Genomic DNA, 57,671 nt, shown 5'->3' on the forward strand with positions numbered 1-57,671 from the left:
CGACAGAATTGCCGATGCGGTGAAAAACCAGAGTCCTGGCTGGGCGACCGCTGTGGCAAGCCCGCTCGTCTTTGCGCCGAAAATCACCAGAGCGACCAGCAATACGTCCAGCATTGACCATTTTGACAGGAAGCCGATCCACCGGTGCAGAACATGGGCGGCAGCGGGTACTTGAGCTGCTGCCAATTGTGCGACGGCGAGCTTTGTGACTGGCAGAATGACCGAAAAGAGCCCGACGACAGACGCCAGCAACCAGTCGCCGCCCGTCCAGAGCGATCGAATTATGCCCAGGAGCGAAGGGTTCTCGTCGAAGAAGTATAGCCTGCTGACATTCATCAACGGCATGGTCATCCCCAGTGCCAGCGAAAACGTGGCGATGAAGAGAAAGATGGGAATGAACGATCTTGTCGACATGCTGGTCCAAACCAAGGCTAACCCAGTTACGCATGAAGGAAATGCATGGCACCCGTCAAGCATAGGCGACGACAAGACACACCGGATCACATTCGCTTGTACCCGATTGACGCTTCCCATGGCTGGTCTCCATAGTTAGGGTACATAGCACCGACGACTGCTGGCGGTAACCAAGAGTATTTAATTCTTGATGATTTGATCGAACATTGGATTGATGCACCTTATGCGTACAAAATTCGGACTGCTGTTTGTTTTCCTGGCCTTTGTTTCCTCGGCCCAGGCGCTGGAGGCCGGCTCCCCGCCACCGCTCGCTCCAGAGGAGGAGCAGGCCAAGGCTGCGCATTTGAGCGCGCAGGTGCTGACTTACTACCACTACAAGAAGGTGCCGTTGGACGACGCCTTGTCTGAAAAAATAATTAACCGGTACATAGAATTACTCGACCCGGAGCGCTTCTTTTTCCTTCAGTCCGATATTGATCAATTCATGACCAATAAGGACAAAATCGATGATGCTATCTTTAGCGACGATCTGAGCATCCCGTTTGCTATCTTCAACGTGTACGAGCAGCGTTACGTCGAGCGCCTTACATACGCGCGTGAATTGCTCAAGAATGGTTTCGATTTCAGTCAGAACGAAGAGTTCACGCTCATCCGCGACAAGGAGCCTTGGCCGAAAACAACGGCGGAGAGCCAGGACCTCTGGCGCAAGCGCGTGAAAAACGATTGGCTGCGCCTGAAACTGGCGGGTACGCCTGAGGCGACGATACGCGAAACACTTGGCAAGCGGTATGGAAACTCATTGGCCCGGGCGTACAAGTACAAGAGTGACGATGTCTTTCAGACATTCATGACTGCTTACACGAACTCGATCGAACCCCATACCGACTATCTGGGTGTGGCGGCTGCATCGGATTTCGACATTTCGATGAAACTCTCCCTCGTCGGCATCGGCGCCGTACTGCAGGAGCGCGACGAATATACGACCATACGCGAGCTGGTACCGGGTGGGCCGGCTCAGCTGTCCGGCCAGCTGGCGGTCGGCGACAGAATTGTCGGCGTCGCGCAGGGCAAGGACGGCACGCTGGTGGATGTTGTCGGCACCCGCGTCAACGAAGTCGTGAAGCTGATACGCGGAGAGAAGGATACTGTCGTACGGCTGGATATCTTGCCATCCGATGCGGGACTTGACGGCAAGCATCGCCTTGTCACCCTGGTACGTGACAACATCAGTCTGGACAAGCAGGCGGCCAAAAAAAGCGTTCAGATTGTCAAGGATGGCGATATCTCGCGCAAAATCGGTGTGATCTCGTTGCCCACGTTTTATGAAGATTTCGATGCGCGACGGCGCGGCGACAAGGATTATCGGAGCGCAAGCCGCGATGTCGCCAAGCTGCTGGCAGAACTGGAAAAAGAAAAGGTCGATGGCGTCGTTATCGATCTACGCAACAATGGCGGAGGTTCTTTGCCGCAAGCGATCGAACTGACCGGCTTTTTCGTAGGCAAAGGACCAGTTCTGCAGCAACGCAACGGCGATGGCGAGATCAGGGTAAATGGCAATAAGCGCGCGACGCCCCTCTGGACGGGGCCGCTTGCTGTGCTCATCAATCGTGGTTCCGCCTCGGCTTCGGAGATTTTCGCCGCCGCGATACAAGATTATGGCCGGGGCGTCATTATTGGCGAACCGAGTTTCGGCAAGGGCACTGTGCAAACAGTGGTCGATCTGGACGAGGAAGCGCGCAACCCAAAGCCGGAATTCGGCGAGCTGAAAATGACTGTCGCCCAGTTCTTCCGTATCAATGGCGGCACCACCCAGCTTCGCGGGGTGACGCCGGATATCGTCCTGCCGGGATTCGCGGACGAGGAGAAACTGGGAGAGTCGAGCTATGACAATGCGCTGCCATGGCTGCAGATCAAACCTGCGAACTACAAACCCCTTGGTGATATCAAAACGGTTCTGCCGGAGCTACAGAGCCGCCACGACGCCCGCGCCAAAACGGACAAGGACTTCAAGGATCTCGTTGAAGATGTGAAGGAGCTCGATGATTTGCGTAACAAGCGGGTTATCTCACTCAACGAAACCGAACGGCGTGCCGAGAGGGAGCGTCAGGTCAACCGCCTGAAGGCGCGCGAGGCAGCAGACGGCAAGGGTTCCGTGTCACAGGCAGATCTTGTATTTCAGGAAGACGGACTGCAGGCCAATGAGCGCAGCTTGAGCGCAGACATAGCGAGCGAGAAGGCGCTGAAGGACGCAAAGGACGTTCTCTTGGATGAGACGGTGCATATTCTCAGCGATGCCGCGGATCTTACCAAAGTAAAATCGGCAAAGAACAATTGATTATTGGCGCCAGCGTTGAGTGCTGGCTCTAAACATGACGAATGGTGCAGCATGGCAGATCAAATCAGTATCGATAAACAGGAAACGGGCAGCGGCGGACGCTATGTGGCCGTGGTATCGGGACACGAGGCAGAGATGGCTTTTTCACGCGCCAGCCCGCATCTGATCATCATCGATCATACGGCAGTGCCGGATGCGTTACGTGGCCAAGGTGTGGGGCAGGCCCTGGCGTTGCATGCGGTAGAAGATGCACGGGCGGGCGGATGGAAGATCATTCCGCTTTGCCCATTCATGCGCGCTCAATCGCTCAGGCACGAGGAGTGGGCGGACGTCGTTCAGCAGAGATAAGGCCTTTTGGGAACTCTATGCCCACAGGAGCTGATTTCTCAAAAAGTCTTCTGACTATCCGATCATCGCCCGCTTGTCGGTGACGGGAATGTCTTCGATATCACGCGGCTTGCCATCGCGCTGCTCAAGTGCCTCAGCTTTGGCAAGTTCTGCTTCCGATTCGGTAAGAGCCGCCTCGGCATCATCCTTCTGGGCCTTCAGGTCGCGGATCGAATCAAACAGATTGTCGCGGCGCTGACGGGCGGCCTTGGCAAAAGTCGGATAGGCAAAATGCGTGGTGTCGGTGATGCCGGCCTTTTTTTCCTCGGACAGTATCTGCGCGTCCAATTCGGCAGCCATGCGTTCGAACTCGCCCATCATCAAATCAAGCTGGCCGAGTTGACGGCGCTTTTCCTTGACCTGAAAGAGCTTCAGCCGAACCAAACCTTCATGCGACTTCATACTCACTACCCCCTCAACACCTGCCAAAAGCCGGTACTCTGATCCTGCCAAAACGCTGGCGATCGATCATCCGGCGCCGTTTCACCCCGAATCACTTCGGGAAAATGAAACAAAAACTTAAAGGTTGCCCTGTCTGGTAACCTTTCCTTTACGTTCAGCATTAATCATACGCCTTAAGACTTAAAGCTCTGTAAATCAGTGCGGCAAGTTTTTAGACGGCGATTTTATCGAGTCGAATGAATCGCTTAAGGCCAGAACCTGATGCTGCGCCTTATGATTTTTGACCGGTAAGTTGACCTTATGAATCAATGCGGTGCCAATGATTTTTAATTCAAGAGTCAAAGACACTTGCAAAGCGGAATTAGATTTTGTTAACCATTCGGTGGCAATCTTAACGTTATGGAAACGGCTTGTTTCGCGACCTGACTTCGGGATTGCCCTGATCGAGGTTTCTTGGGCAACCCATTTCAGCGGCGGGAAAAGGGGAATGATATGCGGGTTCTTTTAATCGAAGACGATAGTGCAACGGCCCAGAGCATCGAACTGATGCTCAAGTCGGAAAGCTTCAATGTTTATACGACGGATCTGGGCGAAGAGGGTGTCGATCTCGGCAAGCTCTACGACTACGATATCATCCTCCTCGACCTCAACCTGCCGGACATGTCCGGTTATGAAGTCCTGAGGACCCTGCGTCTGTCGAAGGTGAAAACACCGATCCTGATCCTTTCCGGCATGGCCGGCATCGAGGACAAGGTTCGTGGCCTCGGTTTCGGCGCCGACGACTATATGACCAAGCCCTTCCATAAGGACGAACTGGTTGCCCGTATCCATGCGATCGTGCGCCGTTCCAAGGGGCATGCCCAGTCGGTCATCACCACCGGCGACCTTATCGTCAATCTGGATGCGAAGACGGTGGAAGTCACCGGCCAGCGCGTTCACCTGACGGGCAAGGAATATCAGATGCTGGAGCTGCTTTCGCTCCGCAAGGGCACGACGCTCACCAAGGAAATGTTCCTCAACCACCTCTACGGCGGTATGGACGAGCCGGAACTCAAGATCATCGACGTCTTCATCTGCAAGCTGCGCAAGAAGCTCGACAATGCATCCGGCGGTATCAACTATATCGAAACCGTCTGGGGCCGCGGCTATGTGCTGCGTGAGCCGGATGCATCGGACCTGCGCGAAATCGCCTGATCAAGATACTATCGAGAAACAAAAAGCTCCGTGTGAACGGAGCTTTTTTGTTTGTTGTGACGCTGAAGCTCCGGCTAAGTGCCGTTGTATGCAATGTTGCTCTCAGCCTTCGACCGGCACCGGCGGCAGGATTTCGGCGATCGAAACACGATTGAACGGTTTCAGCAGATATCCAGCTGCACCAGCACGCTTGGCCCGCATGATCCGGCTCAGGTCAACCTCGGGCAGGCAAAGATAGATCTTGCTGTTCTCACCGCCCGGCAAGGCACGCACCTGACTGATGATCTCCGGCGCGGGCATGTCGGATAGCGCGTCGTCGAGGATGATGATGTCAGGCATTTCAACGCTACAGGCGGCAATCGTCTGATAGCCGGTATCGGCGGTCGTCACGACGGTCGTTTCGTTGGCGATGAGCCTCCGCGCAACCTTCCTGACTACAGGAGATCCATCCACAATCATGCAGCGTAGCAATTGAAAAACTCCCCGCAAAAGCCAAGTTGCGTTTGCCCCCATGACCAAGACTACCAGCCGTTGGGTGAATAAATACCCAAGGTTGATGGTAAATTTTTAGAACAACTTGCGCGATCGGCTACGCCGCGGTGAAGACGATCTCTTCAGGGCTGGCATGGATGGAGATGGTCATGCCGGCTTCCTGGGCCAGCAGCAGCGTATAGTAGGGCTGAACGCCGTGGGCATCGATCGGCTCTTCAGGAACCTTGCCGCTGTGCAGTTCAAGGAATTTCGGCGGGACGCGTAGCATTGGACCACGTGATGTCAGGACAAAACGCGGCTGTGTTTCCGGTGTTTGCAGCGCAACCGACAATGTGCCACCACGGGGCAGGGCTGCATTGGCGATCAGGACCAGATTGAGCAAGAGCTTCACCTTGTTCTTGGGCAGCAGAACCCGGGTGCCCTCCCAACTCAATTCGGCTTTCTCGCCCTTCATATATTCATTGGCGACATTCTGCGCATCGCCGGTATCGATCTGAACTCCAGCGGAGCCGGCGGCGCCGAAAGCAATACGCGCGAACTGCAGGCGAGCAGACGCGCTGCGTGCGCTGGATTTGATGAGGCTCATCGCGTCTTCATCGGAACCGCCTTCTTCGAGCAATTCCAACCCATTGTTGATGGCGCCGACGGGTGAAATGATATCGTGACAGATGCGGCTGCTCAGGAGCGCTCCGAGGTCCGTTGCCGAGAGAATAACGGGCAATGTCATGGGGAAATCTCCTGAAGATTGGCTGGTGTTTCAGAGGCCGGCGCGAATCAGTAACACGCGAATCACTCCGATTTCTGGCCTATTTGGATACATAGCTCGATCATGATCGGCAAGAACGACTTGGCCGGAGCCTGTAAATGTTGAAATTTCAAGGTTTTTGCCATTCTTTGCAAGTCATTGAAATGCCAAGATCGATTCATAAACTTTTATACAAGGTTTAGCGCCTTAAAATGAATTCGATTTTAAAAGCAGGCGCAAGATCTGCTCATCCTTGCATCAGGCGTCAGGCAAAGAAGCGAACAGCCAAAAGGAATTATGATGGCGTCTCTACTCTTGTCTTTGAACCGCGGCTTTCTCCTCATTTTGACACTTGTGTCACTCGTTGTCGCCCAGGCGCAGACGGCGCGTGCGCAAGAAACCTACACGATGGAAGAAATCGTCAATTCCGGCCAGCGGTTCTTCGGATCGACTTCTGGTGGGCTCGCCACGGCTGTCGAAAAAGTCTTCCAGAGTTACGGTCTGCCCAACGGCTATGTTCTCGGGGAGGAAGGATCTGGCGCTCTCATCGGCGGCCTGACCTACGGTGAAGGTTCGCTCTACACCAAGAATGCCGGGGATCACAAAACCTTCTGGCAAGGACCATCGATCGGTTGGGATTTCGGCGGACAGGGCTCGCGCGTCATGATGCTCGTCTACAATCTCGACGATGTGCAGAACCTCTACGGCCGCTTCGTTGGTGTCGCCGGTTCCGCCTATCTTTTCGCCGGGGTCGGTTTCAATGTGCTCAAGCGCAATCAGGTACTGCTCGTTCCGATCAGGACGGGTGTAGGTGCACGTCTGGGTGTCAATGTGGGTTACCTGAAGATTACCCAGACGGCGACGTGGAATCCTTTCTGATAAAATAAACCGTATCGCATTTGGGACGCGAACTCTTCAGTTCGCGTCTTTGCGTTTCAGGGCCTGACTGTAGAGCCTTGCATGCCTAAATAGTACCGTTCTGCCGGCCCTTCGGGTTTCCGGTTGGCGGCCAACCACTTTGTCAGGCGGCTTCGTCCGATGGATAAACATCGGCCTCGCCACCTTCCGCGTGGATTGTCTCGCCATCCGAGAAACAGAACTGCTTCTATTTAGGCACGAAAGGCTCTAGTACACCTTGTGCCAAGATAGACATCCAACAGGACCCTGATCGTGATCCAGTCTGCGCTATATTTTGCTTTCGGATTCCTGAGCGCCGTGCTGGTGGCGCTTTTGGTTGCGCCGCCCATCTGGCGCCGGGCGACACTGCTCACGCGCAAGCGTGTCGAGGCGGAGACTCCGCTGACGCTCAACGAGATACAAGCCCAGCGGGATGGCCTGCGCGCTGAACATGCGATCGCCGAGCGCAAGCTTGAGTTGATGCTGGAGAGCTCCCGCGAAAAAGCTGCACTGCAGTTGGCCGAACTCGGCGAGAAAGAGCGTCTCATGCGCAATCTCACCTCTGAACTTTCGGCGCGCGACGCGGCGATAGCCGAGTCTCGATCGTCATTTGCCGATCGCGACAAGGAACTGGAGAAAGCCGCGGCCATGATCATAGGGCATGAGCGATTGATCGAGCAAAAGTCAGCTGAACTCGAACTCGTGCATCGCCGCGTGTCGAGTGTCGCGATGAATGCGGACAGTTTTCAAATCGAAGTCGCAGCGCAATCGGCCAGGATCGACAATCTTTTGGATGATCTGAAAGAGGCGCGGCAGGACAAGCGCGACAGCGACAACCTGAGACAACGGGCCGAAGCAGAGATCAAGGAAGTGCAACATTCGCTGGCCCAGGAAACCAAGCGAAGCGCCGAGCTTGAGAAACGCTCGAATGCCCTGCTCAGGCAAATTTCCGATAGCGAGGCCAAGCTTTCAAGGCGCGAGAAGGAGATCGAGCGGATCAATGAACGTTTGCGCAAGGTGCTCGCTGAAGGGCGCAAGCAGGGATCTTCTGTTCTGGATACGCCGCGCGGCAAGCAGGCACTGGTTCAAGCGCAGGAAATCGAGCGGTTGCGCGAAGAGATGAACAAACTTGCAGCTCAGGTTGTTGCCATGGTCGCGCGGCTTGAGGGGCCAACCTCGAAGGTCAACGAACTCCTGGCGAAAGCCGAGAGTGAAATGTCTCCGGTGCATGACGAAAACGGCGAAATCATCGTCAGCCTGGCCGATCGGATTCGGGCTTTGCAGACAGACTCTAGAGACCAGAAAAACGGCTGAAACGCGATAGTGCGATGCCCGAAGCTGTCGCAACGTTCAGGCTGTCGAAGCTCCCGGACATAGGGATTTTCACTGTTTTCAGTTTTTGCAAGAGTAGCTTTGGCAGGCCGCCGCCTTCCGTGCCCAGAAGCAGCGCAACGCGTCGCGAGGGTTTGGCGTCGTAGATATCGGTGGTGCCGGCGGGGCTGAGGGCAAAAATGTCGAACCCGGCAGTTTGCAGTTTGGTCACGATGGCTTCGATTGATCCTTCCCTGGCAAAGGGGACTTTCAATGCTGCGCCGACCGATACGCGGATGGCCTTGCGGTAAAGGGGATCGCAACTGGTTTCGTCCATCAAAATGCAATCCGCTTCGAAGGCGGCGGCGTTGCGAAAGATCGATCCCATGTTGTCGTGATTTGAAATGCCGCACAAAGTTACCGCCAATGCCTTGTCTGGCATTCCATCGATCAACGCATCGATGGATTGCGGCGCGTTGCGGCGGCCGACAGCGAGGATGCCGCGATGCATGGGAAAGCCGGCAATTGCATCCATGACCTCGCGAGACACGCAATAGACCGGTACATCAGGCGGGCAAAGCTTGAGCTGCTGGCTCAGTCCGGCAAGCCGGTTTTCCAGTACGAGGAGCGATTCCACCGCAAAAGCCGGGTTGGACAACAGGACATTGAGGACAACCTTGCCCTCGGCGATGAACCGGCCCTCGCGCCCGACGAGATCCCGTTCACGCACATTCCGGTAAGGCGCGAGCCGATCATCCTCGGCATCGGCGACGCGGGTTACCCGATGTTGCAGCCAGTCGTGCTCTTCCGGGACCAGTGTTTTCACGACTGCGATGCGAGCCCGGCGCGAGCCTCGCCAGCCATCCGCACGAGCGTCATGTGCATGTCCTTGGCAGAGGTCAGGGGCTCCTGGAAAAAGACACGCAGGACGTCGTCACCCTCGGCCAGATCGAAGCCATCGGCGTCAATACCTGTCATGCGCCACTTACCATTGGGTGCCCTGGCATAAAAGCGGGCATAAAGCGCGATCGCATCGGAATGGTCTTCGTTCATATGGTCGACGGCGCCCCGTTCCGCGGCGGCGAGTTCCTCGCCGACCGGACTGAGACTAAGCCAATCATTTGCTGACAATTGGTAAGCCTGGCCAAAGCCGCCATTCAGCTTGGCGCTTTCAGGTTCCAGCCGGAAAAAGCGAAAATCACCGAGGCCTACATAGAGCTTGGCCTTGGGCAAGTGGGAAAGATAGCGCCATGCAATGCGGGTGTGTTCCGGCGTATCGCGGGCGATCTCTCGCGCCTTGGCGGTTATCGTCATCCGCGGATGGGCGAGTAGGTCACCTTTGCCCGGTTCGCCGACCAAAAGCGAGCACCGGGGATCGGCCAGCAGTGCCGGTGTGTGTGCGGCGAGGGCCGAAACAAGGATGATTGGTGCGCCATCATGATCTGTCGAGATGCCGACGCGCGTGGCAATCGGAGCGCCGGACTGCGGATCGAGCGTCGCAATCACGGCATGGCGCGCGGTACGCATCAACGTGCGCGCAAGGCGTATTGCATTGTCGTCAATCTCGCGGAGGACGTCTTTCTTTTCGCTCACGTGTCATCCTTCAAACCGGTCATCTTGCCGATTGATAGTTTGTCACACGGATTGGAACAAGTCCTGTGCAGACAGGTAGCGAGGATGGACCGGGAATGTCAGGCTGCGATCGCCCGATTGTCGTTAAGGCCGATATCGTTCATGCAATCGGCCAGCAGATCGAGATCGACCGGTCCGATCGTGCACAAAACCGGGGCAACATCTTCAACCGGAATTTGCAACGCCATGAGTTCGACAAGCGCTGCCATAAGCGATTCGCGGGTATCGTAGCGGACTGAATGATTGCGCATAGCGTGCCTTACGAGCTTGGGCAGATGCACAAAGTTTAGGGCAAATGTGGTAAACAAGTTCTTAATTTTGCCATTATTGAAATTTTTTTGCTGTTGAAATGAATAAAATAACTGCATATTTTCAAATGGATGGTAATGTCGTATATCACAATAATGATCACTGCCATTGTTTGGCCCTAAATCGCATCAATCTGTCAGCAACTTCACCAGCAGGATTAACAGCGATGAGAAATGCTTCGTGAACGGCGTCGGTAGGGGAAAACTCCACTCTGTTATAGGCATTGTTGCGGCCGCCGGTCTTGTCACCGGTTGTACGACGAGCCAGAATTCAGGCAAATTATCCGCCGGTCTGACGACGCATTCGGGTACCAGAACCAGCTCTTACGCTTATACGCCGAAGGACAAGGAATGCCTTGAACGGGCGATGTTCTTCGAGTCCAATCGCTCGAGCAAGGAAGGTTTGCTCGCGGTCGGCACCGTGGTGATGAATCGTCTCGATTCAGGCAAATGGGGAAATTCCATCTGCGGCGTGGTTGGTCAGAAAAACCAGTTCGCGCCGGGCGTGCTATCGCGGCCCATGCGTTCTGTGGCAATGCCCGACGTGCAAGCTGCTGCGGACGCCGTGCTCAAGGGTGAGCGCAATCCCAAAGTGAAGAACGCGATGTATTTCCATACTGCGGGTCTTCGGTTCCCCTACAAGAACATGCATTACACTGTCGTCGCGGGCGGCAACGCATTCTACGAAAAGCGTGACCGTTATCATTCAGCCGATATAGCTTCGAATGATGCCAGCCGTGCAATTGCCAACGCCTACATTGCCAGCACCAGAATGGCAGGGGGCAATGTGCAGATGGCCAGCGCTGCGTCGGCCACGACGACGACGTCCACAGCGACTTCAGGTCGTGTTGTGAAGGATACCAGCCAACAGCCGATCGTTGTTGCTCAGGCTGACCTTCCCTTGCCACCCCAAATGGCATTTGCCAGCGACAAGGTAGCAGTGCCAGTTGATCCTCCGGCGCAGGCAATGGAGTACACGGCTCCGCAACCGGTAACGATGCCAGCTGCGACGGCAGAGGGAACTCTGCAGACCAGTGCACTAGCCTATGAAGCGCCGACCGCAAAGAAGGTAGACGCGATCGGCCAGATGCTTTTGGCGCAGGATCGTCCAAGCACCCTCAACTGATTTCCACGTGAACTATTCGGACACCAAATAGTGGTGAGCCCATTCGCTATGGGGAATAACTTGTCCTATGGCGTATTGGAAAGACAACACCGTCATGTGGTCCGGAGACGTGGCGCAGGTGTAGGACAGATGGTACCATTCGCCCTTGCTCCGGAAAGCTGCGCCGCCTGAACGTATCTTGTCACCTTTGATCTTCGGTTCTTCAAAAGCATAGGCGACCAATTCGTCCGCTACCAGTTTGGCCGGATCCTTGTGGATGCGCTCCATTGCCTCGAGATCACAGCGCTGTTCGAGCCGCGTTTGCGGGTCCAGCCGCTTCAGCTCTTCCGCAGCGCCATTGTCCATAGCGCGTGCCGGACTTGCCAAGGCGGCCGACACCAAGAGCATGGCGCTTATTATTCTCATCGTAGGCGGCTTTCATCGTGTGAACGCAAAGGACGAGTCGTTGGTTCTGGTCCCGGCGCGGTATTGATACCAACCGGATTGGGACTAAATTATGAAAGCCCCCTAGCCTGAACAAAATGGCAGTGGGTTCCGCCGTCAACTGGCCGCTTTTTTCCTCCCATCGCCGTTCGCATCGATATAGGCATATATATAGGAAAACGACGGCTGCGCGCGATTGGCAGGCTCGACCAATCCTGCAACGCTACCAAGTGATGCCGCGTAGTTGTTGCAGTTGTAGCCGAACATGCGCCACATGGGCGGATTGGCAATAGCTGCCTGCACTTTGCCAAGCAATTGCTGATACTGACTTTCGGTCAGCGATACACGATAGGCGGCGTTTGGCGTGAGATGGCAGTCGGCGTAGCTCGGCACCAGATCCGCGGGCATCGGGACAAGCGCGCCGGCATACAGTCCAGCAAGACTGCCTTTCGGGAACAGACCGGTATAAAGGCGGGTCACTGGGTTGCCTTTGGCGTCCAGTCGCCCAAAAACCACATAGAGATGACCGCTGGGTATGCCGGGGGAGAAACGCTGGCGGAACTCGATATAGGCGGGATCACCGATTCTTGTGCGATTGGCTGTCAGTTTCGCCGGTGAGCCATTGGGATTGCCGTGCGGAGCGCAGCTGAGTTGCGGCGTTTCAGGAGCGTAGGCCGATACCGTAATCGCGCTGGTCGATTGAGGGACTGACTGACAGGCTGTGAGGGAAATTGCGGCAATGCTAGCGATGGTTGATTTCAGAGATGCTTGAGGCACGATTAACCTTCTCTCGATGTGTCAGTATACGTAAGGCAGGACGCGCCACGTGCGCGCGCGGTATCGGCTATATTCCTCTCCAAATGCTTCCTGCAGCATCGCTTCTTCAGGACCTATCCGAGAGAAAAACAGATAGCCGAAGCCAACAATGCCAGCCAGACCGGCGACATAGTTCGGGAGGAGCAACGCCTGGGTCAATGCCATGAGCCAGAACGCCGTATACATCGGGTGACGGAGATATTTGTAGATGCCCGTGGTGATCAGCTTATGGTCCTGCTTCAACTGGAGCGATACGGACCACATTTTTCCCAGCGCCTTGTGCGTGAGACGGAACATGATCAAGGAGAGAATTCCGAAGGCAATACCAAGCAGGAAAAGTATGGGGCTTACCGGGTAGGATGCAAAATGTGGCTGGTCGGTCACAACGTAGATTGCCGGAATGATACCGAGGCCGGTGAGGGAAACCGCAAGCCTGGCCGTATCGGCGCCCTTCCGCCGATCAACCGTGAGGGTCATCCTACGTGCACGCCGATCGAATGGCCGACGCAGCACATACCAGCCAACGACATGAAGGACCCACAGGACCTTGCCGACAGATATAAGGGAGATCATGTGGTGGCAGTTCCAGCAATATTGAGTTTTGCCGGGGAAGGTGTGTTCTGATCACAGCGCAGGCCACCTAATGCGGCGACATCGGCGAATTGTTCCGGGCCACATAAAATGGCATGCCATGAATAATGGGTGCGTTTTTCGACGCCGAAAACAAACTGGCGATGCACGCGAAAGAAATCCCGTCGAATAGATTTATATGCCTCATCGCAAAGTTGATTTCGGAAACGCACTCTCACCAGGATGGGCGATTTCCCATCTTTTATCTTTAAGTCTCGCACGGGATCAGATTGGTAGAAATTCATTGGGTCCGTCAGCGATTGCACATCGATCCAGACCGTTTTGCTATTTGCAACGGTCTCGACACTTTCGCGCAGCGTGCGAGCAGTAGGATGCAATGCTACCTTCAACAGACTGGACCCGACAGTGAGCAGGCCATACCGGCGGGAACCCTCGCGGCGAAGGGCGGCATCGAGAATCGGAATTGCGCAAACTGCGCCAAGGCTATGAGCTGCGACAACGATTTCTGTGCCGGGTGGAGCATTGCTTATACGATTGGCTGCATCAGCGATGACGCGATCCAGTTTCCGCATCACATCCGGCCGTTTGCCCCGCGCCATATCACGGGCAAACGTCCAGTCATCCATGAGGAGCAGGAAATGGAGCTTCGAGGCAGCGAGCCAGAACAACAGGATGGCGGTAATCAAGGCTATCACCGGTGCGACCGGTACGCTGGTCTGGTTGTACGCCATGGCAAGACGCCCGGTGCCGTAGGATGCACCCAGTATGACAAAGCAGATCAACAATGGATAAACGAAAAACAGGGCATAGCGCCAACTCGTCGCAACAAACCGGAAGAAAGTCCCGGTGAGGATAAAATCAAGCAGGGCGATAATTCCACTTAGCAACCGCCTTAGGGGATTTCTGGACGCGTAGAAAAGGGTGATGTCGCCTAGTCCGTAGAGGATGAAATCCGTATTGGCCGACCAGCCTTCGCCTGAAGTATGCAGACTGAATTCGCCGGTTGCGATCCCGCCATCGGTCGAGGAAACGCGCAGCGGTTCAGACTGAGTCAAGGACATGTCGTAAACAGGGGCTGTCTTGGCCGCTTCGCGAGTAAAGCGGCGATGATGGGCCTCTACAGGCATATGCTCAAAGCCTGGTAATAATACGACCAGACGATTGATAACGGACATCTGCAACCTTTTCTCGTCGGGTATAATCGGTGTCAGCGACCTATGACAACTACTGCCAAGGATTCTAGATGACCGACGTTAACAGAACATCGCCGGCGCGTAAAAGTTGCAACCCACAATTCGATTTATGCGTCAACTTGCCTCTTCATTTTGGAGCCATCCGGATTGCGCCATCAAGACGGATAGTTTCGCCGTTAAGCATCGGATTTTCAATGATATGCAAGGCCAGGGCCGCATACTCCTCCGGCTTGCCGAGCCTGGAGGGGAACGGAATGGAGGCGGCAAGGGAATCCTGAACTTCCTGCGGCATGGCGAGCAACATAGGCGTTCCGAAAATACCGGGCGCAATAGCCATGACGCGAATGCCGAAACGCGCGAGCTCGCGCGCAGCAGGCAAGGTCAGGCCTGCTATACCGGCTTTGGAAGACGCATAGGCCGCCTGACCGATCTGGCCGTCAAAAGCGGCGACGGATGCGGTGGAGATGATGACGCCGCGTTCGCCTGTTTCGAGCGGATCAAGCTTTGACGCGGCATCGCTGACAAGCCGAAGCATATTGAACGAACCGATGAGATTGACCTCGATCACACGTCGATAAAGATCAAGATCGTGCGGGCCATCGCGACCGACGATGCGCCCCGCATTGGCTATACCGGCGCAGTTGACCAGAATGCGCGGCGTACCGAGTTCGTCGATGACACGCGCAACAGCCGTCTCGGCGTCACCTGCACTCGACACATTGCAACTCAGTGCCAATCCGTCGATCTCATTTGCGACGCTTTGTGCGGCGTCAAGATTGATGTCAAAAAGGGCAACTTTCGCACCTTTTGCCGCGAGTGCACGGGCCGTCGCTGCTCCCAAACCCGAGCCGCCACCTGTTACAATTGCCACGTGCCCATTGGTGTCCATAATCATCTCCGATGCTCGTCCTTGCCTTTTCGCATGGGTGTGGTCGGTTATCCAGCCGTTTAAGTGTTTCCTGCCGTCAAAATCGTTCCTTGCCGCACAAGTATGAGGGCCCCTGCGACGCGTCATAGTAAAAGCCAGTGGACGGATTTTTAGGGATTTTCACTTTTTTTTTGGCATGAAGGCAGAGATTCTCCAGAATCCAGTATTATCGGCGTTTCGGTGGGTTGACTGCGAATAAATCTGCTTGCATTGCGACATGGCAAAGGCTTCCATGCAACCTTCGTTGTAGGCATGGGGGCCTGCAACACAAAAAAACCTCTGAAGGTGGAAAAGATGAATACCTACAAGAAACTCCTTGCGGCGACCGCGCTCGCAATGCTGACAGGTGGGCTGATGGCAGGTGGAGCCGCAGCCAAGACGTTAGTCTTTTGCTCGGAAGCTGCCCCAGGCGGTTTTGATCCGGCGCTTTATACGGGTGGTGAGACACTCGATGCGACAGGACAAGCCGTCTTCAACAAACTGGTGGAATTCAAGCCAGGAACGTCGGAAGTTGAACCAGCTCTCGCTGATAGCTGGACGATCTCCGATGATGGTCTGGAATACACGTTCAAACTTCATCCAGGCGTCAAGTTTCAGACGACAAGCTATTTCACGCCATCGCGTGAGCTAAATGCCGACGATGTGGTGTTTTCCTTTGAACGCCAGAAGGAAGGCAGCCCTTGGGCCAAGTATGTCGACGGCGCTTCCTACGAATATTTTGAAGGCATGGACTTTCCGAAGCTGATCAAGTCAGTGGAAAAAGTCGACGACCTGACCGTAAAGGTCACGCTGACCAAGCCGAACGCACCAATGCTTGCCAACCTTGCCATGGATTTCTCGTCCATCGTTTCCAAGGAATATGCCGACAAGCTGATGGCTGACGGAACACCGGGAAAGCTCAACGAACAGCCGGTTGGTACGGGCCCATTCCAGTTCGTGGACTATCAGCTCAACACTGCTATCCGCTACGAAGCCAATCCTGACTACTACAAGGGCAAGGTAAAGCTCGACAGCCTCATCTTCGCCGTTACGCCCGATGCTGCTGTCCGTGTGCAGAAGCTCAAGGCCGGTGAATGCCAGCTGACGATCTATCCGGATCCGGCAGATGTGGAAGGCCTGAAGGCTGATACAAACCTGAATGTCATCCAGGAAGAAGGCCTGAACGTTTCGACGCTTGCCTACAACACAACGCAGGCGCCGTTCGACAAGCCCGAAGTGCGCAAGGCGCTCAACCAGGCGATCGACAAGAAGGCAATCGTCGACGCCGTCTATCTCGGTCAGGGTACACCGGCGATCAACCCGATCCCGCCAACGATGTGGTCCTACAACAAGTCGATCAAGGATGACGAATACAATCCTGAAGCGGCGAAGGCAGCACTCGAGAAGGCTGGCGTAAAAGATCTGTCGATGAAGATCTGGGCTATGCCGGTTGCACGTCCGTACATGCCAAACGGCCGTCGCACCGCCGAACTGATCCAGTCGGATTTTGCCAAGGTTGGTGTTAAGGCCGAGATCGTTACCTTCGATTGGCAGGAATACCTGAAGCAGGCTTCCGATCCAAAGCACGATGGTGCGGTCATCATCGGCTGGACCGGTGACAATGGCGATCCGGATAACTTCCTTGCAACCCTGTTGTCCTGCCAGGCTGTTGGTACATCCAACCGCGCTGCATGGTGCAACCAGGAATTCACGGATTTGATCAACAAGGCGGCTGTCGTCTCCGATCCTGCAGAGCGCACCAAGCTCTATGAAGAATCGCAGGTTGTGTTCAAGCGTGAAGCACCGTGGGCAACGCTTGCTCACTCGCTCGTTACGACAGCTATGACGAAGAACGTATCTGGCTATGTGCCGAGCCCGCTCGGTGTTCACAACTTCGCCAGCGTCGACGTCGCAGAGTAAATTTACTCCAGCGGTACCGGCTTCGGCCGGTACCGCATTTTTATCAGGTCACCATGTTTCGCTATATCGCGTCCAGAGTGCTGCTGCTGATTCCGACGTTTATCGGTATCAGTTTTGTGGCCTTCATTTTCATTCGTTTGTTGCCCGGCGACCCAGTTATCGCACTTGCGGGGGAACGCGGCATGACGCCGGAACGGCATCAATTGCTGATGGACCAGTTCGGCTTCAACAGGCCCATATGGGAACAGTATTTCTCGTTCTTATGGGGTATTTTCCATGGAGATTTCGGCACGTCGATCGCCAGCAAGCGGCCCGTACTGGCGGATTTCCGAGCGCTTTTTCCGGCGACACTGGAGCTAAGTATCTGCGCCATGCTCTTTGCCGTCATCATCGGCATCCCGGCGGGTATTTTCGCTGCAGTCAAGCGCGGTTCGATCTTCGATCAGTTGAGCATGGGCATCGCGCTCGTTGGTTATTCGATGCCGATCTTCTGGTGGGGTATTCTCCTGATCATCCTTTTCGCCGGTATACTGCATTGGACGCCGGTGTCAGGACGCATGGACCTTATCTATTTCTTCAAGCCAACCACAGGCTTCATGCTGATAGATAGCCTGATTTCAGGTGGCAAAGGCGCATTCAAATCGGCTGTTTCGCATCTGATTCTGCCGACAATCGTGCTTGGAACGATCCCGCTCGCGGTTATCGCGCGTCAAACGCGATCCGCGATGCTTGAGGTTTTAGGCGAGGACTATGTGCGTACTGCGCGCGCCAAGGGCCTCGAACCCAAGCGTGTCATCGGCGTGCATGCCCTGCGCAATGCGATGATCCCGGTCATTACGACGATCGGTTTGCAGATGGGGCTGCTCATGGCCGGTGCAATCCTGACCGAGACCATCTTTTCCTGGCCTGGCATCGGCAAGTGGATGATCGATGCCATCTCCCGCCGGGATTACGTCGTGGTGCAGGGAGGTCTCATGCTCGTGGCGCTGATCGTCATGGTCGTCAATCTGATTGTTGATCTGCTCTATGCGGTTATCAACCCGCGTATTCGCGTAAAGTGAGGAACCCGTGACCAACGAAGTTTCCCCGCCCGTACCGCTTGCCTCGTCCCAGACTTCGGGCCGTATGGCGCGGTTTTCGGAATTCTGGTTCTATTTCAGCGTCAACAAGGGCGCGGTGATAGGTTTTGCCGTTCTCGTCGTTCTGGTGCTGATCGCCATATTTGGTCCGCTCATTGCGCCCCACGCTCCTTACCAACAGTACCGTGATGCTTTGCTAACGCCGCCATCATGGCAGGTGGGCGGCAAGGAGCAGTTTTTGCTTGGCACCGATGCCGTGGGCCGGGACCTGCTTTCCCGCCTGATCTACGGCGCGCGTTATTCGTTGTTCATCGGCTTGATTGTTGTGACGTTCGCCATGATTACCGGCGTTATTCTCGGTGTGCTGGCTGGCTATTTCCGTGGTTGGGTCGATACGCTGATCATGCGCATCATGGACATCATCCTGGCGTTTCCGCCGCTGCTGCTCGCACTCGTGCTTGTGGCTATTCTGGGGCCTGGTCTATTCAATGCGATGATCGCAATTGCTCTCGTTCTGCAACCGCACTTCGCGCGCCTTACGCGTGCGGCGGTCATGAGCGAAAAGAACCGTGAGTACGTCATTGCATCGAAACTGGCAGGCGCTGGCCACCTCCGCTTGATGTTCAAAACGATCCTGCCGAACTGTCTCGCGCCGCTGATCGTGCAGGGAACGCTATCGTTTTCGAATGCAATTCTCGAGGCTGCAGCACTTGGGTTCCTCGGCATGGGTGCACAACCGCCAACACCGGAATGGGGGACGATGCTGGCAGAGGCCCGTGAATTCATCCTGCGTGCCTGGTGGGTTGTTACATTCCCGGGTCTTGCAATCCTGATCACCGTCCTCGCGATCAATCTCGTAGGAGATGGACTGCGCGACGCCCTCGATCCTAAGTTGAAAAGGAGCTGAGGTATGGCGCTGCTTGAAATCAAGAACCTCTCTGTTGGCTTCGATACCAACGCCGGCCTGTTCATGGCCGTGCAGGGCATCGATCTTTCGGTCGATAATCGTGAAGTTCTGGCGATCGTTGGTGAATCCGGCTCCGGTAAATCAGTTGCCATGTTGGCAGTGATGGGCCTTTTGCCGAAGACCGCAACCGTCACCGCCGACAGCATGACATTCGACGGCCACAACATGTTGACCATGACCGGCAAGCAGAGGCGAGAAATCGTCGGCCGCGATGTCGCGATGATCTTCCAGGAACCGATGGCGAGCCTCAATCCCTGCTTCACAGTCGGTTTCCAGCTGGAAGAGGTGCTGCGCTTCCATATGAAGATGGATGGTCCGACACGGCGCAAGCGCGCGATCGAACTGTTCAAGCAAGTGGGCATTCCGTCGCCGGAAGAGCGTTTGAATTCCTTCCCGCATCAGATGTCCGGCGGTCAATGCCAGCGTGTGATGATCGCCATTGCCATTGCCTGCAATCCGAAACTGCTGATCGCGGATGAGCCGACGACAGCGCTGGATGTGACGATCCAGAAGCAAATTCTTGATCTGCTTGTCAGCCTGCAAGTGAAGCATGGCATGGGCCTGATCATGATTACCCACGATATGGGTGTGGTCGCGGAAACGGCTGATCGCGTGATTGTTCAATATAAGGGCCGCAAGATGGAGGAGGCCGACGTGCTGTCGCTGTTCGAGTCGCCCAAAAGCCCCTACACCCGCGCGCTTCTGTCTGCCTTGCCGGAGAATGCGACTGGCGACCGTCTGTCAACGGTTGCAGATTTCATGAAGAATGAAGCCGCCAATGCAGGAGTGGCGCCATGAGCGAGGTCGTACTCGAGGGCCGCAATATCGTCCGCGACTATCATGTCGGCGGCGGCCTGTTCGGCAAGCAGAAGACCGTGCAGGCGGTCAAGGGCGTCAGCTTTACTTTGGAAAAGGGCAAAACCCTTGCCATCGTGGGCGAGAGCGGTTGCGGAAAGTCAACGCTGGGCCGGATACTGACGCTGATCGATCCGCAAACTTCCGGCGAACTATTGATCGATGGCAAGCCGATCAATATCGCCAAGGATCGCGTCACGGCGGAGATGCGCCGCAAGGTGCAGATCATCTTCCAGAATCCCTATGGTTCGCTTAATCCGCGCCAGAAGATCGGTGAAGTTCTGGGCGAACCCTTGTTGTTGAACACCAACAAGACGGCCGCCGAGCGGCGCGATCTGGCAATGCAGATGTTGGTCAAGGTCGGTCTCGGCCCTGAACACTATAATCGCTATCCGCACATGTTCTCCGGAGGTCAGCGCCAGCGTATCGCCATCGCCCGCGCGCTCATGCTGAGCCCAAGTCTGCTGGTCCTGGACGAACCGGTCTCTGCGTTGGATCTCTCGGTACAAGCACAGGTTCTTAACCTGTTGGCCGATCTGCAGGACGAGTTCAATCTTACCTACGTCTTCATCAGCCACGATCTTTCTGTGGTGCGCTACATCGCCGACGAAGTCATGGTGATGTACTACGGCGAAGTCGTTGAATACGGTACGCGGGAGGAAGTGTTTGCCAACCCGCAGCACAGCTATACGAAGACGCTGTTTGCAGCGACGCCGAAGTCCGATGTGGAAAGCATCAGGGCACGCTTGGCCAAGAAGAAGGCCGCATGACATGACCAAAAAGCAGCCGATCTCCACAGCACCCAAGGATGGCAGCAAGATTCAGGTGTTCTGGACTGACGAGGATGGACAGGAAAATGAGTCCATCGGCCAGTATCGTTCGCTGGATCGCCTGAAGGCCACGGGTGGTCAGTGGGACGAAACGGATGCCGGCTGGTGGATATTCACGGATTCAAATACGCAGAAAAAAGTCGTGCCTCATTCCTGGCAGCCAGCCGGGAAATCCGGCGACGAGGATACCGAAGAAGAGTAGCCTGAACTAGTGCTTCTGGTGCTTTAACAGGCCGCGCACAATGTCATCGGCGGAGATCATCCCGAGAAATGCGCCGTTTTCCACGACGCCCACATCGCCACTGTTTTTCGCGATCGCTTGCATGATTTCGCGTACCGGCGTTTCCGGACGCGCCGTAGCAGCAAATGGCCTGCTGGCGGGACGCGTGCGATCAAGGGGAACCATGATATCGGCGGCAGTGAGGACACCAAGTGGATTCATGTTGGCGACGAAATCCGCAACATATTCATCGGCCGGGTTAAGCAGGATGTCTTGAGCTGTACCGCACTGGATGATCCGTCCGCCTTCCATGATGGCGATGCGATTGCCAATTTTCATGGCCTCGTCGAGATCATGACTGACGAAAACGATCGTCTTCTTCAGGCGCTCCTGTAGGCTCAGAAGCTCATCCTGGAGCCGGGTTCGAATAAGCGGGTCAAGCGCTGAAAAGGGTTCATCCATCAGCAGGATCGGTGCACCTGTCGCGAAAGCGCGCGCGAGGCCGACACGCTGCTGCATGCCACCGGAGAGCTCGCCGACCTTACGCTTGGCCCAGTCCTTGAGATTAACCAGTTCCAGCTGCTGCTGCACGGCTTTCGCGCGCTCTTCTTTCGGAACACCCGAGAGCTCAAGTCCGAACCCGACATTCTCTTCAACGGTACGCCAGGGCAGGAGACCGAACTGCTGGAAGACCATCGAAACAAGGTGCTTGCGCAGATCCCGCAAGGTTGTCTTGTCAGCCTTGCCGACATCGATGGACCGCCCTTTGTTGTGAACGACGACGGAGCCCCGCGAGATAGGATTAAGGCGATTGATGGCGCGCAGGAGCGTCGACTTACCGGAGCCCGAGAGCCCCATCAACACGACTATTTCCCCCTCGGCAACGGTGAGAGTGCAATTGTGAACGCCAAGCACATGGCCTGTTTCAGCCTGGATATCCGAGCGGCTTTTGCCCTGGTCGGCCAAAAACAAGGAACCGTCAGTCTTCTTGCCAAAAATAATACAGACATTATCCAGTGTGATTGCGGTCATTCACCTGGCTCCTTGCCGGGACGGAATATGCGGTCGAGTATGATGGCGACGACCACAATGACGAGGCCTGCTTCGAAGCCCAAGGCCGTGTTAACCGAGTTCAGCGCGCGCACGACTGGAACGCCAAGGCCATCGGCTCCGACCAGAGCGGCGATGACCACCATGGAGAGCGACAGCATGATCGTCTGCGTAAGTCCAGCCAGGATTTGCGGCATAGCGTAGGGCAGTTCGATCTTCCATAGCAGTTGGCGGGAAGATGCACCGAATGCCTCGCCCGCTTCGATCAGGTGCCGGGGTGTCGAGGAAACGCCGAGATGGGTGAGGCGGATGGGTGCTGGCAAAACAAAGATTGCCGTTGCAATCAGGCCGGGCACCATACCTATGCCGAAAAAGACTATGGCGGGGATGAGATAGACGAAGGTGGGTAACGTCTGCATGAGGTCGAGTACGGGACGTATCGCGGCATAGAACTTCGGCCGGTGCGCGGCGACAATGCCGATGGGCACGCCGATCCCCATACACAGGATGCACGAGGAGAGCACCAGCGTCAGTGTCTCCATTGTTTCTTGCCAGTATCCCTGATTGAGGATGAACAGGAAGCCGAGAATGGTGAGAAGCGTGACCGCTATGGACCGGCGCAGGGCGTAAGCGATGGCGGCGAAAATCACGACCATGATCAGGGGATGCGGATATTTCAGCACAAACATCAGGCCGTCGATGAAGGCCTGCATGACAGCGGCAAGTCCATCGAAAAATCCGGCAAAATTGGTGGTGAGCCAATCGACGGCCGCTTTCGCTGTCCTGCCAACCGGAATCTTGTCTTGCGTTAACCAATCCAAACCAAAACCATCCCCACAAAGAGTAAGTGAAAGGAGCAGCCCGACCAGTGCATCGGGCGGCTCATGTTCTTTGGTCTCTTATCCCGTCAGGGACAGCGATTGTTATAGGCCCAGCGATGCCTTGACCGCGGGGAGGCCTTCCTTGCCGTCGAAGGTTGTAACGCCTGCCAGCCACGTATCCAGAATCGCCGGGTTGGCCTTCAGCCATTCGGTAGCAGCCTTGGCACCGTCTTCACCATCATCAAGAATCTTGCCCATGATCTCATTTTCCATCTGCAGATTGAATTTGAGATTGGTCAGGAGCTTGCCGATATTCGGGCATTCGGTGGTGTACCCAGCACGAACGTTGGTATGAATGATGGCGCCACCAAAGTCCGGTCCGAAAACATCATCGCCGCCAGAGAGATAGGCAAGCTTGAAATTCGAGTTCATCGGGTGCGGTTCCCAACCGAGGAAGACGATTGGTTTTTCGCTTTTTGTCTGCTTGGCGACCTGCGCGAGCATGCCCTGCTCGGACGATTCAGCAAGTTCAAAACCCTTCAAACCGAAGGTGTCCTTGGAGATCATGTCGAGAATCAAGCGGTTGCCATCATTGCCGGGCTCGATGCCGTAGATCTTGCCGCCGAGGTCATCCTTGAACTTGGCGATATCCTTGAAGTCCTTCAGACCCTTGTCATAGAGATATTGCGGCACTGCGAGTGTGTATTTCGCACCTGTCAGATTAGGGCCGAGGTCTTCGACAGTCTTGTTCTCGAGATATGGCTTTACGTCGGCTGCCATAGTCGGCATCCAGTTGCCCAGAAACACGTCAATGTCTTTCTTGCCAAGCGAAGCATAGGTCACCGGCACGGAGAGAACCTTCGTGTCGGTCGAATAACCCAGGGCCTTCAACACTTCGCTCGTCGCAGCCGTGGTGGCTGTTATGTCAGTCCAGCCCACATCGGCGAATCGGACTGTCTTGCAGGATTCGGGTTCCGCAGCGAATGCCGTACCTGCGGCAAGAACCAAAGCCAAGGAAATGGTGAGTTTGGATAGTACTTTCATAGATAGTTCTCCCCTTCCGGTTTTTACCGGATTTTCAATGTCATGAACCAAGCACCAAACGGAAACGCATTCAAGCATAGGCGCGCATAAATCCGGTCAAATAGCGACAGTTGTTGATATTCCGACAAAAGTTGCGAAGGAGTGGATTGCAAGGGTTCATGCGGAGACCCAACTCTGATTAAAGCGGGAGATGGCAAAACTCTATTTCAGTTACTCGGCGATGAATGCCGGAAAATCGACGCTGCTTTTGCAGGCTTCCTACAACTATCAGGAACGCGGTATGCGGACGATGCTGTTTACCGCTGCGCACTATGCCGAAGACGGTGTCGGAAGGATAACCTCGCGGCTGGGTGTCAGCGCCGAGGCGCTGCTTTATCGCGATCAAGATGATCTTTTTGCGATTATCGCAAAGGCCCACGGTGAAAGCGCGCTGAGTTGCGTGTTTGTCGACGAAGCGCAATTTCTGACCAAGGAGCAGGTCTGGCAGCTGGCGCGCGTGGTCGACCGGCTTAACGTGCCGGTCTTGTGTTTTGGTCTGCGCACGGATTTTCAGGGTAAACTCTTTCCCGGTTCTGCGGAATTGCTAGCGATTGCGGACACTTTGCGGGAAATCAGGACGATCTGTCATTGCGGCGCAAAAGCGACAATGGTGGTCCGCCACGGGCCGAAAGGGGAGGCGCTGCTTGAGGGCGATCAGGTGGCAATCGAGAAATCCGTTTATGTCTCGCTCTGTCGCAAGCACTGGGAGGAGGAAACCGGCCGGATTGCAAGCGGGGACGTTCAAAAGCCTTAAACGGCGAATCTCTGCTTGCAAGTTTACCTTGAGACCTGTCATTTTCCCGCAGGCTTTTTTTCGCAATGTACCGTGTCTATATTCGATCGTCGCGAGAAGCGATTTTGGCAATCAGGGGAATACGTAAATGGCGAGTCTGCAGCACTTCGATTCCGAGATCGAGAAGACCAGAACAATGGTCAATGACATGCGGACGAAAATCGATCAGTCCACAATAGTCCTCGACAAATTTGCCAAAGCCGATGAAAAGATCGGCGCTTCCGATTTCGATATCGAAAATGCGCGTATTGACGATGTCCTGCGCCAGCAAAAGGTAATGGAAGGCAATATCGCCGAGCTGATCATCGGGCTAGAGGATGCCACCAATGTTTTCGGTTCTGAATTCGAAAGCATGAAAGGCTATTCCGGCTGGGAAAAGTTTATCGGCATCTTCTCCAAGCAGAAGATGCAGCGCCTGCGTTCAGACCGCGTGCGTAACATGTCACTTGCGGGAAATCTCCAGGAACTCCTTTCGAAGTCCGACCGGATTGTCGGTATTCTGAAAGAGCAGAAAGGTGTTCTGGACGAGCGCTACAAGACCTCCGAAACGAGCCTTGCGACTGTCATAGAGCGGCGCAAGTCCACCATCGCCAACCTTGAAGCGACGCAAAAGCGCATCGAAGAACTCAACCCGCTCTTGCTGGAAATTGAAAACAAGATTGCCGCATCGACCGATCAGGGCGCACGCACCGAGCTTGAAGGTCAGCGGTCGAAACTTGCGACAGAATATAATGAGCGGCAGGCCAAGGAACAGGAGCTTCTTGCGGAAAGCCAGACGCTGGAACGCTACACGTCCATGTTCCAGACTTTCGTCGATTCACTCAATAACCAGATCGCGGCACAGAGCACGCTGATCAACAAACTGTCGATCGATACCGAGCAGCGCATTGTTCTTTACAAGGCGCTGGAAGATTCTTTGAAAACGGCCGCGCAACAGGACGTGGCACACAAGATCAATACGCTCGGCAGCAAGGTGGATACGGCAGCTGAAGAGACCATGGCCGGTGTCGGCGCTGCGGCCCAGAAGCACATTGGCGATCTTCTCGAAATGCACGAAAGGAACATGGTCAGTTCGCAGGATATCCAGCGCCGCAAGAAGCTGGCTGACGATGCTTTCTCCCGGCGGTTCTCAGAGGTCCTGAAGAAGCACAATTCCGCCGATTACGTGCAGAGCTAGTCAATGACTGATAATGCAGATCTTGCAGCGGCCGAGCGCTATTTTGGGGCTATCCGCGCCGCGCTCGATGGGCTCGAAGTCTTTCTGAACAACCAGGACTCGCCACTCTACAAGCATGACCTGGTTGCACAGACGGTGTCTGAATATCTGCAACGCCTTGATTCTTCGTTCGAATGCTGGCGCAACAGGCTCGGTTTTGCCGAGCGCTTTCGTATATCCAAGGCCGAGAGCGGCTTTCCTGTCTTCCAGAATGTTCTGGAACTTGAAAATGACAAGAAGGACGCATCGGTCCGGCTTGCTGCCATTCCGCCGGCGGATGCGCTTCGGGGCGAGATGGCGGATTTCATTTTGCGCAATCGCGAGTTTCCGCGCGACCTGCAAAGGTCCATGGCGGAACGGGTATATCTGGAAGTCGTAGAAAAAGGCGAGATATTCTCTCCCTTCCTGTTGCCGACGACTATCCGCGTCTCTGTTAACCCGAAGACCATGCGCCCCTTTTACGTGGTGCATTGGGGCGCATTCGACGGAGCCTCGAACCTGCCATTGATCTACATGGCGATCATCGAGGATTCATCCGAAGATATGGTGGAGACGCTGGTGGCCGAGGGCAAGCTCAACAGCAAAGTCAGGATTCCTCTGCCGGTCGGCGGTCTTCTCAATCCGGATCTCGCACGCCGCTTCGACGATTTCGCCGCGAAGAACTCGGCCTATTCGCTGTCACCGATAACCATCGCCACGGCACTCGATCAGGATTTTCCGGAACTGCATCCCAAGCAGCTACGCCGGCTTGTTCTCGGGCCATTCTACACGGCCGGGATTACCGAGCATAATCAGAAAGTTGCCGACGTTCTTGAGCGGGTACGCAAGCCAGAGGACGCCTGGCTCCTGACCTGGACCTTGCAGGAGGTTTTTTCCAAGGCGGAAAAACCCGGCAAACGTGGACTTTGGTCGTCGGAGCCGTCGCGTGAGGAGTTTCACATCAATACGGATGACCTCGAAGCGGCAAGGCAGGGCGTCAGTCACTATGAGCAGCACGCTCTGGTGCCGCATGAAGCCTATCAGGCGTTGTACGCATCAGGGGAAGCGGCAGGTATCTTCAAGGGGTTTCAGACGCATATCCTGTCCAATGGCCAGGTGATCAGCGGCATTTGAGGAGGAAAAAACCATGGATGTCGGTCTGACCACGCTTGAGGAGAAGGACATCGCCAAGCATCTTGCCGTCGCACAGGCAATGGTGACGCGATTTGTCTCGCTCGACAGCGGCGAAAAGACCGGTACCGAAATTGCGGGTACCGGCAGACGTTTTGTTTCTACCGTTTCAACCGGCGGATTGCGCAAGACGCGTGAGGTGGAGCTTGCAAAAACGATCCAGTCTGTGCGTGCCGACGATCAGATGCTTTCGATTGCCCAACACACGCTGCTGTTTCGCGCGCGGCGCGGGGTTGCAATCGCGTTGGCCGTTGCCGATGTTTTCGGCCGGCAAAGTGATCTTGAAAGCCTGATGGCGCGCAATGCTTCCGCGCCGTTACAGGGTGACGAGGCCAGTCATTTCAAGCGGCTTCTGTCAGCCGCAGCTTACGTTGGCGCTTTCGCCTTTGCCGCCTATCTCGCGCAATTAATCGAAGCTGATTCAGAGCCAGCCAATGATATGAGTGAGCCGGATTTCATCTTCGATACGGCGCAAGACGCGTTGAAATCGGTGATTGCCGGTCTCGATCGCGCAATTTCCGGCGCGAGCGACGAGCAGGTAATGCTGGCGCGCGCCAAAGCCTTTTCGGCGCTTGCCATCGAAGGGCTTTTGCAGCGCAAGGGACGATTTGACGGGCTTGGCAGTTTCGAGGACACGCACCTGCGGCTCGACAGCGATGACTTCACGCTGGACGGGTTCGATGTTGCGCCATCGAAGAAACGCACGCCGCTGGTGATGACATTCAAGAAACCGAATGAAGTCGTCGGCAACCACATCGCCAAGTTTCAGGCCCTGAAGCTTTCCAAAATGCTGATGGCCTATGATTTTGACCGGCAGCTCAATCCGTTTGTCGAATTGGGCGGGTTTCTCTTCACTTTCATTGGCGATGGCGCGCCAGGCACAGGCAAGACCACGCTGATCCAGATGATCGCCGGGCTGCTCAATGATTATTGCCAGGTCGCGGGTTACGCCTTTCACTATGAGAATTTCGGTGTGGATCAGATATCGTCCTATCAAGGCAAATCCGGACAGAACTGCAAGCAATTCGTGACGAATGTGCTTAATCCGCGCGTGATTGGCTTCGGTACAATCGACGACATCGATCAGGTTGCGGCCAAGCGTTCGGATGACCGCGCCTCCTCCGGCCAGCACGAGATCACCGGCGTGCTGATGGAAGCTTTTTCCGGCGCATCCACCGTTGTTCGCGGTAATTGCTCATTCGGCATGTTCTCCAACTATCCGGAGAATGTCGACGATGCGTTGAGGCAGCGGGCAGGGGCGCGCTGGCTGGTTGATGGGCCGCAGACTCGCGAGGACTACATCGATATCTTTGCATTGCTGGCGGGCAAAAACCACAAGATACCGCTGGGCGATCACAAGCTCTACGAAGCGCAACAGATCGAACGGGCGGTGGAGACGGCCTATGACGAATTGTCGGAGCCGCAGGAGGAGGGGCTGAAAGTGGTCTTTGATCGCTTCATCAAGGACAATGGCGAGCCACAAACCCTATCCGACATCGGCACCTATCTGCACATGATCAAGGAACGCGAGCCACGCTTCACCGGCCGCGCTATCAAGAACGTCACTGACGCAATCAAGATGCGGGCGATGGATGTGGAACTGCCGGATGAATGGTTCGAAAAGCCCGAAACGTTCATGCACAAGGCCTATGATGAAAAGAAGGCGATGATCGAGAAATTGCGCAAACCCTTCACGATGGAGATGGTGCTACAGGAAACCAACCGATATGCGGATTCGGAATTCCGCTATGCTGACAAGTCTGATGACGCTGCAGTGGACAAAATGGTGCGGGACGCGAGGTTGCGCGAGCGAGCGGTCAGAGAAGTCGAAGCGCTCAAGGCCAAGGGGCAGTGGGACCTCTGATGGACCTTCTCTACGAAAACGAGCTGATCTATGGACGCTTGCTGACGATCGACCAGCCGCATCTGATAGAGCGCTACAATCGCGCGCTGAAATCCTTCGGTTTCCCTGCGACGAAACTCAAGAAATTCAACGTCGACAGGACCGGCTTTTCTCCGGAAATCGCCAAGGAGCTGAAGGATCCGTCTTATCTCGATCCAAATGGCGTCAACCGGCGGTTTATCATTTTGACACCGGCGCAGGCGGATTTGCCGGTCGTGCACACGCAATTTTCCAACACATCGCAACTGATGTACGAGTTTTTCACCAGCAATTCCCGCGCCATCAATGCACTGACGATTAAGGATGTACTCTACGGCGAGATCGAGGATAGCGTTTCGGTCGTCAATGACATCGAGGACCTCCTGTCGATCAACCAGGTTGAGTTCCGGGTGCTCTCGGCGGAAAACGTCATGGGGCAGGCGGCGGAATTGCGGCTACTGGTCGACAGGCTGGAAGACGAGCCAGACGCCTGGCGCAACAACGAGCTCATCAACCGCATGGTGGAACTCGCCAAGGTCACCGGTGATATCCGGGAGAATTCGCTGGTGCCGGATAAGGTGATATTCCGGCATCGCGCCTTCTGGACCAGCCATTTCGGTGGTGTTTTCATCTTTGTAGATGACAATACGACGACCGTCATTGGCGATCCGTCGGCACCGGGATTCCGGCGATCGCGGCCGTGGCAGGTGAATTATATTTCCATCAAGGATGCCGAGCAGGTCTTTCAGTTTCTCGCTTCGACCGCTCGCATCGAACTGCCGCGCGCCTCATGGATCGAGCAGTCCGGCTATCTGGAAAATCGCGGCGAGATGATCATCCGCCATCTGATCCAGTCACTGGAGCCGGAAAGGGACCTCACCAACATAGATCGGATTTGGCTGCAGACGTGGATTCACGCCAATGCCAGCTTGATCAATCATGACGGCACCTGGCCGTTCCTTAATGCGGTCAAACGCGAAATCGGCCAGACCGGGCAGCTCAACATGGCGGAAATAGATCCGAAACGCCGGTTTCTTGTCATACGCGCCCTGCCAAGACATCCGGACGCCTGGCTGGTCAACCATCTGATCGGCGATTTCGTGCCGTGGGATTTCCTGTCGCGTTATGTCTTCAACAAACCGGGGTTCTTTGCAGACTATGAGGGCTGGAGCCCTCCCTATCAGGCACATGTCGTCGAGACTCTGAAGACGATTTATTTGAAGGATAAGGAGGGGCTAAGGAAGAGGCTGTATGGGTTGTCTTAAAGCCGTGGGAACGCGATTTTGTCCTCTGCTGACAGCAAACGCAGGAACCTTCGGGCCGTTTGTACCGGTTGGCGCTCTATCTCGAAGGAACACGTTGTCGATATTCTCAAAACAACCTATGTGAATGACAGGCAAGGGCTGCGAAGGCGGCTTTATGGACTTGAACAACAACGAGGGATAGGATGCTCGAGCCCGTGATCAATTTCTTCAGCCGTATCTTCTACTACATCGGACGCGGTATCGGCTTCGTCATCGGCATCATTCTCTTGCCGTTCATTTGGGCCGGCCGTTGGTATGGCCAGCGCGGAATTATCCTCAAGGCGGTTCTCGGTCTTGCAGTGCTCGTATGGCTCGGTCTCTACGGCTATTTCTTCTACAACACGCAGGTCTGGAAGAATTTCAACCCCGATTACATCGCGTCCTATAATTTCAAAAACCTGACTGTTCCGGTAGGGGAACCGGTTCCTTCGCCGACGCAAGCTGCCGATACAGGCGCGGCGAAGACCTGCGCGCGCTCAGCTATCGTGCAGGTGACCGCAGACCTTACGGATTTCAACGTCAACCAGAACGCGTGGATTTCCTCCATGCTGCTCTACAAGCTCGGGTTCTTCGGCGTCGATTGGGACAATACGCCTTTCCTCGATAACAAGGCGTCCTTCCAGCGCGGCATCAATTCGGCAGTGCGCCGCACAGCAGTTGAACTCGTCGATACACTTGGCCGTGTACGAGGGACCTCGCAGATCGACGCCGACTTGCAGAAGGCGCGCGGAAACCTGCAATTTACCGAAGACGCCTGGTATTTTGGTCTCAATCCCTTTGGTCCGAAGACGCCGACGCCGAGTTATTATCGTTCGGCGGTCAAGGATTTGCGTACGTTCAATACCAAGCTTGAGTCCTGCAATGCCATTTTTGATGCGCGTGCGGACAATCTTATCCAGTTCATCGACCGTATCGCCAACGACATCGGCGCGACTTCGGCGATTTTGAAAGATCGTTCGGAAAACAACAATTATGGCTGGTTCGACACGCGTGCCGATGACCGTTTCTGGTTCGCCTACGGCCAGCTTTATGCCTATTACGGCCTGATGAATGCAGCTCAGTTGGATTTCAAACAGGTGCTCGATGAAAAGCACCTGACGCCGCTTTGGGATGGTATGGACGGGCAACTTCGTTCGGCCTTGAACATCAAGCCTTGGATCATCGCCAATGGCAGCGAAGGCGGCTGGCTGTTGCCGAACCACCTGACGACGATGGGTTTTTATATCCTGCGCGTGCGCTCAAACCTGATCGACATCAAGCAGGTGCTGCAGCAGTAATAAAGCAGCTTGCCGGCTCAAACCGGCAAGCTTGACGTTTCCTTGACTTCTTCCATCACGGCGTAGGTGTGGCTTTCGCGGACGCCTGGCAGTGAAAGCAGCATATCGGAGAGAAAGCGCCGGTAATGCTCCATATCGGCAACGCGGGCCTTGATCAGATAATCGAAGCCGCCGGCAACCATATGGCATTCCATCACGTCCGGGTTACGGCGCGTAGCTGCGGCAAAGGTTGCAAAGACGTCGGGCGTGGTGCGATCAAGTTTTATCTCGACGAATACAAGCATTGCGCGATCGAGCTTTTTGGGCGACAATTTTGCCGTGTATCCAAGGATGTAGCCGTCGCGGGACAGGCGCTTTACCCGTTCGGTCGTTGCGGTTTGCGACAGGCTGATGCGCTCGGACAATTCTGTGTTGGTCAGGCGTCCATCCTTCTGCAGCTCGCGCAATATTCTGCGATCGAGACTGTCCAAATTTTTCATCGCTAAAATAGTCCCCATTTGTAGTTTTTTATACGTATTCTCTCACATTCATTGGTGAGAATACCTGAGTAGATTAGATTATATGGGAAAAATCAATAAGGGGAAGCCTGATGACCGCACCATTGCCATCTACCAATGATTTTTCTGCACCTTATGCCGTCGATGACCAGGCGTTGGTTGCCTCGTTGCTTAAGTCCATAACGTTGCCGGAAGATGTCAACCGTCGCATCGATGCCCGAGCCAGCAAATATATCACGACGATCCGCAAGGAAGCGAGCGGTATCGGTGGGGTCGAGGATTTCCTGAGGGAGTATGGTTTGTCGACCCGCGAGGGGCTGGCGCTGATGGTGCTGGCGGAAGCCTTGCTGCGCGTGCCGGATGCGGCAACGCAGGACAAGCTGATCGAGGATAAACTGAAGCAAGGTCATTGGTCAGAACACGAGCCGAGCGGCGATACATGGTTCGTGTCGGCATCCGCTTGGGCGCTTGGTCTCTCAGCGAAGGTCATCAAGCCGGGCGAAACTCCGGAGGGCGTGCTTTCCTCGCTGGTCAAGCGGATTGGCCTGCCGACAGTTCGGACCGCCACCAAGCAGGCCATGCGCTATCTCGGACACCATTTTGTCTTGGGCGAAACGATCAAGGACGCGCTGAAGCGCGCCAGCACCAATGAGGCCAAGGGTTATCGCCATTCCTTCGACATGCTGGGGGAGGGAGCTCGTACACGTAAGGATGCGCAGGGCTATTTCAAATCCTATGCGGACGCCATCGATGCGATCGGCCGTGCCACAGGTAACAAGAAGCTCCCGGATCGCATGGGGATTTCGGTCAAGCTCTCGGCGCTGCATCCGCGATATCTGGCGACGCATCATGATCAGGTCATGGCCGAACTGGTGCCGGACCTTCTCGCTCTTGCGCAAAAGGCGAAATCTTACGATCTTAATTTCACCGTCGACGCGGAAGAGGCTGACAGGCTTGAGCTGTCACTGGATGTGATCGACCGGGTATTTGCCGATCCTTCGCTGGATGGCTGGGATGGATTTGGCCTTGCCATTCAGGCTTACCAGAAGCGGGCTCTTGATGTGATCGATCACATTGACAAGCTCGCGGCGCGGCACAACCGCAAGATGATGGTGCGTCTCGTCAAGGGCGCTTATTGGGATACGGAGGTGAAGCGGGCGCAGGAGCGCGGGCTGGCCGACTATCCGGTTTTTACCCGCAAAGCAGCGACCGATGCGTCCTATCTCGCATGTGCCAAGCGCATGCTCGATGCACGACCGCGTATCTTCCCGCAATTCGCTACACACAATGCATTGACCGTGGCCATGATTCTGGAAATGGCAGGCGCCGACAAGAGTGGCTTCGAATTCCAACGCCTGCACGGCATGGGCGAGAGTCTTTACAAGCAGATCACGGAGAAGAACGACAAGATCGCCTGCCGAATTTATGCGCCCGTGGGCGGCTATCGCGATCTTCTCGCGTATCTTGTGCGCCGTCTTCTCGAAAACGGTGCAAACTCGTCGTTTGTCTCTGTGGTTGGCGACAACAATATACCGATTTCGGAGTTATTGATAAGGCCGGCCGAGAAACTGAACGATGGCAAGGGCTATCGCCATCCGAACATCCCCTTGCCGCTAAAGCTCTATGGCAAGCGCACCAATTCAGCCGGTGTCGAGCTTGGCGACCGCAAGGAGTTAGCCGCTCTGCTGTCTGGAATTGCCAAGGCGTCAACGACTGTAAAAGCGGTTCCGTTGATCGAAGGCGTGAAGCCATCCGGCAAGACGCAGGATGTGGTCTCTCCAGTAAACGGCTCGACTGTCGGTACCGTGGTTTTTGCTACCGCTGAAGAGGCGGCCAAAGCCGTCAGTGTTGCGCGCAAGGGTTTCTCATCCTGGTCGCGTGTCCCGGTGGAAACGCGGGCAAAAGCGTTGGAAAAGGCGGGAGACCTCCTGGAAGCCAATCGTGACAGCCTTCTCGATCTTCTTTCGCGTGAAGCAGGCAAGACGATCGATGACGGCATCGCCGAAATCCGCGAAGCAGTGGATTTCTGCCGCTACTACGCCGCCGAAGCCCGCAGACAGTTTGGCGTGGACAAAGTCATGCCGGGGCCTACCGGCGAGGACAACAAGTTGCGGCATCGAGGCCGCGGCGCGTTCGTCTGTATCAGCCCATGGAATTTCCCGTTGGCGATTTTCCTGGGTCAGGTAACGGCAGCGCTAGCCGCCGGCAATACTGTCTTGGCCAAGCCGGCAGAACAGACGCCACTTATTGCCTATGAGGCAATTCGCGCCCTGCATGAGGCAGGTGTTCCGAAAGATGCAGTCCTCTATGTGCCAGGCGATGGTTCCGTTGGGGCGGCGCTGACTTCACATCCGGAAATCGCCGGTGTGGCCTTTACCGGCTCGACGGACACGGCCTGGGCGATCAACCGCACGCTGGCAGCGAAGAAGGGACCGATTGTTCCGCTGATCGCCGAGACAGGAGGCCTCAACGCGATGATCGTCGATGCGACAGCCCTTTCCGAACAGGTTGCCGACGATGTTGTTATATCTGCCTTCCGATCAGCCGGTCAGCGTTGCTCTGCTCTGCGCATTCTCTATCTGCAGGAAGACATCGCCGACAACATGCTTGACATGATCGAGGGCGCAGCAAAGGAACTCACCTTGGGAGATCCTTCTTTGCCTTCGACGGACGTCGGCCCGATCATCGATCAGGCACAGCGCGATATGCTGACAGATCATATCGCGGCGATGCGGAAGTCACAAAAAGTGCGCTTTGCAGGTGAGGCGCCGAAAGATGGCCTGTTTTTCGCGCCGCACATCGTGGAACTCAACCGGGCGGAGGCGCTGGAGCGCGAGGTATTTGGCCCGGTCTTGCATGTTGTTCGCTGGAAGGCCAAGGACCTCGACAAGGTGCTCGACCAGATTGCGTCGACTGGCTACGGCCTGACGTTTGGTTTGCACACCCGCATCGAAGCGACAGTAACCAAGATCATCGACCGGCTCGACATCGGTAATGTCTATGTCAACCGCAATACGATCGGCGCTGTCGTCGGTACGCAACCTTTCGGTGGTTCCGGTCTTTCCGGTACTGGACCAAAGGCGGGCGGGCCGGCCTATCTGGCACGATTTGCACTCGAGCAGGTTGTTTCCGTGAACACGGCGGCGGCAGGTGGCAATGCAAGTCTTATTGCCATGGGCGAATAGAGACTCTTAGCCTCAGCAACTGGGGATAGTCCCTTCTGGCTATCCCCATTTCGCTTACACGATGCTATTTGACGTTCTTGAAGCATTGAGGAGACGTCGATGGCTATCGTCAAATCCGATATTGAGATTGCGCGCTCCGCGGTGAAAAAGCCGGTGCTGGAGATCGGCGCGAAGATCGGTATTCCGCCGGAGCATCTTGCTCCCTATGGCCATGACAAGGCCAAACTTTCGGCGGAGTTCATCCGGTCCAAGCGTGGTGCCAAGGATGGCAAGCTCATTCTCGTGACTGCCGTCAGCCCAACGCCGGCGGGCGAGGGCAAGACGACGACGACAGTCGGTCTTGGCGACGGGCTCAATCGGATCGGGAAAAAGGCTATCGTCTGCATTCGTGAAGCATCACTCGGTCCCTGTTTCGGCACCAAAGGTGGTGCTGCGGGTGGCGGCTATGCGCAGGTCATTCCTATGGAGGACATCAACCTGCACTTTACAGGTGATTTTCATGCCATCACCTCCGCTCACAATTTGCTGGCGGCGATGATCGACAACCACGTCTACTGGGGCAATGAGCTAAATCTCGATACGCGCCGTATCACCTGGCGGCGGGTTATGGACATGAACGACCGGGCCTTACGCGATATTGCTTCCTCGCTCGGCGGCGTGGCCAATGGTTTTCCACGTGAATCGGGCTTCGACATCACGGTCGCCTCGGAGGTGATGGCGATTCTTTGCCTTGCCAATGATCTGGAGGACCTGGAACAGCGGCTCGGCGAAATCATCATCGGCTACCGCTTCAACAAGACCCCTGTTTATGCCCGCGACCTGAAGGCCGACAAGGCCATGGCCGTGCTTCTCAAGGATGCCATGCAGCCCAACCTGGTGCAGACTCTCGAGAACAATCCAGCCTTCGTGCACGGCGGCCCGTTTGCAAATATTGCGCATGGCTGCAATTCGGTCGTTGCGACGACAACTGCGCTGAAACTTGCGGACTATGTGGTCACCGAGGCAGGTTTTGGTGCGGATCTTGGCGCTGAGAAATTCTTCGACATTAAATGCCGAAAGGCTGGTTTAAAGCCGGCGGCGGCAGTGATCGTCGCAACGGTCCGTGCCATGAAGATGCATGGCGGTGTGGCGAAGGAGGATCTGGGTCAAGAAAACGTCGCTGCCGTCAAATCTGGCTGCGCGAATCTCGGGCGCCATATGGAGAACGTCCGCCAGTTTGGCGTGCCGGTTGTGGTCGCAATCAATCATTTTACTGCCGACACGGATGCAGAGATTGCAGCCGTAAAGGCTTTTGTGACGGCGCATGGCGCGGAGGCCGTTCTATGCAAGCACTGGGCCCAAGGCTCGGCCGGGATCGAAGAACTTGCGCACAGGGTCGTTGCTTTGGCGGAAAGTGGCTCAGCGCAGTTTTCGCCACTTTACGAGGATGAGCTTTCGCTGTTCGACAAAATCGAAACGATCGTCAAGCGCATCTATCGCGGTGCAGAAGCGGATGCGGATACGAGCGTGCGCGAACAATTGCTGCAATGGGAGGAGGCTGGATATGGCGATCTTCCGGTTTGCATGGCGAAGACCCAATATTCATTTTCGACGAACCCACATTTGCGTGGAGCGCCGGTAAATCATGTTGTTCACGTACGCGAAGTTCGTCTTTCTGCCGGAGCTGGCTTCGTTGTGGCCATCTGCGGAGAAATCATGACCATGCCCGGCTTGCCGAAGTCTCCCTCGGCCGAACGGATTCATCTGAATGGTGATGGTTTGATAGAAGGGCTCTTTTAGACGTTGGTCCAAGCTCGTATTTTTGCTGTTGCAAGCGCTGCAATGTAACGCTAACAATCACCGCATGGATACGCGCATTCTTTCAAATGGCTGGTGGTGGGCTCGCTGATAGCGGCCACTAAAGCCTTTTGCATGTTTGTGAAAAGGGAACAGGGCCGCGACGGATTTTTCCGGGCGGCCTTTTTGTTTGTCCGCCCGAAGCCCGCAACGCCAGATGCAACAAGGGAATTCATGATGCACAGAATTGAAGGCGATGTGGAAATATTCGATACCAAAGGCGGTGTCACGATCACACGGTCCCGCATAGCAACGGCCTATGCCAGCGCTATCGACAGCTATGTCGATGCTCTCGACGAGCGGCGCGGCGCCGTCTTCTCGTCGAATTATGAATATCCGGGCCGCTATACGCGTTGGGATACGGCGATCGTCGATCCGCCCGTCGTGATAACTTCCAATGGCCGCCATATGACCGTTGAGGCGTTGAACAAGCGCGGCGAAGTTCTTTTGGCTCCAATCAAGCAAGCTATCGAAGCGCTTGAGGAAGTGTCCGTTACAGGTACAAGTGCGACCAGGCTTGAACTTGAGATTGCGCTACCCAGCCGCCAATTCACCGAAGAAGAGCGTTCACGCATACCTTCCGTCTTCACGGTCCTGCGCGGCATTGTTGGTCTGTTCTTTACCGAAGACGATGCCAATCTCGGCCTCTATGGCGCGTTCGGCTACGATCTGGCGTTCCAGTTCGATACAGTCCAGTACAAGTTGAAACGTCCGGATGACCAGCGTGATATCGTCCTATATCTGCCGGATGAGATCCTAGTGGTCGACCATCATGCTGCCAAGGCATGGCTCGATCGCTATGACTATGCGTTCGCCGGCGCTTCAACCGAGGGTCTCCCACGGGATACGGCGGCAAAGCCATTCAAGCCGACAGACAAGATACCCGGACGCGGCGATTACAATCCAGGCGAATATGCTGAACTGGTCAAGAAGGCCAAGGAAAGCTTCATGCGTGGCGATCTCTTTGAGGTCGTACCGGGGCAGACATTCTATGAGCGCTGCGAAACCAAACCGTCGGTTATTTCGCGCCGGCTGAAAGCCATCAACCCATCGCCCTATTCGTTCTATATCAATCTTGGCGACAACGAATATCTGGTCGGTGCTTCGCCGGAAATGTTCGTGCGCGTGGTTGGTCGGCGTATCGAGACTTGCCCGATTTCAGGAACGATCAAGCGCGGCGAAGACGCAATCGCCGACAGCGAGCAGATCATCAAGCTGCTGAACTCAAAGAAAGATGAGTCCGAGCTCACCATGTGCTCGGATGTCGATCGCAACGACAAGAGTCGCGTGTGTGAGCCGGGGTCGGTCCGTGTCATCGGGCGTCGCCAGATCGAAATGTATTCGCGGCTGATCCACACCGTCGATCATATCGAGGGTCGCTTGCGTGAGGATATGGACGCATTTGACGGATTCTTGTCACACGCCTGGGCTGTGACCGTAACCGGCGCGCCAAAACTCTGGGCTATGCGTTTCATCGAAGAAAACGAGCGCAGCCCGCGCGCTTGGTATGGTGGTGCCATCGGCATGGTCAATTTCAATGGCGACATGAACACGGGCCTGACTTTGCGCACGATCCGCATCAAGGACGGCATCGCGCAGGTTCGTGCAGGCGCAACCTTGCTCTATGATTCAGTTCCCGAGGAAGAGGAGGCTGAGACCGAACTCAAGGCTTCGGCGATGATTGCGGCGGTGCGGGACGCGCACAAGAGCAATGTCCTGCCCGAGGAACGTGCTGTCGCGCGAGTAGGAGAGGGGCTGTCGATTCTTCTCGTCGATCACGAGGATTCCTTCGTCCACACCTTGGCGAATTATTTTCGGCAGACCGGTGCAAGCGTGACAACTGTGCGCACGCCGGTTGCCGACGAGATTTTCGACAGGATCAAGCCGGATCTGGTGGTTCTGTCACCTGGACCCGGGACGCCGGAAGATTTTGATTGCAAGGCGACGATCAAGAAGGCCCGCAATCGGGAACTGCCGATCTTTGGCGTTTGCCTCGGTTTGCAGGCACTTGCCGAGGCCTACGGCGGATCGTTGCGACAGCTGCATGTTCCGATGCACGGCAAACCCTCGCGCATTCGCATTACCAAGCAAGGCAAGATTTTCTCGGGCCTGCCCAAGGAAGTCACTGTGGGCCGCTATCACTCGATCTTCGCCGATCCGGTTCGCTTGCCGGACGAGTTCATCGTTACCGCAGAAACGGAGGACGGTGTCATCATGGCGTTCGAGCATAAAAGCGAACCGATTGCGGCGGTGCAATTTCATCCGGAATCGATCATGACACTGGGTCATAACGCTGGTATGCGGATTATCGAGAATGTTGTGGCGCACCTGCCGCGCCGGGCAAAGATACGAGCAGCATGACAGAAAACACCACAGTTCAGCGCATCGCAGGCTGGTCGATTTTAATCGGGATCACCGTGCTGGCGCTGAAATACGCTGCCTATTATGTGACCGGTTCTGTCGCACTTTATTCGGACGCGCTGGAATCGATCGTCAATGTGGTGGCTGCGATCGCCGCCTGGTGGGCGATCCGTGTCAGCTACAAGCCCGCCGACCAGAATCATCCCTTCGGGCACCATAAGGCCGAGTATTTCTCGGCGGTGCTTGAGGGGGTACTGATTGTCGTCGCTGCCTTGCTGATCCTGCGCGAAGTTTGGGTCGCTTGGGAGACACCCCGGACGTTGGAGCAGCCATGGCTTGGTCTTGCGATCAACGGCGGTGCATCGATCATCAACGCGTTCTGGGCTTCTTTGCTTATCAACCGCGGGCGTAAACACAAATCTCCTGCATTACAGGCCGACGGAAAGCACATCATGACCGATGTGGTGACTTCTGTCGGCGTATTTGCCGGTCTGGTCGGCGCCGTCCTGACCGGTTGGACGATCCTCGATCCGCTGCTTGCCGTCATTGTCGCACTCAACATCCTGTGGCAGGGATGGAGTGTGATCGGAAATTCCGTGCAGGGCTTGATGGACATGGGCGTGGCGACCGAAGAGACGATGCGCATCCGCGATGTCATTTCTTCCAACGCTGGCGGCGCGCTTGAGGTTCATGATCTGAAGACACGCATCGCCGGGCGCGTAACCTTTATTGAATTTCACTTGGTGGTTGAGGCGAACATGAGCGTTGGCGATGCACACATCATTTGCGACCGTATCGAAAACGCATTGATGGCAGAGATTCCGGACGCCAGTGTGGTCATCCATGTCGAACCCGAAGACGAGGCGAAATTGCCTATCGGGACGGCCGCAGTTCCTTTCGCCTGAGAGACCGACCGTAAATTCGCCATGGCGGGCTGCAAATGGTGCTTTTCTGTGCTCCGATGATGCTCACGTACCCAAATGTACGCTGCGCTTCGGTGCTCGAAAACCACCATTTTCGTCACCCCATGACGAACTTTCGGTTCAGTCACGGACGATGGTTCGATGCAGTCCTGCAACATTTTGTAACGGATTGTTTCAGTCGGTCATGATTTCGTTACAATTATGTTGACATACAAGCGCTGCCGGGTGACATGTCTTCCAGCAATGCAATTCTCCGTATGAGATGCGACGCCGGGGGCGTACGTCTGGGGACCGTAAATTTTGGCGATACGCATCAGTTCCCTTTGAGGATCGAGCGGCCAAAGCGCATGGCAGCGCCGAGCGGATGACCGCGGCTGTTTACAATCTTAGTTAACCTTAGAGCAAAGGATAACCAGATAGAATCGTTCTGCCGGAGGGAATTTGATTTAAGGTCGAGGGGTTTGGCGAGGCCGATGCTTTTCCATCGGATGATGCCGAAGCCCGAAGGATTTGGAGCAAATTCACCCGGCCCTTCGGGTTTTCCGGCTGGCGGACACCCACTTTGTCAGGCGGCGTCGAACGATCGAAACACATCGACCTCGCCACCTTCCGCGTGGATTGTCTCGCCATCCGAGAAACAGAACTGGTTCTATCTGGATATCCTTTGCTCTAAAACTGCCAGGATTAACTTATGGGTAAACCTTATCTTTATGGACTATTAACCGGGCTCTCCATCATCGTTGCCGCGTATCCGGCTAGCGCGCGCAATACCGCAGATTGCGACAAGCTGCAGTCCGGTAAAGCGGAAGTGTTGTTAAATACGATTGATCCACAGCCCGACGTTGATAAAAATAGCGCCGGAGATGCCTGCCCGCAGAAGGGTCCGGCAAATTCACAGACGCCAGTAAAAGCGGTACCGATTAGCCTCGGAGCAACAGGCAGTGGGACTATTGTGAAGAAAGCGACCAAAGGTGACATTCTCCCCCAGAGCGAAGGTTCGCTCCATGAGGATCTTACTTTCAAGTACCGAATCTACCGTCCGGAAGTTCAGAACGGAGATACGATGGTTCTCCTGCATGGCTCAGGCCAGGACGAGACGAGCCTCGTTTCCTTTGCTTCCAAGATCGCACCGAATGCTCTGCTGCTCGCCGTGCGCGGGCGTGTAGTCCAGGATGGTTCGAATCGCTGGTACCGCCGGCTGACACCTATCAGTTTCGACCAGCAGGGTATTCGATCCGAAGCAAAGGCTTTTGCTGAGTTTCTGAAGCAGGTCACGCGGGAATACAAATTCGACCCCAATCGCACGACGTTTCTCGGGTATTCCAACGGCGCCAATCTGGTCAACGCCGTGATGATGCTCTACCCGGATTTGGTGAAACAGGCAGTACTCTTACGTTCTATGCCGGTCCTGACGGGGACAATCGAGGCTAATCTCGCCAATGCCCGCGTGTTGACCGTTTCCGGCGCTTCGGATCAGCTCTATGCACCCTATGCGCCTGCCCTTGAGGACTTGCTTCGCTCGCACGGTGCTCGCGTGGAAGCACGTTCGATCAAGTCCGATCATGGATTGGGCAAGGACGACGTGAAAGTCGTCAGTGAATGGCTGGCTGGCGGTGCGACGGCTCAGTTGAAGAAGAACTAGACAAACTTGCTCTAGCATTCTTCTTGCATCCGGCCTGGCAGTCGTTTAATTGTCTGGTCATGAAAACGCGCCCGACCCCACAGTCATTTTTTCAGTCCGCTTCCGCGGGCGTGACCAATCGCGCATTTCTCCTTCCGCTTCTTCTTAACCTTACTGGCGATCGCCGGGCTCGTTAAGAGGAGCGTCCGGCGGTCGAATTAGCCGCCAGGCAATCGCTCCTTATTCCCTTTACAAGATAACTGTAACACTTAAGAAGAGTGCCGAGATCGCGCCAGATTTGATGCGCATCGGCCGGAAACGAGAAACAAATGACCGACATGATCCAACGGAACATGGGCATGCCCTATGCGGCCAAGAAGTACGAACCTTATCCCTTGGTGGATCTGAAAGATCGCCAATGGCCCTCCAAACGTATCGAGAAGGCACCCATCTGGTGTTCCGTCGATTTGCGCGACGGTAACCAGGCACTGATCGATCCGATGGGGCACGACAGGAAAGTGCGCATGTTCGCGCTGCTGCTCGAGATGGGATTCAAGGAAATCGAGATCGGTTTTCCTTCGGCCTCGCAAACGGACTTCGATTTTGCGCGCTGGTGCGTGGAGGAGGGCAATGCCGGCCCCGATGTTTCCCTGCAGGTGCTGGTGCAGTGCCGTCCGGAGTTGATTACGCGTACCTTCGAGTCGTTGGAAGGTGCCCACAAGCCGATTGTCCATTTCTACAACTCGACCAGTGAACTGCAGCGGCGCGTCGTGTTCAACAAGGACGTTCACGGCATCAAGACGATTGCCACAGACGCCGCCAAAATGATCACGGATATGGCGGCAAGGGCAGGCGGAGGCTATCGCTTCGAGTATTCGCCTGAAAGCTTTACGGGCACGGAACTCGAAGTCGCGTTGGAAATCTGCAATGCGGTAACGGAAATCGTCAAGCCAACACCTGACAACAAGTTGATCATCAATTTGCCTTCGACGGTTGAGATGTCCACGCCAAACATCTATGCGGATCGCATCGAATGGATGTGCCGTCAGCTCGACAATCGCGAAAATCTGATCATCTCGCTGCATCCGCATAATGACCGCGGCACTGGCGTTGCAACCACCGAACTCGGACTGATGGCTGGTGCCGACCGCGTCGAAGGCACCTTGTTTGGCAATGGCGAGCGCACCGGCAATGTCGATATCGTCACCTTGGCACTGAACATGTTTACGCAAGGCGTCGATCCCGAACTCGACTGCTCCGACATCAACCGGATGAAGGAGGTGTACGAGTATTCCAACCAGCTTGTTATCCCGGAGCGTCACCCTTATGTCGGCGAGCTGGTTTACACGGCGTTTTCGGGGTCACATCAGGACGCGATCAACAAGGGTATGAAAGCGATCAAGCAGGCCAATAAGATGCTCTGGGAAGTGCCTTATCTGCCTATCGATCCGCAGGATGTCGGGCGCAGCTACGAAGCAATCATCCGCATCAATTCACAGTCCGGCAAGGGCGGTATCGCCTATATTCTACAAGCCGACTACGGCCTGAATTTGCCGCGTGGCATGCAAGTGGAGTTTCGCGAAGACATCCAGCAGATCACGGACGAAGAGGGCAAGGAGATGCCGTCCAAGCGAATTTACGATCGCTTCCAGGAACTCTATGTCGAACAGCCAAATGCCCGGCTGAAATTCGTCGACCACCACACCTATCCCGATACGGAGCGCAAGGGTGTGCGTGTGCTTTCTGCGGAGATCACTGATCGCGGTGAAACAAAACGGATTGAGGGAAGAGGCACCGGCCCTGTCGATGGATTCATTGACGCTCTTTCGCACTATCTCGGCATTAAATTATCGGTCGTGAACTATTCGGAACACTCGCTCCAGCACGGTTCGGATGCAGCCGCGATCAGCTACATGGAAATCGAACATCCCGGGGGCAAGATTTTTGGTGCAGGTATCAACAAGAACATTGTGACTGCCTCACTTGAGGGCATTGTCTCGGCGGCAAACCGGATAATCGGACAGTGATGAAGGGCCCTTCGGGGCCTCTCATTTATACGGGGAACGAAAGTCATTCCGGACAAGATTCTGATGCAATGAAAGCGACACATGGTTAATGATGTTCTAACCCTAGCTCGTGCCGGAAATGCTTATGAGTGAGATGCGAGAGAAGATCACCGCCGTTGATAATCGGCGAAAACTTGCTGACGCCGTTCGGGGTGCGCAAATTGCTGCTGCCGATCGCGGCGACGTTGTCGTCGATATGAAGGAAGCGGACCTCGCCAGGATCGAAATCCTTGCCCATGATTTGAAGCCGGTATTCGATGATGTGCCTGTGGACGATCTGCAATGGGATTTCGCAATTTCCAAAGGGCAGCAGCCGAGATTGTGGATTGATCCAACGTCGCATGTCATGATGGGCCGTGATCGTCGGACGTATCGGTTTGTCCGGGACACGAGGTTAGGTCGGATCGTGGTGGCGGAATCCCCCGACGTGCAGCCCATTTCAGATGCGGTAACCAATTATATCGCTGAGCGGCTCGTCGAGCGTCAGCGCCTGATGGAAGGTGAGAGGATTAATCTTCGCTCCGCCGCCATTTATCAGAAAAATCAGACCCCTGGTCCAACTGAACATGCATTGGTTCGGCCATCCGCAGTATCGTCCGCTTCAGCGCGTCGCTCCAGATCGGTTGTGAGCGAACTGGTCACTGTATTGACGTGGTTTGTTATCGGCGGCCTGGCGGGTGCAGGAGCGCTCCTGGCATTTTTCTGGGACCGCTTATCGCCGTACTTTTGAATCACACCGGGGCGAGTACAGCGCCCACTTGAAGGTTATGTTCGCGGATAGTCCGGATGTTCATCTGTTCGTCGACAATTCCACGCTCAATCATATGACACGACCAGCCGATATTGGTTTTAGCAATGGAAAACAGATTGAACGCCGCGGGAGGCTTGTGATTTCCACCAAAACTCTGGCTTGCTGAGGGGACGCATATCACTGGTATTTTCCAACTTGGACCTTCAATCTCGTAGCGTGTTGCCAGGTGCGTATGACCATGGAGAACCAATTCAGCCCCATGTTCGCGAACCGTGCGCTGAAAAAGACCGATGCCGAGCAGGCGCTTGTGAGAAGGCGCGGCGCCGCGCACTGGCGGATGGTGAATCATAATTACCCGGAAGAGGCCAAGTTTACCTGTTTCGTCGAGAAGTTCGCCCAGTTTTCGAGCTTGCCGCTCGCGAATATCGCCGGTCGCCATGAAGGGAGCAGTAGCGCGCGCTGAGGAAACGCCAATAAGCGCTATGTCGCCGCGGACGCGAAGATATGGAAACTCCACAGGGCTGTTTGCCGCTGCCTGCGCGTCCCCTCGCATCCATGGTTGCCAAAAGCGGCGTGTCTTTTTCAGTGCACCCGGCACGTACGCATCATGATTGCCGGGAACAACCGAGACGTTAGCGGGATCACCCAATGTTTTGAGCCAGCGCTGTGCCGTCTCCAGTTCCTCATCCAGAGCCAGGTTCACGAGATCGCCGGTGACGGCGATATGATCCGGGGACTGTGCCTTCATATCGGCCACAAGAACATCCAGTGTGCCGCTCGTCATCGAGCCCTTGCGGTTCGATCGCCAATTGATATAGCCAGTAATGCGCTTGGAGATCAGTTCACGCAAAGTCAGCGCGGGTAAAGGCGACAGATGTATGTCGGAGATATGAGCGAGGTGGAACATCGACTCAGCTTTATGAGAGTATTGGCGCGAAATCCAGTGATACAACCGTCGCACACCGGAGAAGTTCCGGCCAAGGTCAGGCAGAATGGCTGAAAAACGTTCAAAATGGCGTCATCGCCTGTTCCATACCTACTTTCTGTTTCGTCGACCCATGACGCTTGGTGCCCGCGGCGTTGTACTGGATGACAAGGAGAAATCGGTATTTCTCATTCGCCACACTTACGTTCCTGGCTGGCAATTTCCAGGCGGTGGCGTGGAAACGGGGCACACGGTTGAACAGACGCTCAAGAAGGAATTGATGGAGGAAGGTAATATCGAGCTGACAGGCCGACCGCAGCTTTTCGCCATCTATCACAATGCGCACGCGTCAAGACGCGATCACGTTGCGCTTTATGTTTGCCGCTCGTTCCGGCAGATAACACCGTTCATCGCCAATCGCGAGATTGCCGAAGCGGGGTTTTTCAAACTCGGGGCTCTGCCACCGGATACTACACCGTCCACCCGGCGCCGGCTTGCCGAGATTTTAGAGGGAGCAGACGTCCCGCTTGACTGGTAGCGATCAGAAACGGTCGCGATCATGCGGGGCTGTGTAGTCGATTTCCGGTCCAACAGGAATTATCCCGCTTGGATTGATGGTCTTGTGACTGCCGTAGTAGTGCGCCTTGATGTGTTTCAAGTTCACTGTCGGCGCGACGCCCTGCACCTGATACAGTTCGCGCGTGTAGTTCGACAGGTTCGGATAGTCGGCAATGCGCTGGCGATTGCATTTGAAATGACCGACATAGACAGGATCGAAGCGCAGCAGCGTGGTAAACAGGCGCCAGTCGGCTTCCGTCAGCCGATTGCCGACGAGATAACGCTGACGAGACAGCCGTTCCTCCACGTGGTCAAGCGCATCGAACAATTGCGCAAACGCCTCTTCGTAAGCTTCTTGCGTCGTGGCAAAGCCAGCCCGATAGACGCCGTTGTTGATATTCGGATAGACCAGCGCGTTGATCTCATCGATCTCGCCGCGCAGTGCTTCGGGATAAAAATCAAGGGAGGCATCGCCGAAGTCGTTGAAAGCGGAATTGAGCATCCGAATGATCTCTGACGATTCATTGGAAACGATAGTCTTCTGCTGTTTGTCCCAGAGGACCGGCACGGTCACGCGGCCCGAGTAATTGGGATCGGCGCGTGTGTAGATTTCGTGCAGGCGCTTGTAGCCGAAGAGGTGGTCAGGTGTTGCACCATCCTTTTCGTAGAATGTCCAGCCTTCCGCTCCCATGTAATGGTCGACGACTGACAACGAAATTACGTCCTGCAGTTGTTTGAGTGCACGGAAAATCAGCGTGCGGTGCGCCCAGGGACAAGCATAGGAAACATACAAATGATAGCGACCAGGTTCGGCCTTGAATCCGGCCTTGCCCGATGGTCCCGCGCTACCATCAACAGTCACCCAATTGCGAAACTGTGACTCGGTCCGGATGAAACGGCCGCCAGTGTCCTTTGTATCGTACCATTGGTTATGCCACACGCCATCAATCAATAAACCCATCTCGTCTCCTGGAACCACGCTGTGCGCTGGTTGATTTCAGTATTCGGTTGTTCCTGACAGTTAGGCTCAATTCCTCTCGGTTCCATGACCAAGCCGGTGAACAGAGTGTCACTTTTTGCCTGACAAACTGGATTTTCGGTTTACGGCCGTTTCTTTTGATGTTACGCGGACAAAAAAGGAGACTTTTGTGGCAGGAATTCTGTTCATCCGACGATGATACCCGGACCGACGCTTTTTCCAAGCGGCGGAAAATTCCTGTGTTCGCCAACAACCGAAGGGTTTGAGGCGCATATCCACTCCTTTCAAAAAGACACCCAGCATGCTGACTCAAGTCGTGACTTACGCCCCGGAGGACCCGGTGCATGACGCTGCCATAGAAGACATAAACATGGAAGCTTTTGGACCGGGACGGTTCGCTCGTGCCGCATACCGGATTCGCGAAGGTGGCCCGCATGATCGTACGCTCTCCTTCGTCGCACTGAACGGCGAGCATGTGGTGGCATCGGTCCGGCTAACGCCTATCCAGATTGGCACGACTTCGGCTTTGCTTCTCGGCCCCCTGGCCGTACGTCCTGCATGGAAAAATCAGGGCATCGGCGCTGCGCTGATGCGCACCAGTATGGAAGCGGCGCGTGTCGCTGGCCACCATCTGGTTATCCTTGTCGGCGATGAGCCTTACTATGCGCCTTTTGGCTTTCGCCAGATACCAGGTCATCTGATCGAAATGCCCGCGCCCGTGGAACCGACCCGGTTTCTCGCCTGCGAACTCACACCGCGCGCCTTGGAGGCCGTGCAGGGGCGCGTACGCCACGCCATCCAGACCTGATAGAAATCTGGCCTGACGGTACCACTACTTGCCTTCGCGGTACCACATGCCGCCCAGCACCAGGATCATTGCGGCGAGGCCAAGGAAGCCTGAGAAGAGCGGCAGGCGATTGACACTCTTGAGGATCGTCTCGTTGGTGGGGCGCAATCCGATCCAGTTGTCACCACTCGCGCTCGCCATACCGCGCGACGCGACGATATTGGGAACCTCTATAGTGCTCTGGTCGGCGGCTGGCCGCAGCCGCCGCGTTCCGCCACCGGTTTCGCGTGCCAACGGGTCGAGCTTGGCGGTTGTGGAAACATTATCGCTGAATTCCGGTGCGTCGACCGGTCCGACATGGGCAAGCGTCGTCAGATCACCATTGGCCACCTGATAGAGACCGATTTCGTCGGTCGTCACTGAGGCCGTAAAGACCCCTGGCTCGGATTCCGTCAGGGGAATGGACCTCGTCTTCCCCGATGGCGTGATGATGCTCGCGGGGTTGGCAGTCTTCTGCATGGTTTGCCGGCGAATCTCGAGATTGCGGCCGCTGCCGGTTGCTGTCAGTGCTTCTTCTTCGAGTTCCGGCTCCTTCATAAGCCAGTGGGCGATGCGCCGGTAGAGCGCGGCATGCGGGCCGCCGCCTTCGAAGCCTCGAGCCCAGAGCCAGCCCTGGTCGGAAAGAAACATGCCTACCCGGCCTTCTCCAACATGATTCAGGACCAGCAATGGCTTATCGCCTGCATCCATAACTGTTGTGCCTTCGGGCTGATTGACGTCAATAACGCGGAACCAGCGGCTCCAGTGTGGCGGCTCCTGCGTGCTGCCCTCAAGGCCACGTGTTACCGGATGACGTTTCCCTTGGTCGCTCAGTCGGGGATAGAACGCTTTTTCTTCGATGTTCCCCGTCGGCGTCGCAGGCAGGACCGAGAGGAGCGGTGTATTGGCGATCGACATGTTGCCCGCGTATTCGGGACCAGCGGCGATGAGAAGTGCGCCACCCTTTTGGACGTAATCGTTGATGTAGTCGTAATAGAGCAGCGGCAGCACATCGCGGTGCTGGTAGCGATCGAAAATGATGAGGTCAAACTGCTCGATCTTGTCGACGAAAAGTTCCCGGGTCGGGAAAGCGATCAGCGAAAGCTCGTTGATAGGGGTTGAATCCTGCTTCTCGGGCGGCCGCAAAATCGTGAAGTGCACAAGGTCGACAGATGCGTCGGATTTCAAAAGATTGCGCCATGTACGCTCGCCATTGTGCGGTTCGCCGGAAACCAGCAGGACACGCAGATTCTCGCGAATGCCGTCAACCATGGCAACGGCACGGTTGTTCACTTCTGTGAGCTCGTTCGGAACGGCATCGACGACAATCTCAACAATGTTCACGCCTGCACGCGGTAGTGTGACCTCCAGCGGCATTTCCTGGCCGATGATCGCGTCCTGATTGCTCACCTCGTCACCGTTCACGCGCACGCTAACACGCGCACGGCCGCCCTGCGGCTCGCCCGACGCTGTCACCTTGTATGTCATTTCTTGTGGCTTGCCCGTCAACCCGAAACGCGGTGCACGGACAAATTGAATACGGCGGTCGATCTCGCCGGGCGTGCCGGTGATCAGCCCATGCACCGGGGCATTGAAACCGAGCCCGGCCATATTGGTCGGGATATCATGAATCTGGCCGTCCGTGATCATAATCGCGCCGCCGATCCGAGCTGGCGGCACATCACGGAAAATGCCATTCAATGCCTGGAACAGACGTGTTGAGGTTGCGTCATCATTTTCGGTTGCCTGGCCGGTTTCAACCGTCCTGACCTCGAATTGCGGTAGCCGGCCGAGTTCTGCCTGAACCTGTTTCAAAGCTGCATCGGTATCTGCAGTGCGGTTGCCGATATCCTGACTCTGGCTGCGGTCAGCAACTACAGCAACGATGCTTTTCAGCGGCTCGCGTTCCTCATTCACAACAATCGGATTGAAGAGTGCCATGGCAAATGCTGCAACGGCCAACAGCCGGATCAGGCTGCCGCGCTGGCGAAAATAGATTCCGGCCAGCGTAAGAATGAACAGCGGTACGAGCAAAAGCGCGAGAAGCGTGCTTGAAACAAGAGGCTGGAAATCCAATGACAGATACATGACCTAGTTCCCCAACCGCTGCAAAAGGTCAGGCACATGCACCTGATCGGATTTGTAATTTCCGGTCAGCATATACATGACAATGTTGATACCGGCGCGGTAGGCGTAAACGCGTTGCATCGGATCGTTGGGGATCGTCGGGTAGAGTGGAGAACCTTCGGCATTCGTCGCCCAGGCGCCTGCGAAATCGTTGCCGGTGATCATAATGGGCGTGACACCATCTCCCGCCCTCACTGGTCGATCGGAGCGGGTCTCGGTCGAGAGGGATGCCTGCACCCACAAGGGACTACCGCGATAACGGCCAGGAAAATCCTGCAGAATGTAGAAGGATTTGGTCAAGACGTGGTCGCTCGGGACTGGCTCAAGCGGCGGTATGTTGAGGCCGGCAAGAATGTCACGCAACCTCTGATTGGCGGGCGTTGTCGAGTTGTCAAAACTGATCGCGGCCGCATCCTGATCGCGGGTGTCGAACAGCACCGTTCCGCCCTGCTGCATATATGCATCGATCTTGGCGATCGCCTCTGGTGCCGGCATTTTTGCGGCAGCATCAACAGGCCAATAGATCAAAGGATAGAAGGCGAGTTCATCAGTCGCAGGATTGACGCCGATGGGTTCACCAGGTTCGAGAGCCGTGCTGTCGGAGAGAGCTTTGGACAGGCCAAGCAGGCCCGCCTTGCTGACATCGTCGACAGCACCATCACCAGTTATGACGTAGGCGAGATGCGTGGCATTGACGGCCTCGAGAATCGCTTGGTCGCCGGGCTTGCTGTCATTCTGCTGGGCAGATGCGGGAGTAGGGCCAAGGGCAAGTAGGGCCGGTAACAGGAGGATGGCCAGCGATGCCGCCGCTGCCGTACGATAACGGCGACGCAGATGGCCGCCGAGCCAAAGTACGGCAATGGCATCCAGTGCCAACAACAGTGCTGCAAGTGCCAAGAGCGGTCCACGCAATGGCAAGGATTCGTCCACGGCGTAGCGTGCTGTCGTTACCGGAAATGCCAGATCGGGTCGAATCAACGGCTTGATTTCGCCGTCAGGCTTGAAAAGGTTGAGGGCCGTCATGGCATCCTCAACGCCGTAGAAGCCGGGAGGATTGTCGAAACTCACCTGTGGGCTAGCACCAGTCGCGATTAGGAGCGGTCTGGTGTCGCCGTTGGGCGGGACAAGCGACCCCTCGGCATTCAATGTCAGATAGGGTGGAAGCACACGCGAGCCACTTGCGCCATTATCGTTTGTCAATGGTCCGGCTGCGTTGGACAACGAGACGAGACGGTGCAGCATATCTACAAAACTGCCGCTGATCGGCAGGTTTGACCATGTGGCTTCAGGTGTTACGTGGAATAGTACCAACTGGCCTCGCTCGCGTGTCTCGCCAGTTACCAGCGGCGTACCGTCTGCCAGATTGGCCCAGCTCTTGTCGTACAAGTCGGAAGATGGCTCCGCCAGAACCTGCCGCGTCACGGTCACATCTTGCGGAGTTGGCAAGCCAGCAAAGGGCCCGTTCTCCGGGAAGGCCGCAACAGGTTGCGATTCCTTCCACGATAACGTGCCGCCGAGGGACCGCTCGCCTTTACGCAAGGTAACGGGCAGCAATGGATCCTGGTCACTGTTACCTGCGAGGCGCGGTCCAGCAAAACGGATCAGCGTACCGCCTTTGTTGACCCAATCAGAAAGCGTTTGCTCAGTCTCTGGCGGTAGTTTGCCGATATCCGCCATGATGAAAACAGAGGGCTTCTGTTCGAGGAGTTCGGGGACGCCGCGCACAAGTTCCGGGTTACGAGGACGCAATAGATCGGCAAACGGCTCGAGCGCACGTGATATATAGTAGAGCGGCGAGAGCAGCGGTTGTGAAAGGTCTGCGTCAGAACCGGAAAGTAACGCAACGCGCCTTCGCTTGTTGTTGTCGTCAATGAGGTAGGTAGCACCCGCCTGCGCGGCGCCGTCAACCCGCAATGTGTGGAAGTCATTGCGCAATTCGTAAGGCGCGTTGATGACGGCTTCGCCGATGCTCTCGCCCGCCGTAAAGACCAAACCGGTTTCAGCAATACGCCGGCCCTTCTCATCAAATGCGCCTATGGTAATTCCGTTCTGCCCGCGATCATTGCTTGGTCGCACCGCACGAACAGTCAGACCATTCGCGTTGTTGACGGCCTGTCGAAGAGCGACCAGCGATGTTATCGATGGTTGGTACCAGATGATGGATGCGATAGCTGAACCTTCGAGCGACTTGACTGCTTCCGCAGCCTGCGGTGTGTCGACACCATCGTTGAGATAGGCAAGCCTCGTGCCGGAAACGTTCGCAATCGCCGTTTTCAACCGCGCAAACGCGGCCGGCCGGTCGACCGGGATTGGGCGCACGGCCATAGCCCGGAGCCGTTCTAGCGCGGCGTTCGCGTCGAACGGCCCGATATCGGTATTGGCTTTTTCGGCCGTACCCAAAATGTAGATCAGCGCTCCGGAGTTCTCCGCGTCGGAAATCAGGCGCTCAGCCGTATCCTTGCGTGAACTCCATTCCTCGTTTGACGACCAGCCATTGTCGAGGACTATGGCGACTGGGTCCTTGCCTGTCAGTGTTTCGGCTCGGGGATTCCATACAGGCTCCGCCAGTGCGAGAATAACGAAAGCCGCGAGCAACAGCCGCAGTAGCGTCAACCACCAAGGGCTTTTGTTGGGGGTCTCTTCCTTCTTCAGGAGTTGGGCAAGGATTTTCAGCGGGGGGAATATTTCCGTGACCGGACGGGGAGGGGTCACCCGCAAAAGCCACCAGATGATTGGAAGAACGATGAGTCCGGCAAGGATGGCAGGCGCACCAAAGGCCAAAGGGAGTGCATTCATGCGCCGTTCCCCTCGTAGCCAATATTGGCGGTCATGTTCATGTGAACCGACACGAGCGCGTCGGAGGCCAGGCGATCGGTACGATTGGTGGTGTAACTCCAGCCAATCCGCCGGCAAAAATCGCTGAGGACCTCACGGCGCGCATAGAACAATCGGCGATAATCGTCGGCGTAATCCTCTGCACGCCCGAACGTTAGAGACGCGCCGGTTTCGGGATCGACGAATTCGGTGCGCCGCTTGTAGGGAAAATCTTCTTCGGCTGGATCATAGACCTCTATCAGGTGCGCACGGGCGCCAGCCTGAACGAGTTGTTGGAGAAGAGCCAGCGTATCTTCCACAGGCTCTAGAAAATCACTGACGAGAACTACATCGGAAAAGCGTCGCACTCTGCTCAGATCAGGCTTGGCAGGCAGGTTCGTCGTGTGGGCGAGTAGAGTTGCGAGGCGTTCCGCACCGTTTCGGGCGGATATAGGGTCCGCCACGCCGGGGAAGCCGATCCGCTCACCACTGCGTGATAAAAGTTCGTCCAGTGCCAGAACGAGTACCAGAGCCCGCGATTCTTTCGATACATGGGCTTGTTCGGACTTGTAGAGCATGGAAGGCGAAGGATCGGCCCATAGCCACACCGTATGAGCTGCTTCCCATTCCTGATCGCGGATGTAAGTACGATCATCGCGGGCAGAGCGGCGCCAGTCGATACGGGAGATAGCCTCACCCTGAGCATAGGGGCGAAATTGCCAGAAAGTTTCGCCAACGCCACTCTTCCGCCGGCCATGCCAGCCGGTGTTGACGGTATTGAGGATGCGGCGCGCTTCGACCAGAAGATCAGGTAGCAGGGCGGCACGCTGGCGGGCACGCGCAAGCGCATCCCCTGTGTCAGCCCGTTTTACCTGCGCGCCAATTGCTGCCATTAGAAAGCAACTTTTGTAAGGTTGCCAATAACGTCGCGTACATTCATTCCGTCGGCCCGCGCGGCGAATGTCAACGCCATCCGATGTTGCAATACTGGTTCTGCGAGAGCCTTTACGTCGTCTACTGATGGAGCGAGCCGACCGTCATAGAGAGCGCGTGCCCGAGCGCAGAGCATCAGGGCCTGGCTAGCGCGCGGGCCGGGGCCCCAAGAGATGAATTTTTTTGCAATTTCGTTGTCAGCCCCGGGACGAGCGGAGCGAACAAGCTTGAGAATGGCATCGACAACACCTTCCGGTACCGGCATCCGTCGGATGAGGTGCTGCATGTCGCGCAGGCGCTCCGCATCGATTGTCTTTTCCGCTTTGGCATCTGAAGTACCGGTGGTCTCCAGAAGCACCCTGCGTTCTGCCTCGAGTTCCGGGTAGAGAATATCGATCTGCATCAGAAACCGGTCTAGCTGCGCCTCCGGCAGCGGATAGGTTCCTTCCTGTTCAAGCGGGTTCTGCGTTGCCAATACATGAAACGGTTGTGGCAAATCGTGCCGCTCGCCTGCAATCGTAACGTGGTACTCCTGCATGGCCTGCAGGAGCGCCGACTGTGTCCGAGGTGAGGCGCGATTTATTTCGTCCGCCATGAGCAATTGAGCAAAAATAGGGCCTCTGACATAGCGGAAATAACGTTTGCCATTGTCATCCTGTTCCATGACTTCAGAGCCCAGGATATCTGAAGGCATAAGGTCGGGCGTGAATTGAATGCGGCGGTCATCAAGACCGAGAACAGTCCCCAGTGTTTCTACCAGCTTTGTCTTGGCCAAGCCCGGGACGCCGACAAGAAGCGCATGTCCGCCTGCCAGCAGCGCTACCAAGGTTCGCTCGATGACACTCTCCTGTCCAAAGATGACAGTGCCGATGCCCGTCTTTATCCTTGAGATGTCTGCCAGCGCTTTCTCAGCCTCGGCAATCATAGCCTTGGGATCGGACGGTACCTCAGGTTTAATCATGGTCATGGGTCACCTCACCGCTGGTATCTGCACAGAGTCTCTCTTAAATGACTCTAACGTAAAACGACTCTAAGTCACTATGACATGCTGACAAGCGGTCCAACGTTGACTATTTCGTGACGTATATGGAAAAAAAGGCAGGCCATGGCAGGATCAGAGGACACTCTACGGGATACGGCAGGGCTCGAAGCGCTGATCTCGCGTGCCGCTGCACCGGGCAAGGGCCTGCCACCCGTCGATAAATGGAATCCCGATTTTTGCGGTGATCTCGATATGGAGATCAAGGCCGATGGCACCTGGTTTTATATGGGCACCCCTATAGGGCGCCAGCCGCTTGTGCGCCTTTTTTCCACGGTCCTACGCAAGGACGCTGACGGACGGACCTATCTCGTGACGCCAGTCGAAAAGGTGGGAATCCGTGTCGAGGATGCACCTTTTCTGGCAGTTGAACTCGATGTGGCAGGCGAAGGGGATGCGCGGGTCATGACGCTGCGCACAAATGTTGGTGATATCGTCGAGGTAAGCGCCGGCAATCCGTTGCGGTTTGTGATCGATAAAGTCAACGGTGGACTAAAGCCTTACCTCTTGGTGCGAGGCCGTCTCGAGGCGCTTCTGGCGCGGCCGGTGATGTATGAGTTGGTCAGCTATGGGGAGGAAGTCATCATCGACGGAAAGCCTATGTTCGCGGTACGATCAAACGGAGGTGTGTTCCCAATCATGCCGTCAGGTGAACTGGAAAAGCAGAGCCAATGAGTCTGACCAAATCGCTGCATGAGGGTTTTTCCGCCCGTGCATTCTCACAACGTGTGGCGCTCAAGGGCAGTGAACCCTTGGACCGGGATCATGGCGATCATTTGCTCAATCCTGAACTCGATGCGCTGATCGCAGCAAATCCCCTGCGCGACGCTGCTGTCCTTGTGCCAATTGTGGATCGCGGCGATGAGGCAAGCGTGCTCCTCACCCTGCGCAACGCCAATATGCGCAAGCATTCGGGGCAGGTTGCTTTTCCGGGTGGTGCGATTGATCCGGAAGACGATTACGAGCCGGAGAAAGCGGCGCTACGCGAAGCGCATGAGGAAATCGGGCTTGAGGGTCGCCATGTGGAGGTCATCGGGCGGCTGCCTCGCTACTTGACCACGACCGGCTATTCGATCACGCCGGTACTAGGGCTGGTGCATCCGCCATTTGAACTCACCCCGAACCCCGCTGAAGTCGCCGACGTGTTCGAGGTACCTTTGTCTTTCCTGATGGATCCTGGCAATCATCGTCGCGAAAGCCGGATATGGCAGGAAAAGGAACGGTTCTACTATACGATGCCATTTGGTGACCGCTTCATCTGGGGCGTAACTGCGGGCATCATCCGGACACTCTATGAAAGGCTCTATTCTTGAGCGTGACAATTTCCATTGCCGACCATGCTTCGTGGCTTAAAGACGAGTCCTTGCAAAAGCTGCTCGCCGTACTTGCCGCTGATGGCGAGGCTGCGCGCGTTGTCGGCGGGGCGGTAAGAAATACGCTTTTGGGTGAAAAGGTTAGCGATATTGATATCGCAACGACCTGCTTGCCGGAGGTGACTTTGCAGCGTGCGATTGGTGCCGGATTCAAGGCCGTTCCGACCGGCATAGACCATGGCACGATCACGGTCATTGCGCATGGCAGACCGTTCGAAGTGACGACTTTGCGCGCTGATATCGAGACAGATGGACGGCACGCTGAAGTTGCCTATGGCCGCGATTGGCAGGTGGATGCAAACCGGCGCGACTTCACCATGAATGCCTTATATGTCGAGGCGGATGGCATGATCGTCGATCTTGTTGGTGGGCTTGCGGATGTTGAAAGCCGCACGCTGCGCTTCATCGGCGATCCTGAGCAGCGTATCCGCGAGGACTATCTGCGTATATTACGGTTTTTCAGATTTTTCGCCTGGTACGGCAAAGGCAGACCTGAAAGCGAAGGACTGAAGGCCTGCGCGCGTCTGAAAGATGGACTGACACGGCTCTCGGCTGAGCGCGTCTGGTCGGAGCTCAGGAGATTGCTGAGTGCGCCGGACCCTTCGCGCGCATTGCTATGGATGCGGCAGGCGGGCGTCCTGACGGCAGTTCTGCCCGAAAGTGAGAAGTGGGGCATCGATACAATCCACTCTCTCGTGAAGACCGAGCAGGACTTGAATTGGGAGATAGATCCGCTCTTGCGTCTGGCAAGTATGATACCCCCGCAAATCGGCCGCATCGCCGAAATGGCGTCGCGGCTGAAACTTTCCAACAGTGAGCGAGCACGGCTGGAGGCTTGGACTGAAACGGCACTGCCGCAACCGGAGATTTCCGAGAGCGGATTTGCGAAACAACTTTACCGCAGTGACCAGCAAGGCATGCGTGATCGGCTCAGTCTGGCCTTGGTTTCAGCGCGTGCGGAGGCGATCCACGATAACGCCGCGATGATGAGGGCCGGGCATCTATCCAAATTGCTCGAATATCTCGATAGCTACGAGCGGCCGAAGTTTCCCGTTTCCGGCGGCGATCTACTCGCTGCGGGTCTCGAAGAAGGACCGGAAATCGGCAAGGTCCAGCGCGCGCTAGAGGACGACTGGATCAGATCGGGCTTTACCCTCGAGCGCGATACATTACTTGCCAAAATTCCTGAATATGCAGGTAAGGCCTGATCAGGCTGC

General features: G+C 55.8%; 53 protein-coding genes (1 of these 53 running past the window's edge). 30 read left to right on the forward strand and 23 right to left on the reverse strand.

What is annotated here, in order from left to right:
- A partial coding sequence (locus tag LB462_RS19860) for a paraquat-inducible protein A (RefSeq protein WP_224511608.1) occupies positions 1-414 on the reverse strand: 414 nt, incomplete at its 3' end.
- A gap of 223 nt (positions 415-637) precedes the next feature.
- Between LB462_RS19860 and LB462_RS19865 the strand changes: the two genes are divergently transcribed.
- Both LB462_RS19865 and LB462_RS19870 read left to right on the forward strand, forming a co-directional pair.
- Positions 638-2,749 (forward strand): carboxy terminal-processing peptidase, encoded by a 2,112-nt coding sequence (locus tag LB462_RS19865; protein WP_224511609.1) that lies wholly within the window; start codon positions 638-640, stop codon positions 2,747-2,749.
- 51 nt (positions 2,750-2,800) lie between these two features.
- Positions 2,801-3,097, forward strand: a complete 297-nt coding sequence (locus tag LB462_RS19870) for a GNAT family N-acetyltransferase (protein ID WP_112530595.1) — start codon at positions 2,801-2,803, stop codon at positions 3,095-3,097.
- Between the two features lie 54 nt (positions 3,098-3,151).
- On the opposite strand, the gene LB462_RS19875 is transcribed toward LB462_RS19870, so the two are convergent.
- The gene (locus tag LB462_RS19875) at positions 3,152-3,538 is read right to left on the reverse strand and encodes a flagellar export protein FliJ (RefSeq protein WP_224511611.1); all 387 of its coding nucleotides are present in this window, start codon (positions 3,536-3,538) and stop codon (positions 3,152-3,154) included.
- 492 nt (positions 3,539-4,030) lie between these two features.
- Here LB462_RS19875 and ctrA point away from each other — a divergent pair, with 492 nt between their 5' ends.
- Positions 4,031-4,732 carry a response regulator transcription factor CtrA gene (gene ctrA / locus LB462_RS19880; RefSeq protein ID WP_112530599.1) on the forward strand — a complete coding sequence of 234 codons (702 nt, stop codon included), beginning with the start codon at positions 4,031-4,033 and terminating at the stop codon, positions 4,730-4,732.
- 102 nt (positions 4,733-4,834) lie between these two features.
- Here the strand turns inward: ctrA and LB462_RS19885 are convergent, their stop codons facing one another.
- Complete coding sequence (locus LB462_RS19885; RefSeq protein ID WP_224511613.1) at positions 4,835-5,203, reverse strand: response regulator; 369 nt, start codon at positions 5,201-5,203, stop codon at positions 4,835-4,837.
- Between the two features lie 118 nt (positions 5,204-5,321).
- Complete coding sequence (gene chpT, locus LB462_RS19890; protein ID WP_112530603.1) at positions 5,322-5,951, reverse strand: histidine phosphotransferase ChpT; 630 nt, start codon at positions 5,949-5,951, stop codon at positions 5,322-5,324.
- Between the two features lie 318 nt (positions 5,952-6,269).
- On the opposite strand from chpT, the gene LB462_RS19895 reads away from it, so the two are divergent.
- On the forward strand, positions 6,270-6,848 hold the full coding sequence (locus tag LB462_RS19895; RefSeq protein ID WP_112530605.1) for a DUF1134 domain-containing protein: 579 nt from the start codon (positions 6,270-6,272) through the stop codon (positions 6,846-6,848).
- 291 nt (positions 6,849-7,139) lie between these two features.
- Positions 7,140-8,180, forward strand: a complete 1,041-nt coding sequence (locus LB462_RS19900; protein ID WP_224511614.1) for a coiled-coil domain-containing protein — start codon at positions 7,140-7,142, stop codon at positions 8,178-8,180.
- On the opposite strand, the gene LB462_RS19905 is transcribed toward LB462_RS19900, so the two are convergent.
- From LB462_RS19905 to LB462_RS19915, 3 genes are all read right to left on the reverse strand, one after another.
- Positions 8,158-8,994 carry a TrmH family RNA methyltransferase gene (locus tag LB462_RS19905; protein ID WP_224511905.1) on the reverse strand — a complete coding sequence of 279 codons (837 nt, stop codon included), beginning with the start codon at positions 8,992-8,994 and terminating at the stop codon, positions 8,158-8,160. The genes LB462_RS19900 and LB462_RS19905 overlap by 23 nt on opposite strands.
- A 5-nt stretch (positions 8,995-8,999) precedes the next feature.
- A complete protein-coding gene (locus tag LB462_RS19910; protein ID WP_224511616.1) occupies positions 9,000-9,770 on the reverse strand; it encodes a HugZ family pyridoxamine 5'-phosphate oxidase in 771 nt (256 codons plus the stop codon).
- A 98-nt stretch (positions 9,771-9,868) separates the two neighbouring features.
- Positions 9,869-10,060 (reverse strand): hypothetical protein, encoded by a 192-nt coding sequence (locus tag LB462_RS19915; protein WP_158482220.1) that lies wholly within the window; start codon positions 10,058-10,060, stop codon positions 9,869-9,871.
- Between the two features lie 238 nt (positions 10,061-10,298).
- Between LB462_RS19915 and LB462_RS19920 the strand changes: the two genes are divergently transcribed.
- Entirely contained in the window at positions 10,299-11,243 is a 945-nt protein-coding gene (locus tag LB462_RS19920; protein ID WP_224511619.1) for a cell wall hydrolase, read from the forward strand.
- A 12-nt stretch (positions 11,244-11,255) separates the two neighbouring features.
- Here LB462_RS19920 and LB462_RS19925 read toward each other — a convergent pair whose 3' ends face one another.
- The 5 genes from LB462_RS19925 to LB462_RS19945 form a co-directional block, all read right to left on the reverse strand.
- Entirely contained in the window at positions 11,256-11,648 is a 393-nt protein-coding gene (locus tag LB462_RS19925) for a DUF930 domain-containing protein (protein ID WP_112530615.1), read from the reverse strand.
- A gap of 135 nt (positions 11,649-11,783) precedes the next feature.
- On the reverse strand, positions 11,784-12,443 hold the full coding sequence (locus LB462_RS19930; RefSeq protein ID WP_224511621.1) for a hypothetical protein: 660 nt from the start codon (positions 12,441-12,443) through the stop codon (positions 11,784-11,786).
- 21 nt (positions 12,444-12,464) lie between these two features.
- The gene (locus LB462_RS19935; protein ID WP_224511622.1) at positions 12,465-13,055 is read right to left on the reverse strand and encodes a protein-S-isoprenylcysteine O-methyltransferase; all 591 of its coding nucleotides are present in this window, start codon (positions 13,053-13,055) and stop codon (positions 12,465-12,467) included.
- Positions 13,052-14,248 carry a hypothetical protein gene (locus tag LB462_RS19940; protein ID WP_224511624.1) on the reverse strand — a complete coding sequence of 399 codons (1,197 nt, stop codon included), beginning with the start codon at positions 14,246-14,248 and terminating at the stop codon, positions 13,052-13,054. Before LB462_RS19940 ends, LB462_RS19935 begins: the two co-directional genes overlap by 4 nt.
- A 145-nt stretch (positions 14,249-14,393) precedes the next feature.
- Complete coding sequence (locus LB462_RS19945) at positions 14,394-15,155, reverse strand: SDR family NAD(P)-dependent oxidoreductase (RefSeq protein ID WP_224511626.1); 762 nt, start codon at positions 15,153-15,155, stop codon at positions 14,394-14,396.
- Between the two features lie 333 nt (positions 15,156-15,488).
- On the opposite strand from LB462_RS19945, the gene LB462_RS19950 reads away from it, so the two are divergent.
- The 6 genes from LB462_RS19950 to LB462_RS19975 all read left to right on the forward strand — a co-directional run bounded on the left by LB462_RS19950 (position 15,489) and on the right by LB462_RS19975 (position 21,026).
- Positions 15,489-17,093 (forward strand): ABC transporter substrate-binding protein, encoded by a 1,605-nt coding sequence (locus LB462_RS19950; RefSeq protein WP_224511629.1) that lies wholly within the window; start codon positions 15,489-15,491, stop codon positions 17,091-17,093.
- A gap of 53 nt (positions 17,094-17,146) precedes the next feature.
- Positions 17,147-18,154, forward strand: coding sequence for an ABC transporter permease subunit (locus tag LB462_RS19955; RefSeq protein ID WP_112530624.1), 1,008 nt, complete (start codon positions 17,147-17,149; stop codon positions 18,152-18,154).
- A gap of 64 nt (positions 18,155-18,218) precedes the next feature.
- Complete coding sequence (locus tag LB462_RS19960) at positions 18,219-19,079, forward strand: ABC transporter permease subunit (RefSeq protein WP_224511907.1); 861 nt, start codon at positions 18,219-18,221, stop codon at positions 19,077-19,079.
- Positions 19,080-19,082: 3 nt separating this feature from the next.
- The gene (locus LB462_RS19965) at positions 19,083-19,937 is read left to right on the forward strand and encodes an ABC transporter ATP-binding protein (RefSeq protein ID WP_224511631.1); all 855 of its coding nucleotides are present in this window, start codon (positions 19,083-19,085) and stop codon (positions 19,935-19,937) included.
- Positions 19,934-20,764: an ABC transporter ATP-binding protein gene (locus tag LB462_RS19970; RefSeq protein ID WP_224511634.1), complete on the forward strand. Its 831-nt coding sequence runs from the start codon at positions 19,934-19,936 to the stop codon at positions 20,762-20,764. Before LB462_RS19965 ends, LB462_RS19970 begins: the two co-directional genes overlap by 4 nt.
- Position 20,765: 1 nt before the next feature.
- Positions 20,766-21,026, forward strand: a complete 261-nt coding sequence (locus tag LB462_RS19975; RefSeq protein WP_224511636.1) for a hypothetical protein — start codon at positions 20,766-20,768, stop codon at positions 21,024-21,026.
- A gap of 6 nt (positions 21,027-21,032) precedes the next feature.
- Here LB462_RS19975 and choV read toward each other — a convergent pair whose 3' ends face one another.
- The 3 genes from choV to LB462_RS19990 form a co-directional block, all read right to left on the reverse strand.
- Positions 21,033-22,076, reverse strand: a complete 1,044-nt coding sequence (choV, locus tag LB462_RS19980; RefSeq protein WP_224511639.1) for a choline ABC transporter ATP-binding protein — start codon at positions 22,074-22,076, stop codon at positions 21,033-21,035.
- Positions 22,073-22,915, reverse strand: a complete 843-nt coding sequence (gene choW / locus LB462_RS19985) for a choline ABC transporter permease subunit (RefSeq protein ID WP_224511641.1) — start codon at positions 22,913-22,915, stop codon at positions 22,073-22,075. The genes choV and choW overlap by 4 nt, the downstream gene beginning before the upstream one ends.
- Before the next feature lie 102 nt (positions 22,916-23,017).
- Complete coding sequence (locus LB462_RS19990) at positions 23,018-23,959, reverse strand: choline ABC transporter substrate-binding protein (RefSeq protein WP_224511644.1); 942 nt, start codon at positions 23,957-23,959, stop codon at positions 23,018-23,020.
- A 190-nt stretch (positions 23,960-24,149) separates the two neighbouring features.
- Between LB462_RS19990 and LB462_RS19995 the strand changes: the two genes are divergently transcribed.
- From LB462_RS19995 to LB462_RS20020, 6 genes are all read left to right on the forward strand, one after another.
- The gene (locus LB462_RS19995) at positions 24,150-24,752 is read left to right on the forward strand and encodes a thymidine kinase (protein ID WP_224511645.1); all 603 of its coding nucleotides are present in this window, start codon (positions 24,150-24,152) and stop codon (positions 24,750-24,752) included.
- Positions 24,753-24,879: 127 nt separating this feature from the next.
- The gene (locus LB462_RS20000) at positions 24,880-25,968 is read left to right on the forward strand and encodes a coiled-coil domain-containing protein (RefSeq protein ID WP_224511648.1); all 1,089 of its coding nucleotides are present in this window, start codon (positions 24,880-24,882) and stop codon (positions 25,966-25,968) included.
- 3 nt (positions 25,969-25,971) lie between these two features.
- Positions 25,972-27,120, forward strand: coding sequence for a hypothetical protein (locus tag LB462_RS20005; RefSeq protein ID WP_224511649.1), 1,149 nt, complete (start codon positions 25,972-25,974; stop codon positions 27,118-27,120).
- 13 nt (positions 27,121-27,133) lie between these two features.
- Positions 27,134-29,041 carry an AAA family ATPase gene (locus tag LB462_RS20010; RefSeq protein ID WP_224511651.1) on the forward strand — a complete coding sequence of 636 codons (1,908 nt, stop codon included), beginning with the start codon at positions 27,134-27,136 and terminating at the stop codon, positions 29,039-29,041.
- Positions 29,041-30,324: a DUF6638 family protein gene (locus LB462_RS20015; RefSeq protein WP_224511653.1), complete on the forward strand. Its 1,284-nt coding sequence runs from the start codon at positions 29,041-29,043 to the stop codon at positions 30,322-30,324. Before LB462_RS20010 ends, LB462_RS20015 begins: the two co-directional genes overlap by 1 nt.
- A 182-nt stretch (positions 30,325-30,506) precedes the next feature.
- Complete coding sequence (locus LB462_RS20020) at positions 30,507-31,640, forward strand: DUF2333 family protein (protein WP_114430355.1); 1,134 nt, start codon at positions 30,507-30,509, stop codon at positions 31,638-31,640.
- 17 nt (positions 31,641-31,657) lie between these two features.
- Here LB462_RS20020 and LB462_RS20025 read toward each other — a convergent pair whose 3' ends face one another.
- Positions 31,658-32,119, reverse strand: coding sequence for an Lrp/AsnC ligand binding domain-containing protein (locus LB462_RS20025; RefSeq protein ID WP_112530643.1), 462 nt, complete (start codon positions 32,117-32,119; stop codon positions 31,658-31,660).
- A 110-nt stretch (positions 32,120-32,229) separates the two neighbouring features.
- Here LB462_RS20025 and putA point away from each other — a divergent pair, with 110 nt between their 5' ends.
- The 7 genes from putA to LB462_RS20060 all read left to right on the forward strand — a co-directional run bounded on the left by putA (position 32,230) and on the right by LB462_RS20060 (position 44,859).
- Positions 32,230-35,322: a bifunctional proline dehydrogenase/L-glutamate gamma-semialdehyde dehydrogenase PutA gene (gene putA, locus LB462_RS20030; RefSeq protein ID WP_224511654.1), complete on the forward strand. Its 3,093-nt coding sequence runs from the start codon at positions 32,230-32,232 to the stop codon at positions 35,320-35,322.
- Positions 35,323-35,421: 99 nt separating this feature from the next.
- Positions 35,422-37,101 (forward strand): formate--tetrahydrofolate ligase, encoded by a 1,680-nt coding sequence (locus LB462_RS20035; RefSeq protein WP_224511657.1) that lies wholly within the window; start codon positions 35,422-35,424, stop codon positions 37,099-37,101.
- A 234-nt stretch (positions 37,102-37,335) separates the two neighbouring features.
- On the forward strand, positions 37,336-39,519 hold the full coding sequence (locus LB462_RS20040; RefSeq protein WP_224511909.1) for an anthranilate synthase: 2,184 nt from the start codon (positions 37,336-37,338) through the stop codon (positions 39,517-39,519).
- Entirely contained in the window at positions 39,516-40,424 is a 909-nt protein-coding gene (locus LB462_RS20045; RefSeq protein WP_224511658.1) for a cation diffusion facilitator family transporter, read from the forward strand. Before LB462_RS20040 ends, LB462_RS20045 begins: the two co-directional genes overlap by 4 nt.
- Positions 40,425-41,133: 709 nt before the next feature.
- Positions 41,134-42,084, forward strand: coding sequence for an alpha/beta hydrolase (locus LB462_RS20050; RefSeq protein WP_224511661.1), 951 nt, complete (start codon positions 41,134-41,136; stop codon positions 42,082-42,084).
- Positions 42,085-42,392: 308 nt separating this feature from the next.
- Positions 42,393-44,090 carry a 2-isopropylmalate synthase gene (leuA, locus tag LB462_RS20055; protein ID WP_370637239.1) on the forward strand — a complete coding sequence of 566 codons (1,698 nt, stop codon included), beginning with the start codon at positions 42,393-42,395 and terminating at the stop codon, positions 44,088-44,090.
- A 124-nt stretch (positions 44,091-44,214) separates the two neighbouring features.
- A complete protein-coding gene (locus LB462_RS20060; RefSeq protein WP_224511663.1) occupies positions 44,215-44,859 on the forward strand; it encodes a hypothetical protein in 645 nt (214 codons plus the stop codon).
- A gap of 1 nt (position 44,860) precedes the next feature.
- Here LB462_RS20060 and LB462_RS20065 read toward each other — a convergent pair whose 3' ends face one another.
- On the reverse strand, positions 44,861-45,787 hold the full coding sequence (locus tag LB462_RS20065; protein WP_224511665.1) for a metallophosphoesterase family protein: 927 nt from the start codon (positions 45,785-45,787) through the stop codon (positions 44,861-44,863).
- Between the two features lie 85 nt (positions 45,788-45,872).
- On the opposite strand from LB462_RS20065, the gene LB462_RS20070 reads away from it, so the two are divergent.
- The gene (locus LB462_RS20070; protein WP_224511666.1) at positions 45,873-46,343 is read left to right on the forward strand and encodes an NUDIX domain-containing protein; all 471 of its coding nucleotides are present in this window, start codon (positions 45,873-45,875) and stop codon (positions 46,341-46,343) included.
- 3 nt (positions 46,344-46,346) lie between these two features.
- On the opposite strand, the gene LB462_RS20075 is transcribed toward LB462_RS20070, so the two are convergent.
- Positions 46,347-47,324 (reverse strand): glutathione S-transferase family protein, encoded by a 978-nt coding sequence (locus LB462_RS20075; protein ID WP_224511669.1) that lies wholly within the window; start codon positions 47,322-47,324, stop codon positions 46,347-46,349.
- A gap of 319 nt (positions 47,325-47,643) precedes the next feature.
- Here LB462_RS20075 and LB462_RS20080 point away from each other — a divergent pair, with 319 nt between their 5' ends.
- Positions 47,644-48,150, forward strand: a complete 507-nt coding sequence (locus LB462_RS20080) for a GNAT family N-acetyltransferase (RefSeq protein WP_224511671.1) — start codon at positions 47,644-47,646, stop codon at positions 48,148-48,150.
- A 24-nt stretch (positions 48,151-48,174) separates the two neighbouring features.
- On the opposite strand, the gene LB462_RS20085 is transcribed toward LB462_RS20080, so the two are convergent.
- Genes LB462_RS20085 through LB462_RS20100 form a run of 4 tightly spaced genes read right to left on the reverse strand, consistent with a single transcriptional unit; the run spans position 48,175 to position 55,009 of the window.
- On the reverse strand, positions 48,175-50,250 hold the full coding sequence (locus LB462_RS20085; protein WP_224511913.1) for a hypothetical protein: 2,076 nt from the start codon (positions 50,248-50,250) through the stop codon (positions 48,175-48,177).
- A 9-nt stretch (positions 50,251-50,259) separates the two neighbouring features.
- Positions 50,260-53,091, reverse strand: a complete 2,832-nt coding sequence (locus LB462_RS20090; protein WP_224511673.1) for a DUF4159 domain-containing protein — start codon at positions 53,089-53,091, stop codon at positions 50,260-50,262.
- Complete coding sequence (locus LB462_RS20095) at positions 53,088-54,002, reverse strand: DUF58 domain-containing protein (RefSeq protein ID WP_224511675.1); 915 nt, start codon at positions 54,000-54,002, stop codon at positions 53,088-53,090. The genes LB462_RS20090 and LB462_RS20095 overlap by 4 nt, the downstream gene beginning before the upstream one ends.
- The gene (locus LB462_RS20100; RefSeq protein ID WP_224511677.1) at positions 54,002-55,009 is read right to left on the reverse strand and encodes an AAA family ATPase; all 1,008 of its coding nucleotides are present in this window, start codon (positions 55,007-55,009) and stop codon (positions 54,002-54,004) included. The genes LB462_RS20095 and LB462_RS20100 overlap by 1 nt, the downstream gene beginning before the upstream one ends.
- A 138-nt stretch (positions 55,010-55,147) precedes the next feature.
- Between LB462_RS20100 and LB462_RS20105 the strand changes: the two genes are divergently transcribed.
- From LB462_RS20105 to LB462_RS20115, 3 genes are read left to right on the forward strand one after another with little or no spacing between them, the layout of a single operon-like run.
- Positions 55,148-55,756: a DUF1285 domain-containing protein gene (locus LB462_RS20105; protein WP_224511679.1), complete on the forward strand. Its 609-nt coding sequence runs from the start codon at positions 55,148-55,150 to the stop codon at positions 55,754-55,756.
- A complete protein-coding gene (locus LB462_RS20110; protein WP_114430371.1) occupies positions 55,753-56,394 on the forward strand; it encodes a CoA pyrophosphatase in 642 nt (213 codons plus the stop codon). The genes LB462_RS20105 and LB462_RS20110 overlap by 4 nt, the downstream gene beginning before the upstream one ends.
- Positions 56,391-57,662: a CCA tRNA nucleotidyltransferase gene (locus LB462_RS20115; RefSeq protein WP_224511681.1), complete on the forward strand. Its 1,272-nt coding sequence runs from the start codon at positions 56,391-56,393 to the stop codon at positions 57,660-57,662. The genes LB462_RS20110 and LB462_RS20115 overlap by 4 nt, the downstream gene beginning before the upstream one ends.
- Here LB462_RS20115 and LB462_RS20120 read toward each other — a convergent pair whose 3' ends face one another.
- Positions 57,663-57,671, reverse strand: the final stretch of a protein-coding gene (locus LB462_RS20120; RefSeq protein WP_112530660.1) for a DUF1059 domain-containing protein. Its footprint extends 174 nt past the window's final position; the window shows 9 of its 183 coding nt (coding positions 175-183); its start codon lies off the right edge, out of view; it ends in the stop codon at positions 57,663-57,665.

It is taken from the genome of Phyllobacterium chamaecytisi (assembly GCF_020164455.1).
GTDB lineage: Bacteria > Pseudomonadota > Alphaproteobacteria > Rhizobiales > Rhizobiaceae > Phyllobacterium > Phyllobacterium chamaecytisi.

Coding starts and splice junctions, on each gene's coding strand:
- LB462_RS19865 (WP_224511609.1), top strand. CDS start 638: ATGCGTACAAAATTCGGACTGCTGTTTGTTTTCCTGGCCTTTGTTTCC.
- LB462_RS19870 (WP_112530595.1), top strand. CDS start 2,801: ATGGCAGATCAAATCAGTATCGATAAACAGGAAACGGGCAGCGGCGGA.
- LB462_RS19875 (WP_224511611.1), bottom strand. CDS start 3,538: ATGAAGTCGCATGAAGGTTTGGTTCGGCTGAAGCTCTTTCAGGTCAAG.
- ctrA (WP_112530599.1), top strand. CDS start 4,031: ATGCGGGTTCTTTTAATCGAAGACGATAGTGCAACGGCCCAGAGCATC.
- chpT (WP_112530603.1), bottom strand. CDS start 5,951: ATGACATTGCCCGTTATTCTCTCGGCAACGGACCTCGGAGCGCTCCTG.
- LB462_RS19895 (WP_112530605.1), top strand. CDS start 6,270: ATGGCGTCTCTACTCTTGTCTTTGAACCGCGGCTTTCTCCTCATTTTG.
- LB462_RS19915 (WP_158482220.1), bottom strand. CDS start 10,060: ATGCGCAATCATTCAGTCCGCTACGATACCCGCGAATCGCTTATGGCA.
- LB462_RS19925 (WP_112530615.1), bottom strand. CDS start 11,648: ATGAGAATAATAAGCGCCATGCTCTTGGTGTCGGCCGCCTTGGCAAGT.
- LB462_RS19935 (WP_224511622.1), bottom strand. CDS start 13,055: ATGATCTCCCTTATATCTGTCGGCAAGGTCCTGTGGGTCCTTCATGTC.
- LB462_RS19940 (WP_224511624.1), bottom strand. CDS start 14,248: ATGTCCGTTATCAATCGTCTGGTCGTATTATTACCAGGCTTTGAGCAT.
- LB462_RS19945 (WP_224511626.1), bottom strand. CDS start 15,155: ATGGACACCAATGGGCACGTGGCAATTGTAACAGGTGGCGGCTCGGGT.
- LB462_RS19950 (WP_224511629.1), top strand. CDS start 15,489: ATGAATACCTACAAGAAACTCCTTGCGGCGACCGCGCTCGCAATGCTG.
- LB462_RS19955 (WP_112530624.1), top strand. CDS start 17,147: ATGTTTCGCTATATCGCGTCCAGAGTGCTGCTGCTGATTCCGACGTTT.
- LB462_RS19960 (WP_224511907.1), top strand. CDS start 18,219: ATGGCGCGGTTTTCGGAATTCTGGTTCTATTTCAGCGTCAACAAGGGC.
- LB462_RS19965 (WP_224511631.1), top strand. CDS start 19,083: ATGGCGCTGCTTGAAATCAAGAACCTCTCTGTTGGCTTCGATACCAAC.
- LB462_RS19970 (WP_224511634.1), top strand. CDS start 19,934: ATGAGCGAGGTCGTACTCGAGGGCCGCAATATCGTCCGCGACTATCAT.
- LB462_RS19975 (WP_224511636.1), top strand. CDS start 20,766: ATGACCAAAAAGCAGCCGATCTCCACAGCACCCAAGGATGGCAGCAAG.
- choV (WP_224511639.1), bottom strand. CDS start 22,076: ATGACCGCAATCACACTGGATAATGTCTGTATTATTTTTGGCAAGAAG.
- LB462_RS19990 (WP_224511644.1), bottom strand. CDS start 23,959: ATGAAAGTACTATCCAAACTCACCATTTCCTTGGCTTTGGTTCTTGCC.
- LB462_RS19995 (WP_224511645.1), top strand. CDS start 24,150: ATGGCAAAACTCTATTTCAGTTACTCGGCGATGAATGCCGGAAAATCG.
- LB462_RS20000 (WP_224511648.1), top strand. CDS start 24,880: ATGGCGAGTCTGCAGCACTTCGATTCCGAGATCGAGAAGACCAGAACA.
- LB462_RS20005 (WP_224511649.1), top strand. CDS start 25,972: ATGACTGATAATGCAGATCTTGCAGCGGCCGAGCGCTATTTTGGGGCT.
- LB462_RS20010 (WP_224511651.1), top strand. CDS start 27,134: ATGGATGTCGGTCTGACCACGCTTGAGGAGAAGGACATCGCCAAGCAT.
- LB462_RS20015 (WP_224511653.1), top strand. CDS start 29,041: ATGGACCTTCTCTACGAAAACGAGCTGATCTATGGACGCTTGCTGACG.
- LB462_RS20020 (WP_114430355.1), top strand. CDS start 30,507: ATGCTCGAGCCCGTGATCAATTTCTTCAGCCGTATCTTCTACTACATC.
- LB462_RS20025 (WP_112530643.1), bottom strand. CDS start 32,119: ATGAAAAATTTGGACAGTCTCGATCGCAGAATATTGCGCGAGCTGCAG.
- putA (WP_224511654.1), top strand. CDS start 32,230: ATGACCGCACCATTGCCATCTACCAATGATTTTTCTGCACCTTATGCC.
- LB462_RS20035 (WP_224511657.1), top strand. CDS start 35,422: ATGGCTATCGTCAAATCCGATATTGAGATTGCGCGCTCCGCGGTGAAA.
- LB462_RS20040 (WP_224511909.1), top strand. CDS start 37,336: ATGCACAGAATTGAAGGCGATGTGGAAATATTCGATACCAAAGGCGGT.
- LB462_RS20045 (WP_224511658.1), top strand. CDS start 39,516: ATGACAGAAAACACCACAGTTCAGCGCATCGCAGGCTGGTCGATTTTA.
- LB462_RS20050 (WP_224511661.1), top strand. CDS start 41,134: ATGGGTAAACCTTATCTTTATGGACTATTAACCGGGCTCTCCATCATC.
- leuA (WP_370637239.1), top strand. CDS start 42,393: ATGACCGACATGATCCAACGGAACATGGGCATGCCCTATGCGGCCAAG.
- LB462_RS20060 (WP_224511663.1), top strand. CDS start 44,215: ATGAGTGAGATGCGAGAGAAGATCACCGCCGTTGATAATCGGCGAAAA.
- LB462_RS20065 (WP_224511665.1), bottom strand. CDS start 45,787: ATGTTCCACCTCGCTCATATCTCCGACATACATCTGTCGCCTTTACCC.
- LB462_RS20070 (WP_224511666.1), top strand. CDS start 45,873: ATGGCTGAAAAACGTTCAAAATGGCGTCATCGCCTGTTCCATACCTAC.
- LB462_RS20075 (WP_224511669.1), bottom strand. CDS start 47,324: ATGGGTTTATTGATTGATGGCGTGTGGCATAACCAATGGTACGATACA.
- LB462_RS20080 (WP_224511671.1), top strand. CDS start 47,644: ATGCTGACTCAAGTCGTGACTTACGCCCCGGAGGACCCGGTGCATGAC.
- LB462_RS20090 (WP_224511673.1), bottom strand. CDS start 53,091: ATGAATGCACTCCCTTTGGCCTTTGGTGCGCCTGCCATCCTTGCCGGA.
- LB462_RS20095 (WP_224511675.1), bottom strand. CDS start 54,002: ATGGCAGCAATTGGCGCGCAGGTAAAACGGGCTGACACAGGGGATGCG.
- LB462_RS20100 (WP_224511677.1), bottom strand. CDS start 55,009: ATGACCATGATTAAACCTGAGGTACCGTCCGATCCCAAGGCTATGATT.
- LB462_RS20105 (WP_224511679.1), top strand. CDS start 55,148: ATGGCAGGATCAGAGGACACTCTACGGGATACGGCAGGGCTCGAAGCG.
- LB462_RS20110 (WP_114430371.1), top strand. CDS start 55,753: ATGAGTCTGACCAAATCGCTGCATGAGGGTTTTTCCGCCCGTGCATTC.